Consider the following 55,981-nt stretch of genomic DNA (forward strand, 5'->3'; position numbering starts at 1 on the left):
CGAAAGTGCCTCGACTACAGGACGCCGGCCGAAGTGTTCCGGGCACATTTGCAAGAGGGAGGTTGAACCCCTACCCTCAGAACCGGCGTGTTGCACTTCGGTTAGGATGTCCCAAGCGCGAACATCAAATGAACAAGCCCTTCGTTGAAGGCGCAGCTGCCGCGGCTTAACGTCTTCTTCGCAGGGGCACGCACTGGACTTCCGCGTTCGATCGATCATGAATTCCGGTGGCCCTCGGTGAACGTCGAGTGCTGGCGGCCCCGAGCGCCCTCCATAGCAGAGCCTACAACCGCGAGCGAAACGCATCGATCATCGCTCTTGAAATGTCGCTGGGATAGCAGATTGGAGCAGCACCTCCCGGCTTCGAATACGCGCTCCTGCGCCCGCAACGCCGCCCAGCGCGGTCGCGACTCTCCGGGCATGGGCACGAGCCACTATAACCGGAGATCGACTCAGCGATGATGCGCTGCACGATCACGGAATCGGAAATCCGCGGGATTTTGCCTGGCTCTTCACGGGAGGATTCTCCGGATGCAGAGTTGTCGCGCTTTGGCTCCGATCGAGGTGTGGCGGAACTCAGGAGATGTGATGCGATCCACCCCTCCCGCCGTGTAAGGTCGTCTTGGACATACGACCATTCGCCGTCGACAGACAGTAAGCGGACCGGCCGACCTGCATCGTAGCGATCGAGGATCGGGAATTTTTTCCCCGGTCCCTCTCGTAAGGCGACGCGCTTGCCGCGCACGAAAACCGTGGCGATCACTTCCGTGTCGGCGCTTTGAACCGTTGCAGAGGACTTGTCTTTCTGAGGCGCAGATCCAAAGACTTGGGTGCCGCCTGCCGCCCCGGGTTTCTGTTCTTGCACGACAATTTTTGCTGAAGGCAGCCGCGTTTCATTGACCGCCGCTCTCTCGCCGCTATTCGTGCCGAGCCAAAAGATCAATGTTGCGGCTACGCCCCCGCCAACAAGAAATCGTCGCATGATATTTCCCCGCCCCTGGGTTGTATCATTTAACGCTTTCTGGAAGACGGCAAGCCCACGGAATCGTAGCCGGGCTCGTGACCGATATCCGCACTATCGTTCAAACACGCACGGAAATCTCCGATCGAGATCCTTGACCCGTCGCACTGTTAACCGTTGCGGCTTTTTTGTGTTGCAACTTCAATTTGATCAATGTTCTCTGAATATAAACAGAGCGTGGGAGTATCAATCTTGCCGAGTTTTCCGTTCGGCCTCATTCGCATATGGGCATTCTGCCTGGCCCTTTCGCTTGTGGGTAATCCGGCGCTCGCTGCCACAAAGAAATTTGGTCCCTTCTCATTCGAGGAGAGCGACCCCAGCGTCATCACCCTCGCGGGCGAGATCGACCTCTATTCCGCCTTGAATTTCAGGCGGGCGCTGCATGCTTCTCAGAAAGCCAGATTGCTGGTGCTCGACAGCGTCGGCGGCGCTGTCCAGATGGCACTGCTGATTGCTGACGACGTGCATGAGAGGCGCCTCTCCACCTTTATCCCGAAAGGGAAAGGTTGCTATTCGGCCTGCGCCTTTATTTTTATGGCGGGTGTTGAGCGCCAGGTAGACGGTGAGCTTGGCGTCCACCAGATCTCCAGTGAATCGAACGACCTCGTCAACGCCCAGCTGTCGATTTCCGACATTATCGACATGCTCGCTCGTTTCGATACGCCGGCGGAAGTCATGACAACGATGTTCAAGACGCCTCCGTCGCAGATGCATGTGTTCTCGAGCGAAGAAATCGGTCGCTATAAGCTCAACCGCAAGGGCGCTGCGGCGGCCTCGAACGAGCCGGTCTCCACAACCCCGGCCGCCGGTCTCGAGGGCGCACCACCCTCGACGGCCAATTCAACCGCAGTCCCCACCCCTGAACCAAACAGCCAACAAGTGGCCGCGACTAACCCATCGCCTATCGATCCCGGTCAGAGTCACAAGCTGTCGGCAATTGAAGAGTTCGCCCGTAAGCCGACGCGGATCGCCGTCTACACTGGCCTTGACCTGTTTGGTGATGACCTCGCCTCGAAGAGGACGGTCGACGTCGTTGAATGTGCTTCAACCTGCCTGCAAATGAATGGCACCTGTAAAGCGTTCACCTTCAATGCCAATCCGAAGATTGTGCGCGGACCGAATTGCTTTCTGAAAGCGAACGAAGGTCGCGCGGATGGCAACTCGGTCGCTATCTCTGGGAAATTCCTGGCGAGCGCTGATCCAGATCCAACGCCATTTAGCATGGGCACAATCGATCCGAAGAAGGCGCTGTTCGAGGATGTCGATCTGCCTGGAGGCGACCTCGGCGTTCGCGCGTCGATCACGAACGCGACGCCACTCCAGTGCCGACTGGCCTGCATCGACAATGACCGGTGTGTTGCCTTTACTTACATTAAGAAAAAGCGGGAGTGCTGGATGAAAGGTGCCGTCGGCACACCTCTCTTCAAGTCCGGCATGATTTCCGGAGTGAAGAGTTTTCAAACGTTCGCACCTGCAAAAGTCGTCGGACTCGAGTGACGACCGATCGCAGTGACCATCTAGCATCTTGAAAGGATCTGAACAGGCGACCTGCCGTTCGCAACCGAACAATTTCCTAGCGATCAGCGGCTCGCCGGCATTGCCGACAGGCCAGCAGCGCCGGCGAGAGGCGTTCATTAGGTTTTGAACGGATCGATACGCAGGCGGAAAACGGCGGCAGAACCGGCCACTACCAACAAGACCCGGACAATGTGGTGAAACACCACGAAGGGAACTTCTATTCCGAGGGAAAGGGCTATCAAGCTCATCTCGGCAACCCCTCCGGGCGAGTACGCGAGAACCGTTCCGATGAAGCGATCACCGGTCATGATCGAGATAAACAAAGCGAACCCAAGCGACACGAGAAGCAATAGCACTGTCGAGCCGACGGACAACCCGATCACCCTCAGAATCAACCTAGGCGCGGTGTTCACAAACCGGCATCCGACCGTGGCCCCGATCACCACCTGCGCCGCCGCCAGGAATACGCTCGGAAGCTGGAAATCGGAAACGCCCGACAGGTGTAACCCCGCGCTGACAATCATCGGTCCGAGCAAATAGCGCGCGGGCAGACGCAGGATAATACCGGCCGCCACACCCATCCCTATGGCGGCTGCGAACCAGGCGAGGTCCTTCGCCTCGAGTGCTGAGAACGGGACGTAACTGGACCCGCTCCGACCGAGCTCTTCCCCCGTTATCAGTTGGATGACAAACGGCATGCAGAGAACCACGAGGAAGATGCGCGCCGCGTGGATGAGCGAAATCATCCTCTCATCGCCGCCACGTTCCGCACCCAGCGTGACCATTTCGACCAGTCCACCGGGCATGGCCGAGAAGAACGCCGTCGGATGGTCGAATTTCCCAACCTTGCGAAAGTAGACGTAGGCCACCGACGCGGCGGCAGCGATGAAGAAAACGAGCCCGGCAAGAGACACGAGCCATACGCCCGCGTGTTCGAAGACGGACGGAGAGAACGACGTCCCCAACATTGCGCCGATGGTAGCGGTCATCGGAGGGCGCGCAAACTTCGGCATGGCGAGGGGAAGTCCCGCCAGCGCCGCAAGCCCGCAGAAGATCATCGCGCCAAGAAGCCAGGCGAGTGGCATATGAAAATGCCACATCACCCATCCACCGCCCCCTCCAATTGAAAGCGTCAGCAGAAACTTCGTGATGGCATACGCCTTCATTCTCGTCACTCGGCTATGTATCGCGCCGTAGACGTAGAATGGGTCACCACCGGTAGGCCGTCGAAGAACGCTGCGACGAGACGCCGCCACTCCTGGAAGTCATCGGAACCGCGAAAATCGACGAGGTGATTGTCGACAGTCTCCCATTTCACAAGCAGGCGATACACCGACTGGTTCTCCACGAGCCTGTGGAGTGAAACGCCGTGGCAGCCCTTCGCGCGAAGGAAAAGCGGGGCCGCTTGCTCGACACCCTTTTCGAAGTTCGCTTCCTGACCGGCCCTCACCGTGATCTCGGCAACCTCATAGATCATTGGAACCTCATGAGGGCTTATGGCCATGTTCGGCGTCGATCGACCGTTCCTCGCCGGTGGCGATCATCGTGCGGGTGGCGTCGACGGAGGCATAGACCCAGAAAATACGCATGGGCTTGTCGGTCGGGTTGATGAAACGATGCGGCACGTTTGCCGGTATCCAGGTGGTGTCATTCGTGTCGAGATGATGCTGGACACCGTCGATCTCCGCGATCGCCTGGCCTTCGATCACCATCACGCTTTCTTCGCAATTGTGCTTGTGCAGCCCGATCGCAGCGCCCGGGTCGAAAGCCGTAATGCCGTTGATCATGCTGGTCGATCCGCACTTGCGCGTGACCAGCGGCGTCGTGCGCGCACCGCCGCCGCGGTCGTTGGTCGGCAATTCGCGTGGGCGAAGTATCGCTGCTTTCGTCATCAAAGCCATCCTCACTTTGCGGCCACGGCAGGACCGATCCAGACGGTCTTGATGTTGACGAACTCGCGAATGCCATAGACCCCGAGTTCGCGGCCATAGCCGGAGCGCTTGATGCCGCCGAAGGGATAGCGCGGATCGGATGCGACCATGCCGTTGATGAAGACGGCGCCGGCATCGAGGTCGCGGGCGAGCGTGCGCGCCCGCTCGACATCGCGGCTCCAGATCGCCGAACCGAGGCCAAATTCGGTCTGGTTCGCAAGGCGGATCGCGTCCTCGGCATCCTTGGCCCGAACGATCGCGGCAACCGGCCCGAAGGTTTCCTCTCTGAACGCCGTCATCTCCTCCGTCACGTTGTCGAGCACGGTCGGGGGGTAGTAGAAACCGTGGCCATCGATCGGCTTGCCGCCCATCTTCAGCGTCGCACCGGCCGCGACCGTCTTCTCCACCTGCGCATGCAGGCCGCTCAGCAGATTGGCGCGCGCCATCGGCCCGATATTGGTATCGTGCTCAAGGGGATCACCGATCTTCAGCTTGGCGACGCCGGCGCAGAACAGTGCGACGAAGCGGTCGGCAACCGCGTCCTCGACGATGAACCGTTTCGCGTTGACGCAGGACTGGCCAACATTGATGTAGCGTGCCTTGACTGCAACGGCCGCGGCTTCCTCCAGATCGGCGTCGGCAAGCACGATGAACGGATCGGAACCGCCAAGTTCGAGCACCTGCTTCTTCAGCGCCTTGCCGGCCTGCGCGGCAACGATCGCGCCGACCTCGGTGGAGCCTGTGAGCGTGACCGCAGCAATGCGATCATCGGCGATGAGACCCGCGACCTTCTGCGGCTCGATCAGCAACGTACGGAAAAGCCCCTCCGGGCAACCCGCCTGTTCCATGATCTCCACGATCGCCAAGGCGCACTGCGGCACGTTGTTGGCATGCTTGAGGATCGCGCCGTTGCCGGCCGCAAAGGCGGGTGCGGCGAAGCGAAAGAACTGCCAGAACGGATAGTTCCACGGCATGATCGCGAGCACCACGCCGAGTGGATCGAAGGCGACCACACTCTCGGACGCATTGGATTTGACCGGCTCGTCCGCGAGATACGCCGGCGCCTGTTCGGCGTAGAAATCGCAATTGTAGGCGCATTTCTCGATCTCGGCCAAGGCCTCAACGATCGGCTTGCCCATCTCGAGCGTGATCATTTCGGCGTAACGGGCTTTACCGGCACGCAGCGCCTTCGCCATGCCGGCAAGCAGGCGCACTCGCTCTTCGACCGGCACCTTCCGCCATGCCTTCTGGGCGGCAGCGGCTGCAGAAAGCGCCGCATCGACATAAGCGTCGTCATGGGCTTCGAAACGCGCCAATTCTCTGCCGTTCGTAGGATTGATTGCTGTGATCATGCGAGCCTCCTGTCTTGCTGCCCCTGCTGTTGCTTGGCGCCGATCAATTGCTTCCAGCGAGGCAGGAAGGCGGCGCTGTCGATGGTCGTTTTGGAAGGGATATATTCGAAGCCGATGGCGCCCTCATAGGCCTGTTCGGCAAGGGCATCGAGGAGCGCGTCGAAGTCGATCGACCCGGTTCCGGGCTCATGCCGGCCCGGATGATCGGCGATATGGACATGACCGATCCGATGGGCATTGGCCCCTATCCACTGCGCCAGATCGACGCCGTTTGCACGGGCATGGAAGGTGTCCAGCAACAGCGCGACGTTGCCGGGGCCGAAGATATCCTGGATCCGGCTGGCGTGATAGAGCGTGGACAGGAAGTAGCTCGGCACCGCGACCTCGCTGATCGCCTCGATGAGGATCTTGACGCTCGTGCCAGCGGTTCGTTCCACGGCATAGCTCAGATTGCGATGATAGGTCTCGGCTGCAGCAGCAACGTCGGCGTTTCCGGGTACGCCGGCCATCGGATGGACGAACGGGCAATCCACGGCAATCGCGTAGTCGAGCGCTCGGTTGAAACCGGCGCGGAAGTCCATTTCCCTGCCTGGAAGCGCGGCGAGACCCTTCTCACCTTTGCTGGCGTCACCCACAGCCGCGCAGAGTTGCGAGATCGAAAGGCCATTGGCAGCGAGACGCGATCGCATCTCGGTTGCGGGAACTTCCCATGGTCTGGGGTGCTCGATCGCCGTAAACCCGGCGCCGGCTGCCGCTTCAAGCCGTTCCAACAGCGGGATGTCGCTGAACAGGTAGCCAATGTGGGCGGAGAGACGGTTCATCAGGCCGCCTCGCCCGATGCCCTGCCGGCAGGTAAGTGCACGCCGATGCGTTCTCCTTCCTTTGCCAGGTCCGCGACCACGTTCTCGGTGATCGGAATTCCCGTCCTCAGCCGCTCGTCCTCGCGGCGCTGTTCCGGCTCGCCCGGCATCATGATCTCCCCGACACCAGCCGCCTTCGGAAGCGCCTTCATGCGTTCGTAGAACTCGTCCATGCGCGCGTCGAAGTTCTCAAGCGACATGAACAGATCAGGCTTGATGGCAAAGAAGAGGTGGCCGACGTTCTGCGGCTCACTGTGATCGAAGTAGAGGCTCTTCACGTCACCGCCGAAATTCGCGCCGGTGAGCACGCCGGACATGAGGTCCATCAATGTTGCAAGCACGGACCCTTTGACCCCGCCAAACGGCAGGCAGACGCCTTCAAATGCCTTAGCCGCGTCCGTCGTCGGATTGCCGTCTACGTCCAGGGCAAGTCCTTCCGCTATGGCCTCACCCTTCATGGCCGCAAGGCGGATCTTACCACGGGCGATAACGGTCATCGCCATATCCATGACATAGGGAGCGTATTTCCCGCCCGGAATACCCGCCGCAATCGGGCTTGCACCGAGGAAGGTCGTGCGCCCGCCCCACATCGGGATGGCCGGTGACGAGTTCGTGAAGATCATCGAGATGTAGCCCGCTTCGATCGCCTGCAGTGCGTAAAGCGCACCCATGCCAAAGTGGGTGCTGCGGTGAACCCCGACCAAGCCAATGCCGTTGGCTTTCGCGAGTTCAACCGCTTCTTCGATTGCCTTGTGGGAGGCAAGGAACCCCATTCCGTTGTCGCCGTCGACGAGAGAGACAGCGCCTGCGACCTTTTGGACGCGGATCTCAGGCCGTGGGTTCACAAGCCCTCGTTGCAACCGCTCGACATACATCGGGATCCGCGAGACCCCGTGGGAGTCGATGCCGCGCAGATTGGCCTTCACCAGATCGCGGGCGATCGTGGCTGCATCGGGCTCTGACATTCCAGTGCCGGCGAATATCTTCGTCGCGAAGGCAGTCAGTTCGTCGATGGAGAAGTATGTGACTTTCGACATAGCGATGTTCCTGGTTGATCGGTGACCGACGACAAGACTCAGGCTTGGTTTGCGGCTTCGCTTGCCTGGCGTGCGGCACGCCAGCGCAAAAGGGTGGGCACGAGAACAAGCGTCAAAGCGATGACAATCAGCGCGAGCGAGATCGGATGGGTGAAGAAGACGCTGGCATCTCCCTGGCTGATCGTCAGGGCGCGACGGAACTGCTGTTCGGCGAGCGGCCCGAGGATCAAGCCGACGATGCAAGGGGCGACCGGGACGTTCAGCACCCGCATACCGAAACCGATAAGCCCGATGATCCAGAGCAACGCCACATCGACGATGTTGTTGTTGAGCGTATAGGCGCCCATCGTTGCAAACAGCAGGATACCTGAGTAGAGCCACGGACGCGGGATCGCGAGCAGCTTCACCCAGACGCCGGCGAGCGGCAGGTTGAGCAGAAGCAGCATGACGTTGCCGATGTAAAGGCTGGCAATCAGCCCCCATACGAGCTCGGGATTGTTGTCGAAGAGAAGCGGTCCCGGCTGGATGCCGTATTGCTGGAAGGCGGCGAGCATGATCGCTGCGGTCGCAGACGTTGGCAGACCGAGCGCCAGCAGCGGCGCAAGCACACCGGCGGCCGAGGCGTTGTTGGCGGCTTCCGGTCCCGCAACTGCCTCAATTGCGCCGTGACCGAACTCTTCCGGGTTCTTCGAAAGGCGCTTTTCCGTCAGATAAGACAGGAAGGTCGGGATCTCGCTGCCGCCGGCCGGCAGGGCGCCGATCGGAAAGCCAAGGGCCGTACCACGCAACCAGGGCTTCCAGGAGCGGCGCCAGTCTTCGCGGCTCAGCCACTTGGAGCCCTTAAGCTGATAAAGTTCCTCGATTTCGAAACAGTGGCGCGCAACCGTGAACAGCGTTTCGCCAACGGCAAAGAGGCCGACTGCAACAACCACCACGTCGATGCCGTCGAGCAGCTCCGAGATGCCGAGCGTGAAGCGCGCCTGACCCGTCTGCAAATCGATCCCGACAAGGCCCAGCGCAAGCCCGAACAGCAGGCTGGCAAGGCCGCGAGAGAGCGAATCGCCAAGCACCGCGGTGACGGTAGTGAGCGCAAGCACCATGAGTGCGAAGTATTCCGTCGGGCCGAAGAGGAGCGCGATCTTCACCATCAATGGAGCGACGAAGGTGAGCGCGATTGTCGCGATGGTGCCGGCGACGAAAGAACCTATCGCGGCGGTGGCCAGCGCCTGCGCGCCGCGACCCTTGCGTGCCATGGCATGGCCATCGAGCGCCGTGACGATGGATGCGGATTCACCAGGTGTGTTGAGCAAGATAGAAGTGGTCGATCCGCCATACATGGCGCCATAGTAAATGCCGGCAAACATGATGAAGGCGCTTGTCGGCTCCATCCCGTAGGTGACGGGGAGAAGCAAGGCGACCGTCAGCGCCGGTCCGATACCGGGAAGAACGCCGATCGCCGTGCCAAGCGTTACGCCGACCAGCGACCAGAACAGGTTGTATGGCGTGGCGGCGACGGCAAAGCCGTGGAAGAGTGCTGCTAGGGTATCCATGTTCATTCCGCCCTTGGGCTGTGAGAATTCGGCCGGGTCTCGGGTGTTAGCATTCGAAGCGAGCGCGACTTCAAACGGTGCCGCCAGCAAGATCGACCAGGTCTTCGACGTAGCTGCCGGTCGGCAGATCGAGATCGAGCCCGTAGTCGAAGACGAGATACGTCAGCGCGGTCAGCAACAGCCCAATCATGAGGTTGCGCAGATGAGTCCGGCTGCCGAAGGCCATCGCCGAGACGACGAAGAGGAAAGTGCCTGAGACGACCCAGCCGAGCCTCTCCAACAGCACGAGCTGTGATGCGAAGGCTGCGGCCACGAGGATGACAGCCTTCCAGTCGAGCTCGGGAAACTCCTCCACCTGCAAGCGATGAAGGAAAGCCTCGTAGAGAAGCTGCAAGCCGACGAGGACCAGCCCCGTGGCGATGAGAGCGGGAAACAGTCCTGGCCCGATGACGGTCTGGGCAGCTATGGGAGGCGTCGACCATGTCTCGACGCCGATGAAGAGACCGAGACCGAGCGATGCAAGTCCGAGGATTGTCTCCCCGATACGGAAATTGGCCGATTTCAACATGATGACACCTCCCAAGGCGGACGCCGGTCAGAGCAGCCCGACTTCCTTCAATGCGCCCTCGACGCGCTTCTGCTCGTCGGCGAGGAACGCAGCGAAAGCGTCTGCCGGCAGATAGGTATCGATCCAGCCGCGCTTCTCGAGAGCAGCCTTCCATTCAGGGGTCTTGACGAGGGCGGCAATCGCCTTCTCAAGCCCTTCGCGGTCTTTGTCGGCAAGCTTTGGGTGCGCCATGATTCCGCGCCAGTTCATGACGGCGAGATCAACGCCCGCCTCCTTCAGCGTCGGCACCTCGACCCCCGGAATACGTGTGTCACCCGTGACGGCAAGCGCACGAAGCTGACCTGCCTCGACCTGCGCGCGGAACTCCTCATAGCCGCTGATACCAACGGTCGCGTGGCCGCCAAGTGTCGAGGCCAGCACCTCGCCGCCGCCGGCATGCACTACGTAGTTGATCTTCTTCGGGTCGACGCCGACGGTCTTGGCGATCAAGCCCGCAGCGACGTGATCAATACCGCCGATCGAACCACCGGCCCAGGAGACCTTCGCCGGATCTGCCTTCAGACGGGCGACAAGGTCATCCATCGTCTTGATATCGGAGTTCGCCGGCACCACGATGGCATCGGCTTCGCCCATGAGCCTTGCGACCGGAACGGTTTGATCGAGCGTCACAGGCGACTTGGTAGTCAGGACACCACCGACCATCGCAAAGCCGATAACCATTGCCGACGGATGCCGCGGCTTGGTCGTCACGAACTGGGAAAGGCCGACCGTTCCGCCACCACCGGCGACATTCTGAACCTCAACTGGTCCGGTCAGCTTGTCTTCCTGCAGGATCGTCTGAATGGTTCTGGCGAGCTGGTCGTAGCCGCTTCCCGGGCTGCTCGGCGCCATGATGTGCAGGGATTCCAGCTGTTCCTGCGCGTAGGCGGGAACGGTCGCCTGATGGACCAGCATTGCCGTTGCAGCGGCGGCCAGCGCCGTTGAAAAGACGCGTCTTGTGATCTTCTTCATGGAAACTCCTCCATCCATGTGCTTTGTGTTGTTCGATCCCAGGGACCGCCACTCGGCCCCCTCCTCCAGGATCGCCGGAACACATTCCCGGCTTGCCCTTTCGGGAATTCAGGTGTCGTCAGGCGGCCGATGTCGAAGCACCGGCAGCGCGAATGGCATCCACCACCTTCGCGGTGAAGGCATCGGTATCGAGGCCTCCGCCGACGTCGCGCGTGCGTGAATGCGGGTCCCGCAAAACGATGTCGGTCGCTGTTTCGATCAGTGCCGCGGCACGCGCGAGGCGCGGATCGTTTCGACGGCGAGCGAGCCAATCAAGCAACATGCCGGCCGAAAGAATGAGGGAGGTCGGGTTCGCCACGTTTCTGCCGGCAATGTCAGGCGCCGATCCATGCTGTGCTTGTGCGACGCAAATGTCGTCACCGGCGTTGATGGCCCCACCAAGTCCAAGGCTTCCCGAAAGCTCCGAGGCCTCATCCGAGAGGATATCGCCGAACATGTTGGTGGTGACGATGACGTCGAAGCGATCCGGCGAGCGAATGAGATGTGCGGCTGCCGCATCTACGATCAACTCTTCCAAATGCACATCCGGATAGGCTTCCGCGACTTTCCGCACTTCGCGCAGGAACAGCCCATCTGACAGCTTGACCACATTGGCCTTATGTACCGCGGTCACTTTTTTGCGGCGGTGGCGTGCGAGTTCGAAAGCCGCCCTGGCCACGCGAGAGGAAGCCCTGGCAGTTACCTTGCGGATCGAAAACGCCATATCCGGATCAGGCATGAATTCGCCCGTTCCGGCATACATGTTGCGATCGGAATAGAAGCCTTCCGTGTTCTCGCGCACCAGAACGAGGTCCATCGGCTTACGAAGGATCGTCAACCCGTCGCGCGAGCGGCAGGGACGGATGTTGGCATAAAGCTCGAACTTGGTTCTGAGTTCGCCGGACGGATTGATTCCGCCCTTGTCGTGCGACGGATACTCATAGTGCGAGACCGGACCGAGAATGACACCATCGACCTCAGGCACCCGCTTCATCACTGCATCCGTCAGTGTGGTGCCTTGCTCGGCAAGGGACTTGAGGCCAATGTCTTTGAGCTCGAAGTCGAGCCCGACGCCGGTTGCGGCATCGGTCGCCTTCAGCACCTCCAAGGTCGCTGCAGTGATTTCCGGACCGATCCCATCACCCGGCAGTACGAGAAGTTTAATCGTCATGTCTTCCTCACCGTTCAGGAGATGGCGGAGGCCGTGCGAGATCGTTCGCCGACTTCACGCCGGCGCCGAGCAAGCAAAGATCAAATTGGAGTCCTCCAGACCTTATTGGTCTTTTTCTCCTCTAAAATACCAAATACGCCACCATCTGGTATTTTGCAATAGAGAAAAACCAAAATCTCTTGGCGTCAGCGCTCGTCTGTGGCATAGATGAGCAAAATCGGGAGCTTAGCCTTGCAGACCACCCCACTGATCGTCAGCCTCGCCGACCAGATCGTCGCCCACATTCGCACCGACAAGCTTTCCGAGGGCGATCGCCTTGTGGAACGCAAGCTTGCCGAACAGCTCCGGGTGTCACGCTCGCCGGTGCGAAACGCCATGAAGCTCCTGCACGAAGCGGGCGTGTTGAAACAGGGAGAAGGCGGCGGCTACATGATCGCCGATGTCGGGGCGGCCGAGAAACTGTCACTGGAATCGGCCCCCACGGAGGATGACGAACAGATCTATCTGACGATCGCGGACGACCGCCTGCATGGCCGCCTGCCGGAAAAGATCACGGAAAGCGAGTTTTTGCGCCGCTACGATCTCACGAAGGGCCGGCTGTCAAAAATCCTGCTGCGCATGGCCAATGAGGGCTGGATCGAGCGACTGCCGGGCCATGGCTGGGCATTTCTGCCGGTTCTCACTTCACTCCAGGCCTACGAGGACAGTTATCGGTTTCGCCTGCTGATCGAGCCCGCTGCCCTGCTGGAGCCAACCTTCAAGCTGAACCGACCTGCACTTCTGCGCTGCCGCGAGGAACAGGAGTGGCTGGTCAACGGCGGCATCTGGACCGTGTCGGATGCAAAGCTGTTTGGGTTGAACAGCGGCATGCACGAGGCGATCATCGCATGCTGCCAGAACAGCTTCTTCATCGATGCGCTCAACAGGCTCGATCGCCTTCGCCGCCTCATCGACTACCGCCAGATGCTGGATCGCGATAGCGCTCGGGAACGCTGCCTTGAGCATATCGAGCTTCTGGACCTGATCCTCTCAGGGAAAAACGAAGAAGCGTCGCGCTACATGGCACGTCACCTTGCAGACCTTGGCCGCTTGAAAACGGTGGCGCGGGAAATGCGGGGCTAGGTCGTCGGGCCCAGCACTGACTGCCTCTCCGGGAACGAGGGTCCCGGCTGCACCTTCCAGTCGATACATTATGCGATCCTGAACGCACAGAGCGGGAACCAACGTGACACAATCGTCATGCGATCCGCTCGCGACTGGAAACCAAAGTTGGCCTGACGGTTTTGGTTTTGACTAGCAGGGATGAGGTTCGGGGGGTATTCAGGTCTCTAAAAAAACGTAGGCTTCCCGCCGAACGACGGAGCCGGGAACGCGTTACGTCGCCATAGCGGGCAGGCTGATGCGATCATCGCTCATCCGCGCCGACACGTATTTTGTTCGTCGACTAGAGAACCCGCGGCCATTGCTGGTGGGCGTGCATGACGGTGAGGATCTCGACGTCGCGACTTACGCGGTAGGGAATGATGTATGGAATGTCGGCCAGCACGAGCTCGCGCGTACTCTTAATACGACCAGGCCGCCCACTGGCAGGGTACTCCGCTAATGCATCCACGGCAGTGACAATCCGCGCCACGACGCGAGCCGCCGCGTCTGGATCGTCCTTCTCGATATACGCGCCGATCTCATCAAGTCGCCGCAACGCCCGCAGCGTCCAGCGAATACGCTTCCCACTCATGATTGGCGGGCAGACTTGACGTACTTCCCGACTACTTTCGCCACATCTTCGTCGCTGGCGAACTCACCCCGATCGGCCTCGGCCAACCCCGCTTCAATCTCGGCAAGCTGCCATTCCTGTTGCGCAACGAAAGCCTCGATGGCTTCGGCAGCCATATAAGAGCGGGACCGGTCCAGCTTCTCAGCGAGCTGATCCAACTTGCTCGCGGTTTCATCTTTTACACGAACGGTGAATGCGGCAGTCATGGGACCTGACTCTCCTTGGTTCACCTTGATTATCATTGAACCGCCGCGGTGCGTCAAGGTTCGCCGTGACAGAATTCCAACGGCGGACAAAGCCGCGGACCGCCCGTGGACACCTCTAGCGCCTTGAGCGGAAGCGAACCGCCGATCCGCGATGTCATAGTTAAAGCTCTCAAGGAGATATCCGAGCGTTTGCGATGTTCGTTTCTTGACAGATCATTCCAGAATACCTAAATCACACACATGGCAAGGACAAAGGAATTCGATAGAGAGCAGGCGCTCGATGCCGCCATCGAGGTGTTTCGCGAACACGGTTTCGAGGGCACCTCCACCGATATGCTCGTACGTGCGATGTCGATTGGCCGGCAGAGTCTTTACGATACGTTCGGCGACAAGTGGAAGCTCTACTCCCTTGCTGTGGAACGCTACGCCGCCGCGGAAACGGATGCCCACATCGCCATGCTGCGTGGCGCGCCGCGTGCCCAAGACGGCATCCGGGCGATGATGGAGCGAGTGGCTGAAAATGCTTCCCAGGCCTGTCTTGGCGTGAATTCGGTCTGCGAGTTCGGCCAGAGCCGACCTGACCTTACAGCAATTCATCAGGCTGCTGATCGGCGATTGAAGCATGCCGCCAAGCAACGCATCAGCGAGGCTCAAGCGGACGGGGATCTGGACGCAACGCTCTCCACGGAAGAAACCGCCGACTTCCTCTTCGCGAATGTCGCCGGCATGCGCATCGCTGCGCGCGGCGGCGCGGGCCCAGCAGAGCTCAAGACCCTCGCCAGGATTGCACTTCGGGCGGTGACATGAGGGCAAAATTTTTTGCGCATTTCTGGAATGATCAGTCAAGAAAGGAAGATCATGCGAGCCGTAGTTATGAATGAGATCGGTGGCACTGACGTGATGGAATTTGTCAATCTCCCCGACCCCGTCGCCACACCGGGACATGTAATGGTCGAAGTCGCCGCAGCAGGCGTGAACTTCATGGATATCGGCGTGCGCCAGGGCATGGCATGGACGGACGGGCCAAACCCGAAAACTCTCGGCGTCGAAGGTGCAGGACGCATCGTCGAGCTTGGCGATGGGGTCGATGATTTCGCCATCGGAGACCGGGTCGCCTGGGTCTACGCGCCAGGGAGCTATGCCTCGCACGTTCTGATTTCAGCGGATGCGCTCGTACGGCTTCCCGACACGATCGATGACCAGACAGCAGCCGCCGTCATGATGCAAGGACTGACTGCGAGCCACTTCGCCACCGATTTCTACCCGGTTCAGCCTGGAGACACCGCACTCGTGCACGCTGCGGCGGGTGGCGTCGGCCTGCTCCTGACACAGATCATCCGGCTGAGGCGTGGACACGTGATCGGCCGCGTTTCGTCCGTCGACAAGGTGGAAGTCGCAAAAGCGGCCGGCGCGAACCACGTTATCGTCGACACGGAGGGAAACTACATCGATGAGGTTTTGCGTCTCACCGACGGAGAAGGTGTAAGCGTCGTCTATGACGGTTCCGGTCCCAAGACCTTTCAAGGATCGCTCGCCGCGCTTCGTCGCTCCGGCACGTTCTGCTGGTATGGGCCGGTGCTTGGCGGTCCGGGGCCGCTCGACATCATGAGCCTGCCGAAGAGCATCAAGATCGGCTATGCGACATTCTTCGATCACATCAGCACGCCCGAACTTCTTTGCGCTCGCACCGAGCAGTTGTTCCGTTGGATTGACGATGGATCTCTCAAGGTGCGCATCGGTGGAACCTACCCGCTTTGTGATGCCGCCCGCGCGCATGCCGACATGGAAGGCCGGGCGACCACCGGCAAGCTGTTGCTGATCCCTTAGAGGAAAGACGTTTGAAGCCTGCTTTACCTCTAGCCGCCGGCAAGCGCGTCAAACCTCCGCGAGACAAAGGACGACAAGTTCCTCAGGGAGAAAGCCGCGATGGGAAGCCATCCCCAAGGATACATGATGCACTTCGGTTAGGATGTGCCAAACAGGAACCCGGTGCTCCCGTCGAATGGACACAGTGAATGCCGGCATACAGCGAGTGTTCGACGCCGAGCGGCTCACGCCGACGTCTCCCAAGGGTTGATCACGGAGGCGTCTGTGTCTTCGAAATCCTTGACGTTGCGTGTAACAAGGATGAGATCGTGGACGATCGCGGTCGCGGCGATCAACCCGTCGATATCGCCGCGGGGGCGGATTGCGGCGATGCGGCCCCATTCGACCGCGATTTGGTCGGTTATCGGCAAAATGCGGTCGCCATGGTCGTGGCGCAGCTTGCGCAGCCATTCGGTGAGGTGCGCGGCAGTCTTCGGATCCGACTTCTGCTTCAGGGCAATGCCGCGCATGATTTCGCCGAGGGTGAGCGTACTCAGGTGGATGCTGAACGGATCGACAGAGCGCAGCCAGGATACCGCCTCCGGCGTACCGCGTCGCGCCTCTGAAACTATGTTGGTGTCAACCAGATACATCAGAAGGCCACATCGCGGCTTGGCGTCTTGACGCGTACATTCACCGCATCAGCGAGCTGATCGTCCCAAGCGGGACCGCCAAGCAGATCATCGACCAGCGTTGGCCGGCCGGCGCGCAGAGCGTCGTAGTCATGAGCGGACAGCACGACGGCCGTGCGCTCACCGCGCAGCGTGACAATCTGCGGCCCCTCATGGCGCGCCTTCTGCACCACCTTCGAGAATTGGTTCTTGGCGTCCTGCAGTTGCCATTCCATAGTTTCGCTCCGATATAGCTAGACAGACTAGCTATTTAATACCATTTGTCTGCCATTGAAAGTGCCAATGTACTACGCGGCCGATCGACGGCCTGCGCGCGACGCCGACGATCGGCGATCTCGATAACCGAATTGCACGGCAGATCACGCTCGCAGGCACGCGCCGAAAAAACAAACTCTGAGCAGAAGGGCCCACGGAAAACCGCGGCGAGGAACGGCTGGTGCGAAATGTCGCTGCAGCCGGGCACATCATCTCGACTGGCACGCTGCCCGGCGTCGGCATGGACATGAAGCCGCCGCGTTATCTCAAGGCCGACGATAGCGTCGAGCTTGGCATCGAGGGCATCGGCTACCCGAAGCAGTCCGTTCGCGCGGGCGACTGATCTTCCTCACGTCATCGAACGACGGCTACCGAAAATCCCACGCCGTCGTTTCCAGACGATACATTATGCGATCCTTCTGTAACGGACGCCTCGTCAATCCCTTGTGCGCGTAATCCCTCGCCGAGTGCTTGCTTCTGTCCGCAGTCGGAGCTTTGCCGCTGCTCTATGGGGTCTGCTGAGGACCGGTTGGCCAATCTAGAACGGCGCAGTCACCGCGTGCTGCTGATCGCATAACGCCTAACCCATCCATCGTCCCGGCGAAGGGACCTTGCTGCGGAGGGCTGATGGCTGCCCGTCCGAACGCCTGTCTTGTCGTCTCCTGTGGTCAACCCGGCAGCCGGCCGAAGAACATCTGTGCACTTGTCCAGGCGCTCGCCGTGATGACCCTGCTGATTTGCAGGGCCACCTGACGCTCACCAATCCAATCACTGAGCGCGATACGCGCTTCGTACGTCTTCCATCATGATTTTCAGCGAGGTGACGCTTGCAGCGGTCACGTACCAGGCCTCCGGATCTACGAGCACGACCTTTCCATTCTTCCAGGCGTTCGTTTGGCGCAGGAGTGGATTCTCGATCGTTGCGACATCCAAGACCGATCGGCGTTCCATGACCGCGGTGCGGTCGATGACGAAAATGATGTCTGGGTTTGTTGCCTGAATGAACTCGCTCGTGACCGGTTGTCCGTGGAGACCGGTCTCGACCGCGTCATTGGCAGGTTTTACCCCGAAGGCATCGAAAACAAAGCCGTATCGCGAGCGAACACCGAACGCACTGAAGGCGCCATTGTTGTGCATCACGATCAGCGCCCGTTTGCCGCTTGTTCGCGTGACGCTTTGCAGGTCTGCAAGCTTCCCGTCGAGGCCGGCGATTTTCTCGCGCGCGACCTCTTCCTTTCCGAAGATACGGGCAAGCGTCATCAGATGGTCTTTTACGACCTCGATGTGGCCTGCGCCGCTATCCCTGTAGTCGACATCGAAGTGGATGACAGGCGCAAAGCGGCTCAGCTCTCGGTAATGCTCGGCCTGGAGCGATGTGATGAGAACAAGATCCGGACGGAGGGCGTAGACGCGCTCGATGTTGGGCTTGACGATGAACCCCAGGTCCGCGACATCAGGATCGTCCCGGTATTTCGACAGAAAATGCGGGACGAAGTCCTTGGCCGTCCCGGCCACGGGCACGCCCAGCTGATCAAGAAAGTCCAGCTCATTCATGTCGAGCGCGGCCACCCGCTCCGGGCGCCGCTCAATTGAGGCCTTGCCGAGCTTGTGCTCCACGGTGACCGGTTCGAAGGCGGCGCTGTCGCCGGAACCAGCGCTCCCCGCGGCGACGGGAGCGACAGCAAACGCTGCCGCCGCCAGCGCCAGTGCCAGAGCCAAGCGGCCAAACTTCATGCCTCGGATCATCGTGTCTTTCCTTTCTGAGTGAAGTAGTTGCACAGACACCCCTGCTGCCGTTCTACGATCTCGAGATCGAGGCCGTAGAGCTCTCCGAGACCGCTTTCCGTGACAACCTCGGAAACGGAACCGGCTGCGTGCACGGCGCCGTCCTTCATGGCGACGATATGGTCGGAGTAGTTGGCAGCGAAGTTGATGTCGTGAATGACGGCGATCACCGTGCGCCCAAGCTCGTCGCAAAGCGTCCGCAACGCCTGCATGATCTGGACCGCGTGTTTCATGTCGAGATTGTTGAGGGGTTCGTCGAGCAGAAGGCACTGGGTTTCCTGCGCGATCGTCATGGCAAGAAACGCCATCTGGCGCTGGCCGCCGCTGATCTCGTCAATCAACGCGTTGCGCAGCGGTTCCAGGGAAAGGAAGGCGATCGCCTCGTTGACGGCGCCGCGGTCTTCGGCGGTCAACCGCCCGCGACTGTGCGGAAAGCGGCCGAAGGTCACCAGTTCCTCCACCGACAGCCGCATATTGCAGTCGGGGCGCTGTCGAAGCGTTGCGACGCGCTTTGCATAGTCGCCGACCGCAAGGCTGGCGATATCCGTTCCGTCGATGGTAATGATGCCGCTCGTCGGCGCGAGAAGCCGGGCGATCAACATCAGCAATGTGGACTTGCCCGCCCCGTTGGGCCCGATCAGGGACGTCAGGTGCCCGCTTGAAAACTCCGCCCGCACATCCGACAGGATGGGGCGATTGCCGTAACTCTTGGCGAGTGCTGTGACTTTGATCATGCGATGTCCCGGAAACGCAGCGTGAGCGCCAGGAACCAGGCGCCGCAGGCAAGATTGATCAGGATCCCGACGGTGGTGCGATAGTTGAAGACATGCTCGACGCTCAGTTGCGCAACGAGGAACATGCCGATCGCAATCAGGCAGCCGAGTGGAAGCGTCACCCGATGCCGTTCACTTCGGGCGCAGGCATAGGCAAGGTTCGCGACGAAGATGCCCATGAATGCTGTTGGTCCGATGAGGCTGGTGGAGACGGCCACAAGGACCGCGATCAGCCCGAGCAAAAGGCGCACGTGCCGCTGATAATCAACCCCAAGCGAAAGCGCCTGGTCGCGCCCAAGCGCCATGAGGTCGAGAACGGCAAGGCTCCTTGAGCCGGCAAGGCAAACCACCGCGACGAACCCTGTCGACCAGAGCAGCTGCACCGGCTCCACGCGGTCGAACGAAATGAGCGAAAAGCCCTGGAAAATGGCGAACTCGCCTGGACTGATCCGGAGCTGGACGAATTGCGTGAAGGTGCCGATCACCATGGTCAGTACCAGCCCGACCAGAAGCGGCTGGCCGGCGTCGAGCTGCGGTCCCTTGAACAGCCAGTGGTGGATGACCAGCGAATAGGCGACCATCATCAGGATCGAGGCCAGAAAGTTGCCGTAGTCCCCCAACACCATCAGACTGGACGTGCCGAGGATCAGCACCAGAAGGGCCTGCAGCAGCAGATAAACCGCCTCGTATCCCATGACGGCAGGTGTGAGAATGCGATTGCCGGCAATCGTCTGGAAGACGATCGAGGACAGGCCGACGGCAATGCCGCCGACGATCATTGCGGCGAGCTTTGTCAGCCTGCGCGGGATGATATAGGCAAAGTCCAGGCCGGAGCCGACGAAGACGAAGAAGATCGACAACGCTGCAATGCCGACTAAGGCGACCAGCAAACTTACGCGTCTCCTCATCGTCTCTGCCTGACGATCAAGAGAAGAAACAGAAGACCACCCACACCGCCCATCGTGAGACCGATCGGCACCTCGAACGGGTAGATCAACAGCCGGCCAAGGATGTCGCAGACAAGCACAAGCGACGCGCCCCCGAGCGCCACCGACGGCAGTGTGCGGGCGAGATTGTCCCCTTGCCTCAGCGCAACGACGTTCGGCACGACGAGGCCGACGAAGGGGACCGCTCCGACGGCGACGACGGTCGCCGCCACCGTGGTCGACACCAGGAGCAGACCGAGCGCGACCATGGCGCGATAGCTGATACCCAGACTGGTCGCCACGTCGCTACCCATGCCGAGCAGCGTGAAGCGATGGGCAAACGCGTAAGCTGCGCAGACGACGGGCAGAACGAGCCAGACGATTTCGTAATTTCCCTCAACGATTTTCGAGAAGTCGCCAAGCAGCCACCCCTGCATGCTCTGCAGCATGTTTCGGCTGTAGGCGTAGAATTCCGCGATCGCGCCAAGCACGCTGCCGTACATCAGGCCGATGACGGGAACGAGGATGGTGTTCTTGACCTGCAGGCGTCCGATGAGAGCCACATAGATGAGACTGGCCGCGAAGCAGAAGCCAAGAGCCAGGGACGCACGCACCAGGGCTCCGCTGGCCGGCGCCACGGATAGGGCAACCAGGATGCCGAGCTTGGCCGCCTCCAATCCGCCGGTGGTCGCCGGTTCGACGAAGCGGTTGCGGACCACATGCTGCAGTATCACGCCACAGGTGGCGAGCCCCACGCCGGTCAGGACGAGGGCGGCAAGCCGCGGCAACCGGCTTGCCGTCAGCGTCAACCATGCCTCGTCTGAAAGCGAAGCGAGCGCCATGAGGCTCATCCGGTTGACGCCAACAGTGAGCGAAACGAGACAAAGCGCCGTAAAGGCAACCGGAATAGTGGCCCGCTTCACAGCGGCGCGCCCGACGCCGAGGCATACTTCACGACTAGGCACCGATCCGCCATCCTTTGGCGGCCTGACGCTGCTGCAGAAAGTGTCGATAAAGTCCGTCCCGGGCTTCCAGTTCCCTCGGCGAACCTTTCTCGGCAACCCGGCCGTTTTCCATGACGACGATGGCGTCCGCCATTCGCACGGTCGAAAGCTGATGGGCGATAACGAGAACGGTACGCTTGCCACGCAATCGAGACAGTGTTCTGGCGATGGCTTCCTGGTTCTCGGCATCGAGCGCCGCTGTTGCTTCGTCCACCAGCAGGATCGGGGAATCCTTGATCAGCCCGCGCGCGATTGCGACACGCTGGCGCTCTCCGCCCGACAGGCGCGCACCGCCCTCGCCGACGATCGTGTCGAAGCCATCCGGCAGGCGATCTGCGATCTCATCGACACCGGCCAACTGCGCGGCGGCACGGATGTCGTCATCCGTCGCACCCGGACGACCGATACGGATATTGTCGGCGATGCTGCCCTGAAAAAGCCAACTGTCCTGGAAAATCTGGCTGATCTGTGCGGAGAGGTCCTTTGAGCTGATGTCGCGGATATCGACGCCACCGATCATGACCTGGCCGGCATCGGCGTCGAAGAAACGCGCAACCATGCGCATCAGCGTGGTCTTGCCGGAGCCTGAAGCACCGATCAGCGCGAGCATGCTGCCCGGCTCGACCCTCAGGCTAACGCCGCTGACGACCGCAGGTTCTCCCCGCCGGTAGCCAAAGGTGACGTCGCGCAGTTCAACTGACGCGTCCCGCGGGCACTGTGGATTGACGGGTTCCGATAGCGGATCTTCGGTGAGAACGCGATCGACTTCCGCCAACTGGTTTCTGGCGCCGCGCACTGCGGCCCCAAAGGCCGCCACATCAAGGAGCGGATCCACGAAGCGGACGGCCAGAAGCATTGCAGCGACGACCGCCACGATCTCGGGAACGGACACATCACTGGTCAGCCGGGAAGCGGCCGCGATCACCAATGCTGCAAAGGCGGCTTGCAGGATCCAGACATTCAGCACGACCGAGAGTGTGGAGAGCCAGATCAGCCTTCGGCCCGAACGATGCTGGCTTTCAATCGCGCCCTCGAGGAACCTGACCCCACCGCCCTCGCCGTTGAAGGCGCGCAAAACGGATTGCGCCTGCGCGAACTCGACCGCGCGTTGGCTGGTTTCGGCGGCGCTCATTTGATAGGCGGTGTCGGCGGCACGGCCAAGCCGCGCGGACAGCACGAAAACGCCGACCATCAGCGGTAAAGTGACAAGTCCTATCAATCCCATGCTCCCGTCGAGCACGAAAAGCGCCGATACAACAACGAGTGGGGTCACCGCTCCGCTGACGAGTGGCGTGACGACATGGGCCGGAAGCTGGGCGATCTCCATCATGCCGTGCGTAACGATATGTCCGAGCCTCGCGGTGTTTTCGGACGTGAACCATCCGACCGGAAGACGCGCGACGTGGTCCCCGATGCGCAAGCGAGCGCCGCCAAGAATGGCGAGACCCACGCCGATACCGGCGATCTCAACGCGCCGCCGCAGCAACCAGCAGGCCACCACACCCACGAGAAGGATAGCGAGCCAGCGCCCCGCTCCTTCGCCGTCCCCTCGTAGCAGACTGCCGAGAAGGGGCACTGCAGCGGCGATCGTGGCGCCACTCAGAAGACCATAGGACAGGGCCATCACCACATAGCGCCTGAACACGGGCGCATCGTCCGAAAGCAGCCGCAAGAGTGCTTTTATCATGGCGTGACCTCGCAGATTGCTGTTTCCGGCATGTGGTCGCCATAGCCACCCGCTCGCCAAAGTCGGGCGTAGCAGCCGTTGAGCGCCAGGAGATCGGCATGCTTGCCAACTTCGACTATCCTTCCCCGCTCCATGACGATGATGCGGTCGGCATGCGTGATGGTGTCCAGCCGGTGTGCAATGACGAGGAGAGTTCGCCCCGATGCGAAGCCGGAAAGGGCCGATTGGACGGCAGCCTCGCTCTCGGCGTCGGCAGCGGCCGTCGCCTCGTCGAGCACCAATACGGGAGGATCAAGAAGGATCGCGCGGGCGATAGCGACACGTTGCTCTTCACCGCCGGACAGACGCGCATCCTGGCCGACAACCGTATCGTAGCCGCGCGGCAGTGCCATGATCCGGTCGTGAATGTTGGCGAGGCGCGCCGCGGCTTCGACCGCCTGACGGCTCGCGGATGGACGCCCGAGCGCGATGTTGTCGCCAAGGGTCGCATGGATCAGACGAACGTCCTGCAGGACGAAACCGATGCGTCGATAGAGATCGGTCGATGCGATCTGACGCAGATCGACGCCACCAAGCGTGATCCGTCCGCGGTCCGGGTCGAAGAACCGGAGAAGCAATCGGGCGATCGTGGATTTACCCGCGCCCGACGGACCGACAATCGCGGTGACCGTCCCGGGCTCGAGGGTAAAATCGATATCGCAAACGACGTCGTTCGGCCCGTCATAGGCGTAGCGCACGCCCTCGAAACGGATTTCAGTGCCCTCGGGTCGCATGCTCGACCCGGGCGCCGGCTGTTCGAGCAGCGGCGTGTCGAGGAGGCTCTGCACTCTTTCAGCAGCACCGGTGGCATTCGCAACAGCATGTCCCAGGAAGCCGAGAAGCATCATCGGGCCGGAAATACCCGGCGCGACAAGCGCGAAGGGCAAAACATCAACGGCCGTAATCCAGCCCAGGTGGACGAAGAGCGAGCCGAACGCCAGAGTGAACGCGAGCACCGTGACCGGCGTGATGATTGCGTTGGCGTTGGCGAGCGGAATGACGAGCGGTCCGGTAAAGCGCAGGAAGGCTTTCTGGAAGCCATCGACCGCGTCGCGATAACCCTCATGCGCCCTGCCTGCGGCGCCGAACGCCTTGACGACCGGAATGCCGCTTATGAATTCGACGACTGCATTGCTGATGCGGCTCTGCCCGGCGATAAAATCCTTGAGGCGCTCCTCGGTGATCGACCTTTTCGCGGCACCGAAAATCAGGTGGAACAGCGGGAAGGGCAGCAATGCCAGGACGGCGAGGCGCCAATCGATGGCGAGCAAGTAGACAACCGAAATCGCAATGGCGCCGACGCAGCGTCCATACGTCGTATAGTAATGCGCGGTCAGTTCATGCAGTGTCGTGATGTCGTCCTGTATCGCCTGCCTGACGGCTCCCGACGCATGAGTGGAGAACCATCCGAGCGGAACCTTGGACAGCCTGTCGACCAGCGCTTTGCGAAGGCGCACCGTAAGCCAGTTATCGGCAAGATGAGCCAGAAGCTCGCCCGCCGTCACCAGCGCCATGCCGGCTACAAGGCAGAAGAGGCTGATGGCAACGACACCGGGGATGTCGCCTGAGGCGTCCCCTGCGCCGTCGACAAGCGCAAGCTTTGCAATGACGGCAATCCCCGCCAGCGGGACGAGCACGAGAGCCTGCCCGACCGTGGCAAGGACCACCGCCACGGCCAATCTCATGCGGACCGGATGTAGCAGCCGTCTCACCGGAGACCGTCGCTCCGCTCCGGATATTGCCTTGTCCTCACTCATTTTCTTCTCGCTGATGTGAAGGATATCGCCGGTGCCAGCACGGAGTGCCCTGCACTATTTGGCTCTTCAGAAGTCGACGGATGCCGAAAGCAGATAGGTGCGCGGCGCCCCGAAGCCTCCGGCCAGGCTGTTTCCGCCCCAATAGGCCTCATTCGTGACGTTCTGGATGGAGGCGCGCACGACCAGCGGCTTGCCATCCACGTCGAAGGTATGGCGCGCGCCGAGATCGAGCGTTGTGAAGGCGGGTAGTGAAAGGGTGTTGTCGCCGTTGATGTAGCGCTTGCCGACATGGTTGATGTTGCCTGACAGGGTCAGCCCCTCAACCGACGGCACATCGTATTCCAGCCCGAGCTTCGCCATCACCGCCGGCACCCCGACCGCAGTCTTGCCGTCCTGGAGACCGTTGAGGGATTTCGTCACCTCGGCCTCAGTGTAGGAGACGCCGCCCAAAAGGCGCAGTCCCGAGCGGACCTCACCGAAGACGTTCAGCTCGACGCCGCGATTGCGCTGCTCGCCATAGGTGCCGAACACGTTGGTAACGGGATCGGTATAGGCACTCGGCTTTTCGATCTGGAACAGGCTGAGGGTCGTGGTGAAGTCGCCGAGATCCCATTTGGTTCCGACCTCGACCTGCTTGGTCTGGTAGGGCGCGAGAGCCTCGCCTGAATTCTTCGCAGTGAGCGGTGCTGTCGCTCCCTGGCTCAGACCTTCTATGTAGTTGGCGTAGAAGGACAGGCTTTCATTCGCCCTGTAGAGCGCGGCAATCGCAGGCGTCACGCGGCTTGAATCGTAGCTCGACGTCAACGCGCCCGTGACAAGGTTGCGATTGGCACTCTCGACCTTCTGATAGCGCAACCCGAAGGTCAGCTGCAGTTGGTCTTCAAAGAAGCTCATGGTGTCCGACACGGCGACACTGGAAAGCTCCTGGTCTTCGGACGTGGTGGGCCCCATCGCGTTGTAGGATGTCAGATCGGGCGCTTGACCGAAGTTGAGGTTATAGTAGTTCGTCAAGGTGAGGTTGGCATACCGTCGATCTTTGAAGACGTTGTGCTTGCTAAACCGGGTCGCCGCCACATTCCACTCATGCTTGATTTCCCCCGTCGCGAAATCGCCCCGAAGGCCGACCTCACCGGAATCCTGCCGGCCGTCACGGGCTGAGCGGAGGCCGGTGACGCTGATGTCACCTGCATTGTTCAGAAGCGTGTTCTGCGTGATCAGGGCGTCGTACCCTCCAAAACGCCATCCCCATGCGGCATAGGCTGTGATGGCGTCAGTGAGGTCGACTTCTCCACGCAGCACGAAGGCTTCGGTCTCGTTCGTGGTGTACGACCAGGGTGCGGCCAGCGAATGGTCGCCCGTGCGAGGCTCCGGCAGCACGGTGACCGCAGACCCGAGGCCCGAGAGGCCGAAGTAGTTTACGCCGTCCATGTCCTCCTTCTGCTTGTAGTAGTCGAAGGAGAACCGTGCATTCTCGCCACGCCAGTCAAGTGCGGCGGAGCCAAGCACCACCTGATCCGTTTCGTTGTCGACGGCGGTATCGCCACCACGCAACACGCCGTTGAGACGGACGCCCCATTCGTTCTCGTCTCCGAAGCGCCGGCCGAGATCGACATGGGTGCCCCAGAGGCTGTCCGATGCATAGGTGGTGGTCAGACGGGTCAGCGGCTCGTCGTCGGCGCGCTTGGGCACAAGCGCCACGCTTCCCCCGACTGTGCCGCCCGGCGGCATGCCATAAAGGAACGCAGCCGGTCCCTTCAGCACTTCGACCCGTTCGACAAATTCCGTCGAGCCGCGCATGTTGGGCGCCATGCCGACGAGGCCCGCAAAGGTCGCATCGTCCACGGAACTGTTGAAGCCGCGGATGAAGTAGGTCTCATAGATGTTGCGCTTGTTGGGCACAAAGACCGAGGGATCGGTCGCACCGATGACGGCGCCGACATCCTGCGCCTCCCGGTTCTGAATATATTCCTCGGTGTAGGAGACGGTGTTGAACGGCGTCTCCATGAGGTCCTTGTTGCCAAGCATGCCGACGCGGCTGCCCGTCGCGACCTGACCACCAGCATAGGCGGCAGGCAGATCTCCAACACCCGTGGCGACAATCGGAGCAAGCGTGGTCGCACCATCTGCGCTTCCAGACACGTGCGTCTGATCCGCGGGTTTTGCGGTGCGCTTCGTCTTGTGCGTCTCCTGCGCCATAACAGGCGCCGCAACGAACGCTGCAAGCGCCGTTCCAGCCAGCAACCTCCCAAAGCCGTGGCCAATTCTGGCGCCGCGCCTGTTATCGCAACGACGATTTATGGTGTGATCCGAACCCATGCCCCTGCCTTCCACTTAATTAGTTTATGCCCACTAAACTAATTGCCAAGGGCCGTCAACATTCTTGACTTGCAAAGTCATGTTTCTATCGATGTCTCCTACAACCATCAGAAATCATTGAACAACTTCGGCTATCGCTCTATAAGACACGGAAGGCGGGCGCGCCGCGATACAACGCAACTGGAAGTGTGGACATGACAGGAAGCAACCGGCGGGGGCGACCCGCGACGCTGACGCTTGAACGCCTTGCCGACGCGGGCATCAGAATAGGTCTTCCGAACATTACGATGGTTGCAATCGCAGCGGAGCTCGGCGTCAGCCAGGTGGCGCTCTACAAACATGTCAGCGGGCTCGATGCGCTGAAGACGCTGGTTGCCGAGGAGATTTTTCTGCGCTGGTTGCTGCCGATACCGCCTCGCGGCGACCGCGCCGATCTCAAAGCCTATCTCACGCCATTCAGCCTATCGATGTGGAACCTCGTCGAGGCACATGCGGGCATCGCTCCCTACATGCTTCGAAGGGACATGATCACCGAAAAAATGATGGCCAAGATCGCCGCGCATCAGCGTCTGGTCGCAGACGCTTTCGACCTCACCATGCGACAATCGATCTGGCTGCTGTTTACGGTTGCCTACCATTGCGTCGCGATCGCAGACACCGTCCTCCCGAAGTCAACTCTGGAAGCACCCGAAACAACGTCAGATGTGCCGAGCCACAGACCCATAGATGCAGACCATGTCCAGGGAGTCGACGCACTGATCGTCGGCGCTCTGGCCCTTCTCGACACCATTTGAGGGGAGTGGCGCACCTTTGGCTCGCATTTCGGAATTGCCGACAAAAGATCTGCAGAACTAGCGGCAGGAGCGGAGCAGGAAAGCGACGAACTCTACTTCCTTGGGGGGTCCGGCGCGACCGTGAAAGTGCGTGATGGACTGATGGACATCAAGGTCTCAGGGAAGTGAACGCGGAAGGCCTGGAGCGCTGGGAACCGGTCATGAAGCAGCCGTTCCCCTTGGCCGGTGACTGCGGATGGTGGCACCCGCAGTCTATGAGATCGAGATCAGGTCACAGCCGCGCGGACCGCAAAGCGTGCGTCCTGCCATGCGCCGGTGTTGAGGATCTCTTCGAGGATTTCGACCGCGCGCCACACGTCGGCATAGCCAACGTAAAGCGGCGTGAAGCCGAAGCGCATCGTCGTCGGGGCGCGGAAATCGCCTATGACGCCACGGGCAATCAGTGCCTGCATGATTTCGTAGGCGTGCGGATGGCTGAACGACACCTGGCTTCCGCGCTTCGTGCCGTCGCGCGGGCTTTCGAGCGCCAGCCCATAGGCTCCGCATTTCGCCTCGACGAGCGTGATGAAGAGGTCCGTGAGCCGGATGCTCTTTTCGCGCAGCGCCTTCATGTCAACCTCGTCCCAGACGTCGAGCGCGCCCTTCAGCGCCCGCAGCGACAGGATCGGCTGCGTGCCGCAGAGGAAGCGGCGGATGCCCTCGCCGGCAGCATAGTGCTTTTCGAAGGCGAAGGGGCGCGCGTGCCCCCACCAGCCGGTGAGCGGCTGGCGGATATTGCCGTGGTGACGGGTCGCGGCATAGATGAAGGCGGGGGCTCCGGGCCCGCCGTTCAGGTACTTGTAGGTGCAGCCGACGGCGAAATCGACATTGGCGCCGTCGAGATCGACGGGCAGTGCGCCGGCCGTGTGGCAAAGGTCCCAGATGATGAGCGCGCCGTGTGCGTGCGCCTTGCGGGTCAGTGCCGCCATGTCGCGCAACTCGCCGGACTTGTAGTTGACGTGGTTGACGAGAACCACCGCGACGTTGCCGTCGATCAGGTCCTCGATGTCAGGGGCATCGACGCCTTCAAGGCGCAGCGAAGCGCCGGGACGCGTCGAGACCACGCCTTCGGCCATGTAGAGATCGGTTGGGAAGCTGCCGCCTTCGCTGACGATCACCGAACGGTCGGGGCGAAGCGCCATCGCCGCATGGAGCGCCTTGTAGATATTGATCGACGTGGTATCGCAGACGACCGTCTGGCCGGCGGCCGCCCCGATCAGCCGCCCGACGCGGTCGCCAAGCGCAAGCGGCATCTCGAACCAGCCGGCGGTGTTCCAGCTGCGGATGAGATCCTGGCCCCACTCTTCCGTCGCGGCCTTGCGCAGTTCGTCGAAGGCAACGGTCGAAGCGACGCCGAGTGAGTTGCCGTCGAGATAGATGAGGCCTTCCGGCAGGATGAAACGCTCGCGCATCGGGCCGAGCACGTCGGCCGCATCCATGGCCTTGATCGCAGCAAAATCGGGAACAGCATTCATGAAGGTGGTCCTTGTCTATTCGCGAACGGTTTCGCGGGCAGGCGCCGGCCCGCGGCTTCGCTTGAGGCTCGGAAGCGCCAGCATGGCGAGAACGAAGAGGCCGGTCGCCAGTTTCAGATCCGGCGGCGGCATGCCGGCGGCCAGGCAGAAGGAAACGAGCTGGTAGTAGACGATCGCGCCGACAAAGGGGGCGGCGAGCTGGCGCAGCACGCTCTGCTTGCCGACGATCGCTTCGCCGATCATCAGCGCCGCAAGGCCGTTGATGAGGATGCCGAGGCCCATGTTGACGTCGGCAAAGCCCTGCGACTGCACCATCAGCGCGCCGCCTGCGGCCGAAAACGCACCGGCAAGCCCGACACCGCCGATCGTTGCCAACCAGACATTGATGCCTTGGGCTTCGGCCATGTCGGGGTTGGCGCCGACCGCGCGGACCGCGGTGCCCTTCTCGGTCCGGAAGAAATGATAGAGCAGGAAGAAGACGACAAGCGCGATCAGCCCGGCGACAACGATCTTGCTTGCCGGGAAGCCCGGCTGAAGACCGGGCGCCCAATCGAACACCGTCGGCGCACCGAAGACCGAGAGGTTCGAGCGCCCCATGATCCTGAGGTTGATCGAATAGAGCATCGTCATCATCAGGATGCCGGCAAGCAGCGTGTGGATCCGGAACCGCAGATGGATGAAGGCCGTGCAGCAACCGGCGACGAAGCCCGCCAGGAGCGCGATGGCGATTGCAGCGAGTGGTGACATACCGGCCGCCATCAGGACGCCGCAGACGCAGCCGCCGAGCGGGAACGCGCCTTCGCTGGTCAGATCCGGAAAGCTCAGCATACGGAACGGGATCATGATCCCGAGCACGACGAAGGCGAGGATCAGGCTCTGCGCGAGCGTGACGGGAACGAGCGAGACGAAGCTCGCGAAGGTGTTTTGAAGGATATCCATGATCGTCAGCTCGCCAGGAACATGCGGTCGGTTTTGACGGAGAAATGGCCGATCAGATCCGGCACTGTCGTTTGCACCTTGTCCTTGCCGTCGATCTCAAGGCGCACGCGCCCGGCGTCGAGCATGATGACCTTGTGGCCGAAATCGACCGCGTGCTGCATGTTGTGGGTCACCATCAGCGTCGTCAGCTTCAGCGCTTCGACCGCGCGGATCGTCGCCTGCATGACGATGTCGGCGGTGCGCGGATCAAGGGCTGCGGTATGTTCGTCGAGCAGCAGCAGCTCCGGCTGGCCGCCGACCGCCATGATCAACGACAGCGACTGCCGCTGTCCGCCGGAAAGCAGTTCCACCCGCGTGTCCAGGCGATTTTCGAGACCAAGCCCCAGCAGCGACAGCCGCTCCTTGTAGGTGGAAAGCCGTGTCGCATTCAGCCCGCGCCGCAGCGTGCGCTTGTTGCTGCGCAGTTCCGCAAGCAGCATGTTTTCGGCGACCGTCATCGAGGCGGCGGTGCCGCGCATCGGGTCCTGGAAGACGCGCGCAAGCCGCATCGCACGCTTGTGCACGGGTGTTGCCGTCACATCGTCACCGTTGATGACGATCTGGCCGCTGTCGAGCACGAGGGCACCGGAGATGGCGTTGAGCATGCTGCTCTTGCCGGCGCCGTTCGAGCCGATGACGACACCGAATTCGCCCGTCGCAAGACTGAGGTTGAGGCCGTCGAGCGCGACCTTTTCGTCCGCCTGCCCCTTGTAGAAGACCTTGCGGGCCGATCTGATTTCCAGCATTGGCTCCCCCTAATCCTGGAGTGACGGCGCCCGTGGCGCCGTCACCGTTGAGACCAACTGAAAATCAGTCGACGACGCAGTTGCACTCGGTCGCAAGCGCTGCCGGCACCTCAATGCCGAAGGCGGCCGTTGCCTTCTTCGAGATCAGCGGTGCGTGATCCTCGTAGGCCGGGCGCGACGGCGCGATCGTCTTCGGGTCCGTGCCCTTGAGGATCTGGGCGGCGATCTTGCCGGCATTGACGCCGACCTGCTCGTAGTTGACGGCAAAGCTTGCCGGCACGACGCCATCACGCACGGCACCGTCGTCGGAGTTGACGATCGGGATCTGCGCCTGGCGTGCTGCCGCCGAAACGGCACCGATGGCCGGCTGCAAGAGGTTGGACGCGGGCGTATAGATCACGTCGGCCTTGCCGGCGAAGGAGGCGATGCGCTGTTGGATGTCGTTGACATTGTCGACGCCGACTTCGACGACCTCGAAGCCTGCGTCAGGCGCTGCTTCCTTGATCTTGTCGAGCAGGGCCTGGTCGTTCGCCTCACCCGGATTATAGGGCACGCCAAAGCGCTTGGCGTTCGGCAGCAGCTTGTGTGTGAAGGCCATGACGGCGGCCACGTCCTGAAGGTCCGTTGCACCGGTCATGCCCTCGTCACCCGCCTCCCAGGACGGAACGAGCTTTGCAGCAACCGGATCGGTAACGGCAGAGAAGACGACCGGGATACCGGAGCCGGCGAGCGCCTTCTTGGCGATCTGCGAGACGGGCGTGGTGATCGTATAGACCAGCTTCGGCTGTTCGGCCTGCAGCTTGGCGATCATCTGCGGCACCAGAGAAGCGTCAAAGTTGGTGTGGCTCTCGGTGTAGACCACATCCTTGCCTTCGACGAAGCCATTTTCGGCGAGTGCCTTCTTGAAGCCGGCGATCGACGCGCTCAGCTGCGGATGTTCGCCGAAATTGGCGATGCCGATGCGGATCGGATCGGCGGCAGCAGTTCCCAGTCCCCATGCCATTGCGCCGGCGACAACCAATCCCGAAAGCCAGGTGCTCTTGCTCATACATCCCTCCCAGAATTTGACGAGCGTTACCGCCCTCCTCGGCGGCGTGCGGGGATGATGGCGAGGGTCGGAGTTCTTGTCAAACAAATATATATATTTTCATCTTTGGTGCGGAACTATATATATTTGTGTCGATCCGATGCGGGCGTTAAGGGAACTTGATGCAGGACAACGAGCAGTCGACCAAAACAGAATCGGCCTACAGGCTCTTGCGGCGCGATATCCTCGCGACGCGACTGAAACCCGGCGCGCCGATGAAGCTGAGTACGCTGCGCGAAAGCTACGGCATCGGCTGGACGCCGCTGCGCGAAGCGCTGTCGCGACTGGAAGCAGAGGGTCTCGTCACGGCGATCAGCAATCGCGGCTTTGCCGTCGCGCCGGTCTCGCGCGAGGAACTGGACGATCTCACCCGTGCGCGCCTTGCGGTGGAAATGCCCCTCCTGATCGAGTCGATCGAAAACGGCGACAGCGCCTGGGAATCCGCCGTCGTCACCGCGCACTACCGCCTGTCGCGCTGCAGGGTCTCCGTCGAGCATTTCTCCGAAAGCGAGGTAGACGAATGGGATGAAAAGCACGCGGCTTTTCATGCGGCGCTGATCAGCGCGGCCCGGTCCAATTGGCTGTTGCGCTTCCAGGCGACGATCTCCGACCAGCTCCGCCGCCACCATCGTTTTTTAAGCCTCGCCCCGGCGATGCGGGCTGCTGCCGGCATGAGCGCCGGCTACGAAGAGGCGGTTGCGGCCCTTGAGGACGCGATGGCGATCGAGCACCATACCGAGCTGATGGAGGCAGCACTTGATCGCGACATCGAGCGCGCCCGCACCCTGATGGCCGAGCACATCGGCTTTACCGTCAATGTCTATGTCCAATCTGAAGACGGCGGTCGCGCGTCGCCGTCGCACGGTCAGTCGGTGCCCGGCCTTGCGTCCAAATGACGGCCCGTGACAACCTGTCCAAGACCTGCGAACCTCTTTAGAAGCAATATTACGAGAGAGCCCGCTGATTTGCGGCCAAGGGTTGGAAGCGGACATTGAGCATGATGGGTGAAGACAAGTTCGACACCTCGCCGGAGTGGGTGGATGGCGAGACCAAGGCGCTCGAGGCGCCGGGTGATCACCGCGCCGAGCTCAGGCTATGGCTGCGTCTCTTGACCTGCTCGACGCTGGTCGAAAGCGAAATCCGCCGGCGGCTGCGGGAGGATTTCGACTCGACCCTGCCGCGCTTCGACCTGATGGCCCAATTGGAGCGCGCACCCGACGGCATGGTGCTCGGCGAGGTCTCCAAGCGCATGATGGTCTCGCCCGGCAACATCACGGTGCTGGTGGAACGGCTGACGGAGAGCGGCCATCTCAGCCGCACGACGCTGCCGACCGATCGGCGCGTGCAGATCATCGCGCTCACCCCCTTCGGTCGCGCCGAGTTCGAGAAAATGGCCGCAAGGCATGCCGACTGGATCTCCGACCTGTTCGCCGGCCTTTCGGCAAAGGAGGGCGTCGTGCTGATGGACGAACTTGCCAAACTCAAGCGCTCCGTCATCGCTTCGCTCGCCCGCAACGCCTAAACCGCCAGGACGGTTTTTTCCTCGCTTTTCGCCGGGACGCCCGGGGAGCTGCCCCGTTTCGCGTGCCGCCTTCGTGCGCGCGTTCCAGCGGCACTTCCGCCAAAACAATTTTAAGCTTGAAATTTCTCGGAAACGAGTCCACCCTGCGTTCAGCAGTTCGGAATGCCGGCCAATGGCATCAGGACGGCGACACACGCAGCCGGAGCTCGGGAGGAGAACCATATGCGGATCGTCTGTATCGGTGGCGGGCCGGCAGGCCTCTATTTTGCGCTGCTGATGAAGCGCCAGCACCCGGAACACCACGTCACCGTCGTCGAGCGCAACCGTGCCTTCGACACCTTTGGCTGGGGCGTCGTCTTCTCCGATCAGACCATGCAGTCGATGCGGCAGTGGGACCCGGAAACGGCCGAGGCGATCGAGGTCTCCTTCAACCACTGGGACGACATCGAGCTGGTGTTCAAGGGCCGCAGGATCCGCACGACCGGCCACGGCTTCGTCGGCATCGGCCGCAAGAAGATGCTCAACATCCTCCAGGACCGCTGCCTCGAACTGGGCGTCGAACTCGTGTTCGAACAGGACGTGGAGAGTGACGCGCAGTTTGCCGATGCGGACCTGATCATCGCCTCCGACGGCGTCAATTCGCGCATCCGCAACAAATATGCCGACGTGTTTCAGCCCGACATGGTCATGCGGCCGAACCGCTATGTCTGGCTCGGCACGAACAAGAAGTTCGACGCCTTCACCTTCGATTTCCAGCGCACCGAGCATGGCTGGTTCCAGGCCCATATCTATCGTTTCGACGAGAACACCTCGACCTTCATCGTCGAAACGACAGACGATGTCTTCCGCGCCCATGGCCTCGACCAGATGGACCAGGACCAGTCGATCGCGTTCTGCGAAAAGCTCTTTGCCGGAACGCTCGACGGCCACACGCTGATGACCAATGCGCGGCACCTGCGCGGTTCCGCCTGGCTGAACTTCGGCCGGCTGATCTGCGAGAAGTGGAGCCATTTCAACGGCCGCAGCCACGTCGTGCTAATGGGCGACAGCGCCCACACCGCCCATTTCGCCATCGGCTCGGGCACCAAGCTGGCGATCGACGACGCGATCGAACTCACCCGCCAGTTCGACATCCTCGGCCACGACAGGGCCAACATCCCCGCCGTGCTCTCCGCCTACGAAGAGGTGCGCCGGGTCGATGTCGCCCGCATCCAGAATGCGGCGCGCAACGCCATGGAATGGTTCGAAGTGGTCGGTACACGTTACGCCGATACGCTTGAGCCCGAGCAGTTCATGTATTCGATGCTGACGCGCTCGCAGCGCATCAGCCACGAGAACCTTCGCCTGCGCGACAAGGACTGGCTCGAGGGCTTCGAGCGCTGGTTTGCCGAACGCGCCGGCGTCGCGCCGACGGCAAACGGTAGCGTGCCGCCGCCGATGTTCACGCCGTTCAAGCTGCGCGGCCTGACGCTCAAGAACCGCATCGTGGTTTCACCGATGGCGATGTATTCAGCAACCGACGGCATGCCGAACGACTTTCACCTCGTGCATCTGGGCGCGCGCGCCATGGGCGGTGCCGCCCTCGTCTTTCCGGAGATGACCTGTGTGTCGGCCGATGCCCGCATCACGCCCGGATGCCTTGGCCTCTGGAACGACGAGCAGGCCCAGGCCTTCAAGCGCATCGTCGATTTCGTGCACCAGCAGACACCGGCCAAGATCGGCATCCAGCTCGGCCATGCCGGACGCAAGGGCGCAACCAAGCTTGCCTGGGAAGGGATCGACCAGCCCCTGGAGCAAGGCGGCTGGCCACTGATTTCCGCCTCTCCCCTGCCCTATCTCAAGCATTCGGATACCCCGCGCGAAATGACGCGTGCCGACATGGACCGGGTCCTCGCTGATTTCGTACAAGCCACCGAACGCGCCCGTGACATCGGCTTCGACATCCTCGAACTGCACGTCGCCCACGGCTACCTGCTTTCGAGCTTCCTGTCGCCCCTCACCAACCTTCGCACCGACGAATATGGCGGCGACCATGCGGCCCGCGCCCGCTTCCCGCTCGCAGTGTTCCGTGCTGTGCGCAAGGTCTGGCCCGAGGATCGGCCGATGTCGGTGCGCCTTTCGACCCATGACTGGCACGAAGGCGGCAACACGCCCGAGGACGCAACGATTTTCGCCCGCCTGTTCAAGGAAGCCGGCGCCGACATGATCGACTGCTCGTCCGGTCAGGTGGTGAAGGAAGAAAAGCCTGTCTATGGCCGCCTGTTCCAGACGCCGTTTTCCGACAAGATCCGCAACGAGATCCAGGTTCCGACCATTGCCGTCGGCGCGATCTCGGAGGCCGACCACGCCAATTCGATCATCGCCGCCGGTCGTGCCGACCTCTGCGCGATCGCCCGGCCGCACCTCGCCGACCCGTCCTTCGTCCTGCACGAGGCGGCAAAGATCGGCTATGACGGCGAGCCCTGGCCGAAACAGTATCATTCGGCCCGGGCGCAATACGTAAACAACCTGGCGCGCGCCGCAACGACGGCGGGCAAGCCATGAGCAAGAGACACGCCCTCATCACAGGTGCGGGAAGCGGTATAGGCAGGGCAATCGCCCTGGCGCTCGCTGCCGAAGGCCATATCGTCAGCCTCGCCGGGCGGCGCGCGGCACCGCTCGAAGCCGCGCGCGACGAAATCGTTGCGGCCGGCGGACAAGCCCTTGTGCGTGACGCCTTCGACGTGACGAACCCGGAGGCGGTTGAGCGAGGTGTTTCCGCCGCGATCGCGGAAGCCGGAGACATCGCCGTTCTCGTCAACTGCGCCGGTGAAGCGCCTTCGGCACCGTTCGAAAAGACCGACTTTGCGCTCTGGCAGCGGGTGCTCTCCATCAATCTGACCGGCGTCTATCTGGTGACGCAGGCAGCCCTTGCCTCGGTGCGCCGCGCCGGCAACGGCCGCATCGTCAATGTCGCCAGCACCGCGGGTCTCACCGGTTACGCCTATGTTTCCGCCTATTGCGCATCGAAGCACGGCGTCGTCGGCCTGACGCGAGGGCTGGCGCTCGAACTTGCCCGCACCGACGTCACCGTCAACGCGGTCTGCCCGGGCTTCACCGACACGCCGCTGATCGACGGCGCGCTCGATACGATCAGCGAAAAGACCGGCCGCTCGCGCGAGGACGCGCGCGCCAGCCTTGCGAAATCCAATCCGCAAGGGCGCCTCGTGACGCCCGACGAGGTGGCCCACACGGTCTCCTGGCTGGTGTCGGAAAGAGCAACGGCAATCACCGGTCAGGCGATCGCGGTCGCCGGTGGCGAAGTTCTCGGAGGTTAGAGATGACAAACCCGATGCAGGCCAAGAAGCGCCCCTTCAAGGACCACAAGGCCAAGCACTTCCTGTTCGAAACGGATGCCGACGGGCGGGTCGCAACGATCACGCTCAACCGCCCGGCAAAGAAGAACCCGCTGACCTTCGAGAGCTACGAGGAGCTTGCCGATCTCTTCCGCTCGCTTGCCCGCGCCAGCGACGTGCGCGCCGTGGTTATGACCGGTGCCGGCGACAACTTCTCCTCCGGCGGCGACGTCTTCGAAATCATCGAACCGCTGACGCGCATGTCTATGCCCGATCTGCTCGATTTCACCCGCATGACCGGTGAACTGGTTCGCCAGATCCGTGCCTGCCCCCAGCCCGTCATCGCAGCCGTCGACGGCATCTGCGCCGGCGCCGGCGCCATCCTGGCGATGGCGTCGGATTTCCGCGTGGCGACCCCGGAAACGAAGACCGCGTTCCTCTTCACCCGCGTCGGGCTGGCGGGCGCCGACATGGGCGCCTGCGGCATTCTCCCGCGCATCATCGGCCACGGCCGTGCCGCCGAACTGCTTTTCACCGGCCGGGTGATGACCGCGGCAGAGGGCCACGCCTGGGGCTTCTATAACGCCCTGCATGAGCGTGCGCCGCTGTTTACCGAAGCGCAGAAGTTCGCCCGCACCATCGCCGATGGCCCCTGGTTCGCCCATGCGATGACGAAGAAGATGCTCGACCAGGAATGGGCAATGGGCATCGACCAGTTGATCGAAGCGGAAGCCCAGGCCCAGGCGATCTGCATGGCGACCGGCGACTTCCGTCGCGCCTTCGAGGCCTTCGCCGCCAAGGCGAAGCCGGAATTCAAAGGGAACTGAGCGATGAGTTCCCATGACGCGGCTCTCTGCCCACCCACCCGCGACCATCTCGACTGGCCGTTTTTCGACGGCAGCCACCGCCTACTCGCGACCGAGCTCGACGATTTCATTTCCAGCGGCGGGCTCGGGAACATCGATCACGGCGAGGTCGATGCCGCCTGCAAACATCTGGTCGCAACGCTCGGCACCGCAGGCGTACTTCGTCATTGCGTGCCGAAGGCGTTCGGCGGCGCAAGCGAGGAGATCGACAGCCGCGCGCTCTGCCTTATCCGCGAGACGCTTGCCTATGCGGACGGCCTTGCCGACTTCGCCTTCGCGATGCAGGGGCTCGGCACCGGCGCAATCAGCCTGTCCGGTTCTGAGGCGCTGAAGCAGGCCATCCTGCCGAAGGTCGCCCGTGGCGAATGGATCTCCGCCTTTGCCCTTTCCGAACCCGAAGCCGGCTCTGATGTCGCGGCGATGGCCTGCGCCGCCCGGCGCGACGGCGATCACTTCGTGCTCGACGGCGAAAAGACCTGGATTTCGAATGGCGGCATCGCAGATGTCTACACCGTGTTTGCCCGCACCGGCGAGGCGCCGGGCACGCGCGGCATTTCCGCCTTCGTCGTTTTTGCCGACACGCCGGGGTTCACGATCGCCGAACGCATCGAGACGATCGCGCCGCATCCGCTTGCCCGACTTGCCTTCGACAACTGCCGCATCCCGGCGTCGCAGCTTTTGGGCAGCCCGGGTGAAGGCTTCAAGATCGCCATGCGCACGCTCGATATCTTCCGCCCCTCCGTCGCAGCCGCCGCGATCGGCTTTGCCCGGCGCGCGCTCGATGAGGCGGTCTCTCATGCAAAGAACCGCAGGATGTTCGGCGCGACCCTTGCCGACCTGCCGACGGCGCAAAGCACGCTCGGCGAGATGGCGACCGCGATCGATGCCGCCGCCCTTCTGACCTGCCGTACCGCCTGGCAGCGCGACGTGCAGAAGCGGCCGACGACGCGGGAAGCGGCGATGGCGAAGATGACGGCGACCGAGAATGCGCAATGGGTGATCGACCAGGCGCTGCAGCTCTTCGGCGGCCGCGGCGTGCGCGTCGGCGAAATCACCGAGCGGCTCTACCGCGAAATCCGGGCGCTCAGGATCTACGAGGGCGCGACCGAAGTACAAAAGCTCATCATCGGCCGCGAGCTGATGAAGGGCACGGGACGATAACGAGGGGATGTCGAACATGCATGGTTCGAAGGCGTCATTCGACTGGCAGGATCCGTTCAACCTGGACGCCCAGTTGTCCGAAGAAGAACGCATGGTGCGGCACACCGCGCAAGGCTATGCCGAGGACCGGCTGGCGCCCCGCGTGCAGGAGGCCTTCCGGCACGAAAAGACCGACCCGTCGATCTTTGCCGAGATGGGTGAACTCGGCCTGCTCGGTCCCATGGTCTCCGAGGAATACGGCGGCGCCGGCCTCAACTATGTCTCCTACGGCCTGATTGCCCGCGAGATCGAGCGCATCGACAGCGGCTACCGCTCGATGATGAGCGTGCAGTCGTCGCTGGTGATCGTGCCGATCTATACCTTCGGCAGCGAGGACCAGAAACGCAAATACCTGCCGGGGCTGATTGCCGGCACGAGGATCGGCTGCTTCGGCCTGACCGAACCCGACCACGGCTCCGATCCCGGATCGATGATCACCAAGGCGGCCAAGGTCGATGGCGGCTACCTGCTCTCCGGTTCCAAGACCTGGATCTCGAATGCACCAATTGCCGACGTCTTCGTCGTCTGGGCAAAAACAGCGGATGGCCTGATCCGCGGCTTCATCCTCGAGAAGGGCTGGAAGGGCCTCAGCGCACCGACAATCCACGGCAAGGTGGGCTTGAGAGCCTCGATCACCGGCCAGATCGTCATGGACGAGGTCTTCGTTCCGGACGAGAACATGCTGCCTGAGGTCACCGGACTGAAGGGCCCCTTCACCTGCCTCAACTCGGCGCGCTTCGGCATCGCCTGGGGCGCGCTCGGTGCAGCCGAGTCCTGCTACGAGACCGCGCGGCAATACGTCATCGACCGCAAGCAGTTCGGCCGGCCGCTTGCCGCCAACCAGCTGATCCAGAAGAAGCTTGCGGACATGGCGACCGAGATTTCTCTTGGCCTGCAGGGGTGTTTGCGCCTCGGACGCATGAAGGACGAAGGCAACCCGCCGGTCGAGCTGACCTCGATCCTCAAGCGCAATTCCTGCGGCAAGGCGCTGGAGATCGCCCGGACTGCCCGTGACATGCTGGGGGGCAACGGTATCTCGGACGAGTTTCCTGTCGCCCGTCATCTCGTCAACCTCGAGGTCGTCAACACCTATGAGGGCACGCATGACATCCATGCGCTGATCCTCGGCCGTGCCATCACCGGCATCGCAGCCTTCGCGAACTGAGGTCCCGCACCGATGTTCAGGACCAAGAGGCCGCTGCGTTTCGGGGACTGCGACCCCTCGGGGATCGCCTATTTCCCCTCCTACCTCAACATCCTCGTCGGCGTGACGGAGGACTTCTTCGCCTCGCTCGGCTTTCCCTGGAAGACCATGAACGACGAGCGGCGGATCGGCGTGCCGACGGTGCGCCTCGATCTCACCTTCTCTCGTCCGGGCTTTCAGGGCGACGAACTCGATTTCGCGATTGAGGTCGTCGGCGTCGGCCGCTCGTCGCTCGACATGGAGCATACGGTCTCGGCCAGGGACACGGTGCTCTGGACCGCGAAACAAAGGGTCGTTGCCACCTCGCTCGACACCCACGCTTCTTCTGCCTGGCCGGACGATATCCGCGCCGCGCTGACACAACATCTGGAGACCACCGATGCACACCATCCTGCAACCTGAAGGCTGGGCCAAGCCCATCGGCTACGCCAACGGCGTCTCGGCCAAGGGCCGCACCGTTTTCGTCGGCGGCCAGATCGGCTGGAACGCGCAGTCCGAGTTCGAGACGGACGACTTCGTCGAGCAAGTGCGCCAGACCTTGAAGAACGTCGTCGCGGTGCTTGCGGCCGGCGGCGCCGAGCCGCAGCACATCACCACGATGACCTGGTATTTCACCGACAAGCAGGAATATGTCGGCAATCTGCGCGGCATCGGCCAGGCCTACCGTGAGATCATCGGCCGGCACTTCCCGGCGATGGCGGCCATGCAGGTGGTCTCGCTCGTCGAGGACCGCGCCAAGATCGAAATCCAGGCGACTGCCGTCATCCCCGATTGAGGCTTTTCGACATGGCCGAGATCCGTTTTTCCGAGAGCGTTTCCGCCCGACTTCAGGACGGCGTTCTGGTCGTCACCATCGACAATCCGCCGGTCAACGCGCTCTCCGCGCAGGTCCGCTCCGGTCTGATGGCAGCACTCGACCATGCTGCAGGAGGTCAGGAAATTGCCGGCCTCGTGATTACAGGCGCCGGCAAAACCTTCATCGGTGGAGCGGATATCAGGGAGTTCGGCAAGCCACCGGTCGAACCGATGCTGCCTCAAGTGATCGAGCGCATCGAGGCCTTCGACAAACCGGTCATCTGCGCCGTCAACGGCGCCGCCCTTGGCGGCGGCTGCGAGCTGGCGCTTGCCTGCCACGGGCGCATTGCCGGCGAAAGGGCGTCGTTCGGATTGCCCGAGGTAAAGCTCGGTCTCGTGCCCGGGGCCGGCGGGACGCAGCGCCTGCCGCGCCTCATCGGCATCGGCGCGGCCATCGACCTCATCGGCACGGGCCGTGCCGCCAAGGCCGGCGAAGCGGTGACGCTTGGCCTTGCCGACGCCATTGCGGCCGATGCCGTCGCAGCCGCAATCACTGTAGCGCACGAACAGGCCGGCAATCCGCTCCGTCGGACCGGCTCGATCCCGGTTCCGCCGGCGGACGCCGCCACCCTGGGCGCGGCGGAAACAAGAGTTCTTGCGAAAGCCCGTGGGCAGGCCGCTCCCGCCGAGGCGGTTCGCCTCGTCAAGGCAGCGGGACAACTCGACCTTAAACAGGGACTGGCGGAGGAACGTGCCACCTTCCTGCGGCTGCGAGACTCCACCGAATCCGCCGCCCTCAGGCATGTCTTCTTCGCCGAGCGCGCCGCCGGCAAGGTCAAGGGCCTCGACCAGGTTTCGTCGAGGCCGATCAAGACGGTCGCAGTGGTCGGCACCGGGCTGATGGGATCCGGCATAGCCGTCTCCGCGCTCGTCAGCGGCTACCGCGTCATCGCGCTGGAGCAGACGGAGGAAGCGGCCGCCAGCGGCAGGACGCGCATAACCGACACGCTCGACAAGACCGTTCGCTCCGGCCGCCTCGGTGCCGAGGGCAGAGACGATTGCCTCGCCCGGCTGCAGACGACGGCACAAGCCACTGACCTCGCCGCGGCCGACCTCGTGATCGAAGCCGTGTTCGACGACATCAACGTCAAGTCGGAACTGTTTCGGCGTCTCGACGGGATCGTCACGCCCGGCGCCATTCTCGCGACCAACACCAGCTATCTCGATCCCGATGAGATCGCGGCCGCGACTTCTGATCCGTCGCGCGTCGTCGGTCTGCACTTCTTCTCACCCGCCAATGTCATGCGGCTCGTCGAAGTCGTCGACTGCGCCAGAACGGCGCCCGATGTACTGGCGACGGCACTCGCCTTCGTCAAACGGCTCGGCAAGCTGCCCATCGTGTCAGGCGTCACCGAAGGGTTCATCGGCAACCGTATCTTCTCGGCCTATCGCCGCGAAGCCGAATTCATGCTGGAAGATGGGGCACTGCCTGAGGAAATCGATGCCGCGCTTGAAGCCTACGGCTTCCCGATGGGGATCTTTGCCGTCAACGACATGGCGGGGCTCGAGATCGCCTGGGCGCGGCGCAAGCGACAGGCGGAGACGCGTGACCCAGCGGCTCGATATGTCGAGATCGCCGACAGGCTCTGCGAGGCCGGCCGGCTCGGCCGCAAGAGCGGGCGCGGCTGGTACGCCTACCCCAATGGCGAGCGCACCGTCGATCCCGATGTGACGGCGCTGATCGAAACGGCGCGCGCCGAAAAGGGCATCATGCCGCGCGCCTTCACTGTCGGGGAAATCATGAGCCGGCTTCTGAACGCCATGCGCGACGAGGGCAAGGCGCTGCTGGCGGAGCGCATTGCCGCACGCGCAAGTGACATCGATCTCGTCATGATCAACGGCTACGGCTTCCCGGCCCACAAGGGCGGGCCGATGTTTACCGCCGAACAAACAAAGGATCAGTCCCATGGCTGAAGCCGCTATCGTCGGCGGCGTTCGCACGCCCATCGGTCGCTACAGTAGCGCGCTTTCCAGCGCGCGCCCGGACGATCTCGCCGCCCTTGATCGAGCTGAATGAAGCCTCCACGGCACAGGCGCTCGCCTGCCTGCGACAACTCGGGCTGGCCGACGATGCGCCGCACGTCAATCCCAACGGCGGCGCCATCGCGCTCGGCCATCCCCTTGGTATGTCTGGCTGGCCCTGACGGCTGCATTGGAGCTTGAGGCCCGGTGCGCCAAGCGCGCGATCGCGACCATGTGCATTGGTGTCGGACAGGGCATCCCAATGCTGCTGACCCGACCGTAGTCGGCCCTTGCTTCAAAGGTGCTGGATCTCAGATTTGTTCGCTGACCCTTAGCCAGGGCCTGCTCAATCATTTTGCTAGGATTATCTAAAGGATCGCGGCGGCGCTCGAGTTGGCGCCACTCGGTCGCCCACGCCAGCACTTGAAGATCGCAATGCAGTGCTCCTCCGGGCGCCGGAACCAATTGCGATCTCGATGCGGTGTGCCTGACTAAGGAGTGGCTGCAAGCACGATCGTGCTCGCGCGGTGGCATGTTTGGCTTTCTCTACGACCGTTCAAGCTGCCATTCACGCCAGCAAACAAAAATACTCTTTCGGCCCATGGCTGCCGTCCGATCTGAAATTCACGGTAGATGGATTGGGTCATCTACGGACAAAACTGTCCGTTGCACCGTCGACGCCTTTGGTGATCATCCGGCCGTTCCAAAGGAGCGGCATCACTGACGCGATCACGCATCGTCGGCGCGACGTCCTGACTTGCGATTGATAACTCCGTGCTCCCGAGGTAACCCACTGATCCGCTAACGATGGAGTCGGCATGGTCGTTCCCATTTTCCTCTCAGCGTCGTTACGCGAAGCGCGGGCCGTGCCGTGACGTCGGCCGCCTCTCGCCCTTGCGCGAATATCGAGCTCAATGGCGCCGCCCGCTCAATTGTTGTTCGGACCAAGCAATTGCTCCTCCACGGGAAGCCCGACCGGTGCCCGGTGTGGTTTCGCGTCCTGACTGCCGGCCCCTCCGTGTCCAGAGCCTCAAAAGGAAACACGCGGGTAGAGAGCAAGGAGGTTGTGACCGCCTTGCCGATCAGTCGGCAAAAGTCGGCGAGCGCGCCTTCCTCGGGATTACCCAAAGGCGCCGGATGGGACCTCTTCGTCCTCACCGCGGATGTGCGCCTTACCAGAAGAACGAACAGCGATTGGTTTGGGGCGTGATACAGACGATCCAACTGCTTTTGGTGCGTGATTGCGGTGCAGAGGAGTTGCCCCGGAAGCAGCGCCAGTCGCAAAGCAAGAGGTTTGCGAACCGGTGATGAAGATCCTTTCAAGAGTAACGCGTCACGGGCGCCGAAGACGTCTCATGGTGTCGGCCGGATTGCTGCTTTTGCTCGCCATTTTCGTCTACGGTTTTGTTTGCGGCTACCGCATCAACCTGACACCAAGCCAGTCGCTCGGACTTTGGCGCATACGTCCGCTGACGCGGTCGGTCGCGATAGGCGACATGGTTTTTGTTTGTCCGCCTGACACGTCCCGGTTTCGCGAGGCACATAGGCGCGGCTACTTGCAACAAGGCCTTTGCCCTGGCGGATATGGCCCGCTCATAAAGACGGTGATCGCAATTGAAGGGCATCGTGTTGAGACCAGTCCTGATCTTAAGATCGACGGGCGCGTGATCGAACGCACCCCTGTTCGAAGCAGCGATGGTCGTGGTCGCCCGCTCTCGCCTTTTACGGGCGGGATCGTTCCTGGCGGTAGTGTGTTCCTGTATTCAAGCTTTTCCGCCTCATGGGATTCGCGATACTTTGGTCCTGTTCCCGCTGACGGCATTCTCGGTTTGGCCGACGAGGTGCTGACCTATGTGCCGTGATCTCGCGCGAATGGCCGCGCTGGCGGTCGCTGCCGTCTTTGCCGGATGGATAGGCTGGAGCGGAAATTTGCTACTGCTGCCGGCATCATGCGCCTTCGCCCTGATCTGGTCGCAAGCCCCGAACAGGATGGCGGTTCTGATCGTCTCGGCAGCGTACTTCCTGACGGCTTCGCGCGGGCTGCCGCTTGGTGTCCAACGCTTCTATTCCACCGATGTCTGGCCAGGTCTCATCTTGTGGCTGTTAGCGTCGGTGAGCTTCGTCCTGGTCCATCTGGCGGTCTGGAGCAGGCGCTCGGCCTGGAGGCCGCTTGGCTTTCTCGTCGCGATGGTGCTGATGGCCATTCCACCCTTCGGGATAACCGGATGGGCCCATCCGCTCACCGCTTCAGGCGTTCTGTTCCCCGGCTGGGGATGGTGGGGATTGGTTGCCATGACAGCCGGTCTCATGGGCCTCGCAACCCGAATGGGACCGGCTGTCGCCGTTGCCTTGACAGGCTTTTGGCTCTGGTCCGCCGCTATCTGGACCGATCCTCAACTACCTGCGGCGTGGCGCGGCGTCGACCTTGAAATGGGGGCTTCGCTTGGCCGCGACGCAACTCTGAAACGGCAGCGTGACCTGATCGCAACGGTCCATGAGACCGCGAGCCAAAGCGCAAGTGTCATCGTCTTGCCCGAGAGTGCCCTGGGATTCTGGACGCCGACCCTTGGCTCGTTCTGGAAGGAGAGTTTACATGGGCGCGGGGTCACGGTCATTGCCGGCGCCGCGGCGCTCGATCCTGGTGGATACGACAACGTGCTCCTCATGATCGATGGTGACGGCAGTAACATTCTTTATCGGGAGCGGATGCCAGTTCCGGTCTCGATGTGGCGTCCCTGGGGTCCCCTGTTCGGTGAACGCGGCGGGGCGCGGGCGCACTTCTTTGCCAACCCGGTGGTCGAACTGGGTGGGCGCCGAATTGCACCCTTGATCTGCTACGAGCAATTGTTGGTCTGGCCGGTTCTTCAGTCGATGCTTACAGGTGCCAACGTCATCGTCGCCGTTGGGAACGGCTGGTGGACCGCCGGCAGTTCGATCGTCGATGTCCAGCGCGCCAACCTGGCGGCCTGGGCCAGTCTCTTTGGCATTCCGCTCGTGATTTCTTTCAACACGTGATCTGGAGGCCCTCGTGCTTGAGGCGGCGCTTATCGAGAAATGCGCAGATCCGTCCCTGGATTTAAGCGTGGTCGAGGCCTTCGTCCGCGCGGTTGGGAACGGCGATCCGCTGGCTGTGACTGTCAAGGTCGGCCGAAAGAAGATCCTGGTGGAAAAGGCTGAGACCCCAGAACAAGCGCTCGCAATCGCCCGCCTCTATGTCGGGCAGGCGATTGTGCGGGTTGGAATGACCTCGTACCCTGCTCACCTTGGGATAGAGAGTGGCACGGTACTGAGCCCTACCCTCTTCGACGCCTGTGAAAACCTTCGCATGGGGACGGTCATGTTCGCAAAAATCATGCGGATCGTCGCCGCGTGGTATGGCAGAAACGCCAGCAAGGAAGCGCTGCCCTATGTCCTGTCAGACAGCCTCCACGCGTGGGTTTCTGGGGAATTCGAGGGCAAGGACGTATTCCGCGCGGACGACCCGGGCGGGCCGGCAGCCGAACGACAGGTCATGCGCCCGCAGGACAGGCGGAACAGCGATGAAGCCTCCTTGCCATCGGTCGAGGAAGCCCAACCGGGCGACATCACGTCGGCCGACATGCGGATCGATCTATCGGGGATCGGGTCGAACGCGCCCATCGTTCCTGTCCGGTAGACACAGATCCACTTCGCGAGGCATGATTTGAGCCCGCTGCGGGTCGAAGTCGATTGACGAAAGCCCGGGTATGGCGAGCGCTTCAACGAGGTTCCGGTGCCTGCCGCTCAAGCGTTCGAACTCATCGTAGGAAATGAGGACGTACGATGGGTTACCGCGGTTCGTGGTGATGACTGGGCCGTTTTTCGCGGCCTTCTCACGTCGCGATTGAACTCTCGGCTGGAAAGAGTGGTCACGGCCATCTCGCACCTCCCCGTAGATAGCTAGCGACATGTGGCAGGCGAGGACTGTATCTCTAACGGTCGCCCGGCGCGAGATAGTCCCGCTCTCAGCCGAATTGATAGGTCTAGGACATTAATCCTAGAGATCTCCGATTAGACCCACAGACTCCCGAGGGCCACCATTCGTTCTGGTTACAACGAATGGGAGAGACACCGTGGGAGCGAAACGCTTGCTTGCGTCTTTGTGCCTGGCAATTTCGGGCATTGGCAGCGGAACGGCGGGGGCCGAAACGCTTATCATCAACAGCTATGGGGGACCTTACGAAGACATCATCCGGGAGCGGATCATCGAACCGTTCGAGAAGCGCTTTGGTATCGACGTCGTCTACGATGCCGTCGGCTCCGCCCAGCAGGACTATGCCAAGATCAAGGCCACCCAAGGCCGGCCGGGGTTCGATCTGGTCGTCATGACGGCATCGCAGTCGCTGCAAGGATGCAAGGACGGCCTGCTTGAGCAGTTGACGCCGTCGTCGATCCCGAACCTCAACGCCCTTCAAGGCGAGCTTTCTGCGGTCGCCGGTGGCTGCGGCGCTGTGCACGAGGTCCAGTACCTTTCACTCCTCTACCGGACGGACAAGCTTGCCTCGCAGCCCACCTCCTGGTCCGCTTTGCTCGATCCTGAGCTCAACAAGAGGGTCATTCTTCCCACCTTCCAGAACATCATGGCCGTCTATCTGCTCGAGATGATGTCGGTCACGAATGGAGGGGACCTCATCGACAACATCGACCCGGGCTTCGATGCCATGGCCAAGATATCGGCGCAGTCGGTGGGTTTCGAGCAATCCTCCGCAATCCTTGAAAGCTATCTACGCGAGGGCTCCGTCTGGGCGATGCCGTTCTGGAACGGGCGTGCGCAGCTGATGGTCGATGAAGGCCTGCCGGTCGACTATATCAGCCCGAAGGAAGGGACCATTCCGCTTGTCGCAACCCTCAACATTCCAGTCGGTGCCGCAAACAAGGATGCCGCCCGGAAGTTCATCGATTTCTTCCTCGATAAGTCGAGCCAGGAGGCGTGGGTCGCGGGTTACCGCGTCGGTAGCGCGCGCAGCGACATCTCCGTACCCGAAGAGCTGAAGGACCGGCAGCTCACTGTTGGGCCGGACGGCGATCGTCTGCACCTGCCCGATCTCCTCCGACTTCAGGAAAAATTGCCGGTATGGGCCGAGCGTTGGGAACGTGACGTCGTTCCGAACGCCCGTTGAGGAGAGCACTGATGAACAGCCTTGCTCTCGACCTGCATCCGCCGGCGCGACGCCGGCGTACCCTCTCCTGGTTTCCGTTTGCAGCACTTTCGCCGTCACTTCTGGTGCTCTCGGTCTTCTTTGCACTGCCGATGGGGATGATGATCGGGATGAGCTTTACTCAGACCGAAACGTTCTCTCCGACCCTCGAGCACTATCAGCGCTTCTTCACCGACGGCCTCTCGCTTGCCGGGTTCTGTCGCACTGCCTTGATGTCCTTGCTGGTTGCGGTCAGCGTAACCGTCCTCGGCTATCCGGTCGCCTATTTCCTGGCGCGGTCAACCACGCGCTGGCGGGCGGTGGTGTTCGCGCTTGCGCTTGCGCCAGAACTCGCCGGCGTCGTTCTTCGAACCTATGGCTGGCTGATTATTCTGGAAGATCGGGGGTTCATCAATGACCTGCTCCTCCAACTCGGCGTGATCAGTTCGCCCCTCCCCTTGTCGAAGAACCTCTTTGCCGTCGTCGTCGGCCTGACGCATGTCGTGCTTCCCTTTGGCATTCTCTCGTTGATGACAAGCATTCAGGGCATTGACCCGAACCTGGAGCGGGCAGCGCAGATGCTCGGTGCATCGAGGCTGGCGGTGATCCGCACGATCGTCCTGCCCCTCTCCGTCCCCGGGATCGTCAGCTCGATGTTGATCGCCTTCACAATGGCGGCGAGCGCCTATGCCACCCCGGCTCTTCTCGGTGGGGCAGGCTTCAAGGTGCTGGCGACGATGATCTACGAGCAGGTGCTTTTCTACATCGATTGGCCGTTCGCTTCGGTCATGGCGATGGCACTCCTCCTCATGATGCTGGCGATCTCGTTCGTCGGCGTTCGCTACGAAAGCCGCCGCAGATCGCGCGCCTCTGTTTCATCGGGAGGTGAAAGATGAACAGGATTATCTCGATACTCTACTGGATTTCGCTCGGCGCGGTCCTTTGCTTCATCACCCTGCCGCTCATCGTCGTCGTCGCAGCCTCCTTGAGCCCGACATCGGCTGTCACGCTTCAGCCCTGGGAGTGGACCGGCCGATGGTATGCGGATCTCTGGTCCAGCCGCTGGCTCGATCCGTTCCTTGCGAGCGTGAAGATCGCAACGGTCGTCGCGGCAATCAGCGGGGTGCTTGGATTGTTTGCGGCATATGCGGTTGTCTACGAGCGTATTCCGGGCAGCGACGCCCTGATGTCTTGCCTTCTATCGCCGCTTTCGGTGCCGCAGATCGTCAAGGGCGTCGCCATCGTGCTCTTTCTTTCGATGATCGGGCTCCAGGGGCTTCTCGGCACGCCGGCGTTGATTGCTGCGCATGTGGTGCTCGCCCTGCCCTTCGTGACCCGCATGGTGGCGACCTCGCTCGCGAATTTCGACGCCAACCTCGATCGTGCGGCCCAGATCCTTGGAGCCGGCAAGCTTCAACGCATCCGGCTGGTGGTGCTGCCGATGATCAAGCCCGGGGTCCTTTCGGGCGTGACCTTCGCCTTCATCATCTCGTTCAACAACATCCCGCTTTCGGTTTTCCTGGTCAGGCCAGGCGACAGCACGTTGCCGATCACCGTGATCAACTACCTCGAATACAGCCTCGACCCAGTGCTCGCGGCAGTCAACGTCGCCTCGATGGCCTTCATCCTCGCGGTCATCTTCCTCTTCGAAAAGATCGGCGGTTTTTCCGCGCAACTCCATGGTGGCAGCAAATGAACGCACTCGACATCGAACTCGTCTCGGTCAGCAAGTCCTACGCCGGCATGGCGGTCGTCAAGGATATCGACCTCGCAATTCCTCAAGGCGAATTCGTCAGCATCCTCGGCCCATCCGGCTGCGGGAAGACGACCACGCTCAACATGATTGCGGGCTTTACCGCCCCATCACACGGCGACATTCGTATCAAGGGACGAAGCCAGGTCCGCGTGCCGCCGGAACGCCGCAACATTGGCTTGGTGTTCCAGAACTATGCGCTCTTTCCACACATGACGGTGACGGAGAACGTCGCCTTCGGCCTGAAGATGAAGGGTGTTCGCCGTAACGAAGCCGAAACGACCGTCAAAAGCGCGCTCCGCAGCGTTCACCTCGAAGGAATGGGAGAACGCTACCCGCGGGAACTCTCCGGCGGCCAACAGCAGCGGGTAGCACTTGCCCGGGCGATCGCGCCGAGGCCATCGGTTCTCCTTCTCGATGAGCCGCTTTCCAATCTCGACCTGAAGCTTCGAGAGGCAATGCGGATCGAACTGAAGGAGATCCAGCAACAACTCGGAATGACCTTCGTCTACGTCACCCATGATCAGGAGGAGGCCATGGCGATGTCCGATCGGGTAGTCGTCATGTGGCAAGGGGCGATTGCGCAAGAGGGGCAGCCAGCCGCCCTCTACCGCGAGCCGAACTCGCGCTTCGTGGCAGATTTCATCGGTAAATCGAACATCCTTTCGGTGACATCCACGGCAACGCAAGCGGCCAATCTCGAACTCGCGGTTGGAGATGGATTGATCCTGAAGGCGCACAAGATCGAACTCACTGCCGAGATCCGTTACTGCTCGATCCGTCCGGAGAGCATCGCAGTCCTGCCGCCGGGCGCCGGCGGGAGCGGGTTCGCAAACCTTCTCAATGCCACCGTGCGACGGGTTGTCAACCTCGGTGCCGCCTTCGAGATCGATGCCGATCTCGGTTCGGATGTGCGTCTTCACGTCCTGCTTCGCGCCACCCGCGCAAGTGTTCCGCCGAAGGTCGGGGACGCCATTCATCTCGGTATCGACGACGCCGACATCCAGCCGCTGAGCGCTTGAGACAGATCGATAGGGTGGAGCAATCAATCCAAAAGCATCGTTATTGGAAACACGCGATGTCTCCCGCCTACCATGGTCCCGACCTCAAGAGGTTACTTCAAAGGAGATAAAAATGCTTGATAAACAGAGACTTATTGCCGTTCAGCACGAATCGAATGTTTGCGCCGACATCGAAGGCTTCGACTTCGACAACTATAGCCAACAGGACATCGAGGATGTCCGGCGCTACTGGCTGCAGTACGGCGTGCTGCGCTTCAAGACGACGTCCATGAGCGATGAGCAGCAGGTTGCCTTCTCCCGGCATTTCGGGGAGTTCGTGATCCATCCAAAGCAGCTGCAGGAGGGCGGCCATCCGACCCACAAGGAAATCCTCGTCATCAGCAATGCGATGAAGGACGGCAAGCCGAGCGGCGCGATGGGCAACAGCGAGGCGACCTGGCACACAGATACGTGGTTCTACGAGCGGCCGCCGGCCGGCGCCATCCTGCGGGCGGTCGCAGTGCCGCCGAGCGGCGGTGACACCTACTTCCTCTCGTCCTATCGCGCTTATGACACCTTGCCCGAGGCTTTGAAGAAGGCCGTCGATGGACGTCAGATCTTCTTTCAGAACGTCTACGACAAGACTGGCAAACTCCGGCTTGGCAAGTCTGCGCCGAAGACCCGCGACTTCCGCGAATGGAGCGGGATCGTTCATCCTCTGGTTCGCCTGCACGGCGAAACCGGCCGCAAGGCGCTCTATCTCGGTGGGACGTCCGAGGGCGCCTGGATCGTTGGCATGCCGCTCGACGAGAGCGAAGCGCTCCTTGCCGACCTCTGGCAGCACACCACCACGACCAGCGAGGTCTTCGTCCAACAGTGGGATGTCGGTGACATCATGATGTGGGACAACCGTTGCACGATGCACCGCCGCGATGGCTTCGATCCGAATTCGATCCGCATCATGCATCGCACGACCACGTCCGGCGAACGCCCGGTCTGACCGAACCGATCATCAGGAGGTCAGAAGATGCAGCCTTACCGGGTGAATGAAAGGCATCAAAGCCTTTCCGAAGAGTTGGTCGCGCTTATGGCAAAGGCCGAGACGGCTACGATCGGTCACGTCGAACATCTCGGCTTCGTCAGCCGTGGCGTACTGCCGGTGTTTCCGGCAAAGGCGGCGGGTTCGGCCATTACCGTCGCGGCGACGGGGCGGGATGGCACCGTTATCTACAGGGCTGTCGACCTCCTGATGCCCGGAGACTTTCTCGTCATCGCGCGGGTGGATGGAGATGACATCGCCTGCGTGGGAGGCGGCGTTGCAACCGCAGTGAAGGCCAGGGGCGCCGTTGGTATCGTCATCGACGGTCCCTGCACCGACGCCGAGGAGATCACGCAGACCGGCCTGCCCGTCTGGTGCCGCGGGATCTCTTCGAAGACCACCAACCGCCGTATCTCGATCGGCGGAGCGATCAACGAGCCGGTGGCCTGCGGTAGCGCCGCAGTACTGCCAGGCTACGCCGTCCTTGCCGACCGGGAAGGCGTGTTCGTTGCGCCGCGCGAGCACATGCTCACTCTGGCGCGCGGCGCGATCGCGCGCCAGGAAATTTCGGTCGCCGTGCGCAGGCACCTCGCAACCGGTCGCTCCATCTTCGAGTTCCAACCGGAATCCCAATCATGAAGATCGCTCTTATCCAGATGAATTCGCAGCCGGATCGTGCTGCCAACCTCCGGCAAGCCGAGCTGCTCCTGCAGCGCACGCTCTCTGGAAAACCGGACCTCATCGTATTGCCCGAGCATTTCGATTGGACCGGAGGAACAGCTCATCAAAAGCGCGCTGCCGCTGACCGCGTGCCCGGTGGCGCCGCCTACGAGCTGGTCAAGAATTTTGCAGCACGCAATCAGGTCGCCGTTCATGCCGGCAGCTTGCTTGAAACGAAGCCGGGGTCTGAACGCATCTACAACACCAGCGTCGTGTTCGACGCCCACGGCAACGAAATCGGCGTCTACAGGAAAATCCACCTCTTCGACATCGTGGCTCCGGATGGAAAGGTCTACCGCGAGTCCGAGACCGTCGCCGCCGGCGATAGCCTTTTGATCTACGAAATCGGTGGGCTCAGGATTGCTTGTTGCATCTGCTACGACCTGCGCTTCTCCCGACTGTTCGACCGCTTGGCTTCAGAAAATGTCGACGTCTTCATTTTGCCCGCGGCCTTCACCCGGCAGACAGGGATCGACCATTGGGAAGTGCTTTGCCGGGCGCGTGCAATCGAGTTTCAGGCCTATGTCGTGGCCTGCGGGCAATGCGGGCACTACGAAACGCCTACGGGAGAGCGACGTGAGATGCACGGACATTCGATGGTGTGCGATCCCTGGGGAAAGGTCGTGGCCGAGATCAAAGATGACGTCGACGTTCTGTTCGTCGAAATCGATCCGGCCCGCATCGCGACAGTGCGCAGCCTCATTCCGATGGCGGCGCATCGCGTCGATCTACAAGGGATTGAACTCGAAGTCCGCATGGCCCAGCGCTGATTGCGGTGATCACATCTCATCATCGCTGGCGGGCCTGACCAAGTCCATGTGGCTGACCCCGAGCGCCCGGGCGATCTTGTAGAGTGATTGGATCGTCGGGTTGCGTTCACCGCGCTCCAGGCCGCTGACATATTGCTGGCTGATCTCCGCTGACGCGGCAACGTCCTCCTGCGTCAGCCCCTTCTCCCGACGCAGGCGCGCAAAATTCCGGCCTACCAACTTGCGCATGTCCATGCGCTCACTGATGGCAGGCCTGAAACTTTGAGTTTATCAACTATAGTATGTAAACGCAGGTGACGCGGAAGGGCTTGGCTGTTTAGACCATCGGGTTCGTTCCGAGTTTTGGGTATTCGGGAGGCAAATGAGCAAGCGGCCGCTGCCGAACAAGGTAGATGTGGAGTTGGGGCGCCACATCAGTAAGCTTCGGCGCGGGGCCGGACTGCGGCAAAGCGATCTGGCAACGCACCTCGGCGTTTCGATCCAGCTGATCAGGAAATACGAAAGCGGTCGCATCAGGATCGGCTCCAGCCGCCTCGCCGCCATAGCGGCTGCCCTTGATGTCCCCATTGCCCTCCTTGTTGATCGTGAGAGGGCTCCGTTCGAAAGCACGTCAATCCGGGAACTCGCTGAACTGACGGCCTTTGTTGGGACGAAGGAAGGTCTTGCCCTAAACAGAGCGTTTCAGCGCATCAAGTCCGCTGATGTTCGTCGGTCCGTGCTGGCATTCCTTCACACGCTCGTTGCAGGAATGACTGCTCGAGGCTGACGTGTTGAGGTCCGCTGGAGCGTTTCGCTTAAAAACGTATACCGAACAGGCAAGCTCGGGCCCGACAGCCGGCCGAGCCGCGACATGAGCAGAAATCGACACGGTCCCGCTAGAATGAGACCGTGTCGATAAAAGGTTCGTCAGAGGGTCGCGCCAACTTCCCGCAGCTCTTGCAGGATCGGTGCTTTGGGCAGCCAGATCTTGTCATAGGCCGCAATGAGTTCCGCGGTATTCTGCAGGTCCACCTCTACGATCTTGATGCCCGTGTCCTTGAAGTTCTTAAGGAGCATGGCCTCCTTGGCGACGGTCGCGTCGATCTGCTTGTCGAGTTCCTCACGGGTCAGTCGTGTGATGATCTCGCGGTCTGCGTCCGGCACGCCCTTCCACACACGGCCGGAAGCCAATGCAACGCAAGGCATGAAAATCGCATTCATCCGGAGCATGGTCTTGGCGACCTTGTCGTAGCGCTGGTTCCAGGACAGATCGAGGTCGGCCTCAAGCCCGTCCACCTGTCCGTTGGACATGGCGTCGAACACCTGCGGAGTGGGAATGGGGGTCGGCGCCGCGCCGAGCAACTGGTAAAAGTCGCGGTAGGCAGGCGTCGTGTTGATGCGCAGCTTCATGCCCTTGATGTCGTCGATGCCTGCGGTTTCCTTGCCGGTGAAGACAACACGCAGGGTGGTTATGCCATAGCCAAGCCCGATCGTGCCCGTTTGAGCCGGCAGCACGTCGAGCAGCTTTGCAGCGACCGGATGACGGACCAGCTTTGCAACCTTCTCCGTGCTCGTAACAAGCCACGGCGCGTTGACGGCAGCGACCTGAGGGATGCGCGAACCGAGTTCGGCGGTCATGATCCACCCCAGGTCCAGGGCGCCCGACTGCATTTGCTGCAGCATCGCGCCCTCGTTTCCGAGCTGGTTCGAGGGGAAGACCTGAATGGCAAGGCGGCCGTTCGTTTCTTCGGACAGTCGCTTTCCGACCGCTTCCGCCGCAACGTTCCAGGGGTGGCCCGGAGGCGTGGTGATCCCCAGTCGATAGATCTTCGCGCTCTGTGCGCGCAGGATCGACGGCGCGGAAGCAGCCATGGCTGCTCCGAGCGACGTCATCGTAAAGGTTCGACGTGTAATGCTCATGTTGGTTCCCCTCTATGTGAGCTTGCTGTTACGAGAAGTAGGTTGAGAGCGCCGGGAAGATCGAAAGCAGCACGAGAATGATGCAGCAGACGAAGAAGAACGGCAGTGTCACGATGAACATCCGGCCGGGCTTCGCTCCGGTCACGGCAGCGGCGATGAAGAAGTTCAGTCCCACGGGCGGCGACAGGAAGCCCAGAACCAGGTTGATGACGGCGACGACGCCGAAATGAACCGGATCGATGCCATAGACCTCCGTTGCGATCGGCAGCAGGATCGGGACCGTCATGATCAGGCCCGGCGCGCCGTCGATGACGGTGCCGATGATCAGAAGGATCACGTTGACCAGAAGCATGAATGTGACGGGATCCTTGGCAATCGTCTGGATCCACTCGGCGACACGCTGCGGCACCATCCCGTAGACGAGGACCCACGAGAATACGGCTGCCGCGGCGATCAAAAACAGGATGCCTGCCGACAGAACGCCTGCCTTGACGAACATTTC

General features: G+C 61.7%; 56 protein-coding genes and 3 pseudogenes (1 of these 59 cut by a window edge). 29 read left to right on the forward strand and 30 right to left on the reverse strand.

Features of this window, described 5'->3' with window-relative positions:
* Window positions 1-283: 283 nt before the first annotated feature.
* Window positions 284-982, reverse strand: a complete 699-nt coding sequence (locus tag C1A35_RS29385) for an SH3 domain-containing protein (RefSeq protein WP_104667782.1) — start codon at window positions 980-982, stop codon at window positions 284-286.
* A gap of 231 nt (window positions 983-1,213) precedes the next feature.
* On the opposite strand from C1A35_RS29385, the gene C1A35_RS29390 reads away from it, so the two are divergent.
* Window positions 1,214-2,518: a PAN domain-containing protein gene (locus C1A35_RS29390; protein ID WP_234823049.1), complete on the forward strand. Its 1,305-nt coding sequence runs from the start codon at window positions 1,214-1,216 to the stop codon at window positions 2,516-2,518.
* Between the two features lie 137 nt (window positions 2,519-2,655).
* On the opposite strand, the gene C1A35_RS29395 is transcribed toward C1A35_RS29390, so the two are convergent.
* From C1A35_RS29395 to C1A35_RS29440, 10 genes are all read right to left on the reverse strand, one after another.
* Complete coding sequence (locus C1A35_RS29395; RefSeq protein WP_104667783.1) at window positions 2,656-3,705, reverse strand: AbrB family transcriptional regulator; 1,050 nt, start codon at window positions 3,703-3,705, stop codon at window positions 2,656-2,658.
* Between the two features lie 5 nt (window positions 3,706-3,710).
* The gene (locus tag C1A35_RS29400; protein ID WP_104667784.1) at window positions 3,711-4,016 is read right to left on the reverse strand and encodes an antibiotic biosynthesis monooxygenase family protein; all 306 of its coding nucleotides are present in this window, start codon (window positions 4,014-4,016) and stop codon (window positions 3,711-3,713) included.
* A 7-nt stretch (window positions 4,017-4,023) separates the two neighbouring features.
* Entirely contained in the window at window positions 4,024-4,431 is a 408-nt protein-coding gene (locus C1A35_RS29405) for a cupin domain-containing protein (RefSeq protein WP_104667883.1), read from the reverse strand.
* A gap of 11 nt (window positions 4,432-4,442) precedes the next feature.
* Window positions 4,443-5,822 carry an NAD-dependent succinate-semialdehyde dehydrogenase gene (locus tag C1A35_RS29410; RefSeq protein WP_104667785.1) on the reverse strand — a complete coding sequence of 460 codons (1,380 nt, stop codon included), beginning with the start codon at window positions 5,820-5,822 and terminating at the stop codon, window positions 4,443-4,445.
* Complete coding sequence (locus C1A35_RS29415) at window positions 5,819-6,643, reverse strand: hydroxypyruvate isomerase family protein (RefSeq protein ID WP_104667786.1); 825 nt, start codon at window positions 6,641-6,643, stop codon at window positions 5,819-5,821. The genes C1A35_RS29410 and C1A35_RS29415 overlap by 4 nt, the downstream gene beginning before the upstream one ends.
* The gene (locus C1A35_RS29420; protein ID WP_104667787.1) at window positions 6,643-7,719 is read right to left on the reverse strand and encodes an Ldh family oxidoreductase; all 1,077 of its coding nucleotides are present in this window, start codon (window positions 7,717-7,719) and stop codon (window positions 6,643-6,645) included. Before C1A35_RS29420 ends, C1A35_RS29415 begins: the two co-directional genes overlap by 1 nt.
* Before the next feature lie 38 nt (window positions 7,720-7,757).
* Window positions 7,758-9,269, reverse strand: coding sequence for a tripartite tricarboxylate transporter permease (locus tag C1A35_RS29425; protein ID WP_104667788.1), 1,512 nt, complete (start codon window positions 9,267-9,269; stop codon window positions 7,758-7,760).
* A 70-nt stretch (window positions 9,270-9,339) separates the two neighbouring features.
* Window positions 9,340-9,837: a tripartite tricarboxylate transporter TctB family protein gene (locus tag C1A35_RS29430; protein WP_104667789.1), complete on the reverse strand. Its 498-nt coding sequence runs from the start codon at window positions 9,835-9,837 to the stop codon at window positions 9,340-9,342.
* A 27-nt stretch (window positions 9,838-9,864) separates the two neighbouring features.
* Window positions 9,865-10,848: a Bug family tripartite tricarboxylate transporter substrate binding protein gene (locus tag C1A35_RS29435; protein ID WP_104667790.1), complete on the reverse strand. Its 984-nt coding sequence runs from the start codon at window positions 10,846-10,848 to the stop codon at window positions 9,865-9,867.
* 118 nt (window positions 10,849-10,966) lie between these two features.
* A complete protein-coding gene (locus C1A35_RS29440) occupies window positions 10,967-12,058 on the reverse strand; it encodes an isocitrate/isopropylmalate family dehydrogenase (RefSeq protein WP_104667791.1) in 1,092 nt (363 codons plus the stop codon).
* Window positions 12,059-12,289: 231 nt separating this feature from the next.
* On the opposite strand from C1A35_RS29440, the gene C1A35_RS29445 reads away from it, so the two are divergent.
* Window positions 12,290-13,180 (forward strand): GntR family transcriptional regulator, encoded by an 891-nt coding sequence (locus C1A35_RS29445; RefSeq protein ID WP_234823050.1) that lies wholly within the window; start codon window positions 12,290-12,292, stop codon window positions 13,178-13,180.
* Window positions 13,181-13,502: 322 nt separating this feature from the next.
* Here the strand turns inward: C1A35_RS29445 and C1A35_RS29450 are convergent, their stop codons facing one another.
* Together C1A35_RS29450 and C1A35_RS29455 are read right to left on the reverse strand one after the other, a co-directional pair.
* Window positions 13,503-13,793 (reverse strand): type II toxin-antitoxin system RelE/ParE family toxin, encoded by a 291-nt coding sequence (locus C1A35_RS29450; RefSeq protein WP_104667793.1) that lies wholly within the window; start codon window positions 13,791-13,793, stop codon window positions 13,503-13,505.
* On the reverse strand, window positions 13,790-14,038 hold the full coding sequence (locus C1A35_RS29455; protein ID WP_104667884.1) for a CopG family ribbon-helix-helix protein: 249 nt from the start codon (window positions 14,036-14,038) through the stop codon (window positions 13,790-13,792). The genes C1A35_RS29450 and C1A35_RS29455 overlap by 4 nt, the downstream gene beginning before the upstream one ends.
* A gap of 240 nt (window positions 14,039-14,278) precedes the next feature.
* On the opposite strand from C1A35_RS29455, the gene C1A35_RS29460 reads away from it, so the two are divergent.
* Window positions 14,279-14,845 (forward strand): TetR/AcrR family transcriptional regulator, encoded by a 567-nt coding sequence (locus C1A35_RS29460; RefSeq protein ID WP_104667794.1) that lies wholly within the window; start codon window positions 14,279-14,281, stop codon window positions 14,843-14,845.
* 51 nt (window positions 14,846-14,896) lie between these two features.
* Window positions 14,897-15,865 (forward strand): quinone oxidoreductase family protein, encoded by a 969-nt coding sequence (locus C1A35_RS29465; RefSeq protein WP_104667885.1) that lies wholly within the window; start codon window positions 14,897-14,899, stop codon window positions 15,863-15,865.
* A 224-nt stretch (window positions 15,866-16,089) separates the two neighbouring features.
* Here the strand turns inward: C1A35_RS29465 and C1A35_RS29470 are convergent, their stop codons facing one another.
* Both C1A35_RS29470 and C1A35_RS29475 read right to left on the reverse strand, forming a co-directional pair.
* On the reverse strand, window positions 16,090-16,497 hold the full coding sequence (locus C1A35_RS29470) for a type II toxin-antitoxin system VapC family toxin (protein ID WP_104667795.1): 408 nt from the start codon (window positions 16,495-16,497) through the stop codon (window positions 16,090-16,092).
* The gene (locus C1A35_RS29475; protein WP_014332761.1) at window positions 16,497-16,751 is read right to left on the reverse strand and encodes a type II toxin-antitoxin system Phd/YefM family antitoxin; all 255 of its coding nucleotides are present in this window, start codon (window positions 16,749-16,751) and stop codon (window positions 16,497-16,499) included. Before C1A35_RS29475 ends, C1A35_RS29470 begins: the two co-directional genes overlap by 1 nt.
* Window positions 16,752-16,979: 228 nt before the next feature.
* Here C1A35_RS29475 and C1A35_RS36475 point away from each other — a divergent pair.
* Window positions 16,980-17,134: pseudogene (locus tag C1A35_RS36475) on the forward strand (fumarylacetoacetate hydrolase family protein); the annotation flags it as partial.
* A gap of 284 nt (window positions 17,135-17,418) precedes the next feature.
* Window positions 17,419-17,544 (forward strand): hypothetical protein, encoded by a 126-nt coding sequence (locus C1A35_RS37130; protein ID WP_272939274.1) that lies wholly within the window; start codon window positions 17,419-17,421, stop codon window positions 17,542-17,544.
* Between the two features lie 15 nt (window positions 17,545-17,559).
* On the opposite strand, the gene C1A35_RS29490 is transcribed toward C1A35_RS37130, so the two are convergent.
* The 7 genes from C1A35_RS29490 to C1A35_RS29520 all read right to left on the reverse strand — a co-directional run bounded on the left by C1A35_RS29490 (window position 17,560) and on the right by C1A35_RS29520 (window position 26,901).
* On the reverse strand, window positions 17,560-18,537 hold the full coding sequence (locus tag C1A35_RS29490) for a siderophore ABC transporter substrate-binding protein (RefSeq protein WP_104667796.1): 978 nt from the start codon (window positions 18,535-18,537) through the stop codon (window positions 17,560-17,562).
* Window positions 18,534-19,310: an iron ABC transporter ATP-binding protein gene (locus C1A35_RS29495; RefSeq protein WP_104667797.1), complete on the reverse strand. Its 777-nt coding sequence runs from the start codon at window positions 19,308-19,310 to the stop codon at window positions 18,534-18,536. Before C1A35_RS29495 ends, C1A35_RS29490 begins: the two co-directional genes overlap by 4 nt.
* Window positions 19,307-20,239: an iron chelate uptake ABC transporter family permease subunit gene (locus C1A35_RS29500; RefSeq protein WP_234823051.1), complete on the reverse strand. Its 933-nt coding sequence runs from the start codon at window positions 20,237-20,239 to the stop codon at window positions 19,307-19,309. Before C1A35_RS29500 ends, C1A35_RS29495 begins: the two co-directional genes overlap by 4 nt.
* A gap of 14 nt (window positions 20,240-20,253) precedes the next feature.
* Window positions 20,254-21,240: an ABC transporter permease gene (locus tag C1A35_RS29505; protein WP_272939275.1), complete on the reverse strand. Its 987-nt coding sequence runs from the start codon at window positions 21,238-21,240 to the stop codon at window positions 20,254-20,256.
* Window positions 21,233-23,026, reverse strand: coding sequence for an ABC transporter ATP-binding protein (locus C1A35_RS29510; RefSeq protein WP_234823052.1), 1,794 nt, complete (start codon window positions 23,024-23,026; stop codon window positions 21,233-21,235). Before C1A35_RS29510 ends, C1A35_RS29505 begins: the two co-directional genes overlap by 8 nt.
* Window positions 22,963-24,678 carry an ABC transporter ATP-binding protein gene (locus C1A35_RS29515; protein ID WP_199773065.1) on the reverse strand — a complete coding sequence of 572 codons (1,716 nt, stop codon included), beginning with the start codon at window positions 24,676-24,678 and terminating at the stop codon, window positions 22,963-22,965. The genes C1A35_RS29510 and C1A35_RS29515 overlap by 64 nt, the downstream gene beginning before the upstream one ends.
* Window positions 24,679-24,828: 150 nt before the next feature.
* The gene (locus C1A35_RS29520) at window positions 24,829-26,901 is read right to left on the reverse strand and encodes a TonB-dependent receptor (protein ID WP_199773066.1); all 2,073 of its coding nucleotides are present in this window, start codon (window positions 26,899-26,901) and stop codon (window positions 24,829-24,831) included.
* A 371-nt stretch (window positions 26,902-27,272) separates the two neighbouring features.
* Between C1A35_RS29520 and C1A35_RS29525 the strand changes: the two genes are divergently transcribed.
* A complete protein-coding gene (locus C1A35_RS29525) occupies window positions 27,273-27,872 on the forward strand; it encodes a TetR/AcrR family transcriptional regulator (protein ID WP_104667803.1) in 600 nt (199 codons plus the stop codon).
* A gap of 266 nt (window positions 27,873-28,138) precedes the next feature.
* Here C1A35_RS29525 and kynU read toward each other — a convergent pair whose 3' ends face one another.
* The 4 genes from kynU to C1A35_RS29545 form a co-directional block, all read right to left on the reverse strand.
* A complete protein-coding gene (kynU, locus tag C1A35_RS29530) occupies window positions 28,139-29,386 on the reverse strand; it encodes a kynureninase (RefSeq protein WP_104667804.1) in 1,248 nt (415 codons plus the stop codon).
* Between the two features lie 15 nt (window positions 29,387-29,401).
* A complete protein-coding gene (locus C1A35_RS29535) occupies window positions 29,402-30,325 on the reverse strand; it encodes an ABC transporter permease (protein WP_104667805.1) in 924 nt (307 codons plus the stop codon).
* A gap of 5 nt (window positions 30,326-30,330) precedes the next feature.
* On the reverse strand, window positions 30,331-31,110 hold the full coding sequence (locus C1A35_RS29540) for an ABC transporter ATP-binding protein (RefSeq protein ID WP_104667806.1): 780 nt from the start codon (window positions 31,108-31,110) through the stop codon (window positions 30,331-30,333).
* A gap of 64 nt (window positions 31,111-31,174) precedes the next feature.
* Window positions 31,175-32,158 (reverse strand): ABC transporter substrate-binding protein, encoded by a 984-nt coding sequence (locus C1A35_RS29545; protein WP_104667807.1) that lies wholly within the window; start codon window positions 32,156-32,158, stop codon window positions 31,175-31,177.
* A gap of 161 nt (window positions 32,159-32,319) precedes the next feature.
* Here C1A35_RS29545 and C1A35_RS29550 point away from each other — a divergent pair, with 161 nt between their 5' ends.
* From C1A35_RS29550 to C1A35_RS29615, 14 genes and pseudogenes are all read left to right on the forward strand, one after another.
* Complete coding sequence (locus C1A35_RS29550; RefSeq protein WP_104667808.1) at window positions 32,320-33,093, forward strand: GntR family transcriptional regulator; 774 nt, start codon at window positions 32,320-32,322, stop codon at window positions 33,091-33,093.
* Between the two features lie 101 nt (window positions 33,094-33,194).
* On the forward strand, window positions 33,195-33,719 hold the full coding sequence (locus tag C1A35_RS29555; protein WP_234823053.1) for a MarR family winged helix-turn-helix transcriptional regulator: 525 nt from the start codon (window positions 33,195-33,197) through the stop codon (window positions 33,717-33,719).
* Between the two features lie 222 nt (window positions 33,720-33,941).
* Entirely contained in the window at window positions 33,942-36,263 is a 2,322-nt protein-coding gene (locus tag C1A35_RS29560; protein ID WP_104667810.1) for a bifunctional salicylyl-CoA 5-hydroxylase/oxidoreductase, read from the forward strand.
* Complete coding sequence (locus tag C1A35_RS29565; protein ID WP_104667811.1) at window positions 36,260-37,036, forward strand: SDR family NAD(P)-dependent oxidoreductase; 777 nt, start codon at window positions 36,260-36,262, stop codon at window positions 37,034-37,036. Before C1A35_RS29560 ends, C1A35_RS29565 begins: the two co-directional genes overlap by 4 nt.
* Before the next feature lie 2 nt (window positions 37,037-37,038).
* A complete protein-coding gene (locus tag C1A35_RS29570) occupies window positions 37,039-37,881 on the forward strand; it encodes an enoyl-CoA hydratase family protein (RefSeq protein ID WP_104667812.1) in 843 nt (280 codons plus the stop codon).
* 3 nt (window positions 37,882-37,884) lie between these two features.
* Window positions 37,885-39,081, forward strand: coding sequence for an acyl-CoA dehydrogenase family protein (locus tag C1A35_RS29575; protein ID WP_104667813.1), 1,197 nt, complete (start codon window positions 37,885-37,887; stop codon window positions 39,079-39,081).
* Between the two features lie 16 nt (window positions 39,082-39,097).
* Entirely contained in the window at window positions 39,098-40,285 is a 1,188-nt protein-coding gene (locus C1A35_RS29580; protein WP_104667887.1) for an acyl-CoA dehydrogenase, read from the forward strand.
* A gap of 12 nt (window positions 40,286-40,297) precedes the next feature.
* Window positions 40,298-40,726, forward strand: coding sequence for an acyl-CoA thioesterase (locus tag C1A35_RS29585; RefSeq protein WP_104667814.1), 429 nt, complete (start codon window positions 40,298-40,300; stop codon window positions 40,724-40,726).
* Entirely contained in the window at window positions 40,704-41,099 is a 396-nt protein-coding gene (locus C1A35_RS29590; RefSeq protein WP_104667815.1) for a RidA family protein, read from the forward strand. Before C1A35_RS29585 ends, C1A35_RS29590 begins: the two co-directional genes overlap by 23 nt.
* 11 nt (window positions 41,100-41,110) lie before the next feature.
* A complete protein-coding gene (locus tag C1A35_RS29595) occupies window positions 41,111-43,093 on the forward strand; it encodes a 3-hydroxyacyl-CoA dehydrogenase NAD-binding domain-containing protein (protein ID WP_104667816.1) in 1,983 nt (660 codons plus the stop codon).
* Window positions 43,094-43,179: 86 nt separating this feature from the next.
* A pseudogene (locus C1A35_RS29600) lies at window positions 43,180-43,424 on the forward strand (3-oxoadipyl-CoA thiolase); the annotation flags it as partial.
* A 1,024-nt stretch (window positions 43,425-44,448) separates the two neighbouring features.
* Window positions 44,449-45,003 (forward strand): conjugative transfer signal peptidase TraF, encoded by a 555-nt coding sequence (traF, locus tag C1A35_RS29605; RefSeq protein WP_104667817.1) that lies wholly within the window; start codon window positions 44,449-44,451, stop codon window positions 45,001-45,003.
* Window positions 44,993-46,156, forward strand: coding sequence for a conjugal transfer protein TraB (locus C1A35_RS29610; RefSeq protein ID WP_104667818.1), 1,164 nt, complete (start codon window positions 44,993-44,995; stop codon window positions 46,154-46,156). Before traF ends, C1A35_RS29610 begins: the two co-directional genes overlap by 11 nt.
* Window positions 46,157-46,169: 13 nt before the next feature.
* Window positions 46,170-46,796 (forward strand): conjugal transfer protein TraH, encoded by a 627-nt coding sequence (locus C1A35_RS29615; protein WP_104667819.1) that lies wholly within the window; start codon window positions 46,170-46,172, stop codon window positions 46,794-46,796.
* On the opposite strand, the pseudogene C1A35_RS29620 reads toward C1A35_RS29615, so the two are convergent.
* Window positions 46,752-47,038: pseudogene (locus tag C1A35_RS29620) on the reverse strand (type II toxin-antitoxin system prevent-host-death family antitoxin). The gene C1A35_RS29615 and the pseudogene C1A35_RS29620 overlap by 45 nt on opposite strands.
* Window positions 47,039-47,247: 209 nt before the next feature.
* Between C1A35_RS29620 and C1A35_RS29625 the strand changes: the two are divergent.
* From C1A35_RS29625 to C1A35_RS29655, 7 genes are all read left to right on the forward strand, one after another.
* On the forward strand, window positions 47,248-48,279 hold the full coding sequence (locus C1A35_RS29625; RefSeq protein ID WP_234823059.1) for an ABC transporter substrate-binding protein: 1,032 nt from the start codon (window positions 47,248-47,250) through the stop codon (window positions 48,277-48,279).
* Window positions 48,280-48,410: 131 nt separating this feature from the next.
* Entirely contained in the window at window positions 48,411-49,193 is a 783-nt protein-coding gene (locus C1A35_RS29630; RefSeq protein WP_440271577.1) for an ABC transporter permease, read from the forward strand.
* A complete protein-coding gene (locus C1A35_RS29635; protein ID WP_104667822.1) occupies window positions 49,190-49,993 on the forward strand; it encodes an ABC transporter permease in 804 nt (267 codons plus the stop codon). The genes C1A35_RS29630 and C1A35_RS29635 overlap by 4 nt, the downstream gene beginning before the upstream one ends.
* Window positions 49,990-51,072, forward strand: a complete 1,083-nt coding sequence (locus C1A35_RS29640) for an ABC transporter ATP-binding protein (RefSeq protein WP_104667823.1) — start codon at window positions 49,990-49,992, stop codon at window positions 51,070-51,072. Before C1A35_RS29635 ends, C1A35_RS29640 begins: the two co-directional genes overlap by 4 nt.
* Window positions 51,073-51,184: 112 nt before the next feature.
* On the forward strand, window positions 51,185-52,051 hold the full coding sequence (locus C1A35_RS29645; RefSeq protein WP_104667824.1) for a TauD/TfdA dioxygenase family protein: 867 nt from the start codon (window positions 51,185-51,187) through the stop codon (window positions 52,049-52,051).
* A gap of 87 nt (window positions 52,052-52,138) precedes the next feature.
* Window positions 52,139-52,729, forward strand: coding sequence for an RraA family protein (locus tag C1A35_RS29650; RefSeq protein ID WP_440271578.1), 591 nt, complete (start codon window positions 52,139-52,141; stop codon window positions 52,727-52,729).
* The gene (locus C1A35_RS29655; RefSeq protein ID WP_104667826.1) at window positions 52,726-53,580 is read left to right on the forward strand and encodes a carbon-nitrogen hydrolase family protein; all 855 of its coding nucleotides are present in this window, start codon (window positions 52,726-52,728) and stop codon (window positions 53,578-53,580) included. The genes C1A35_RS29650 and C1A35_RS29655 overlap by 4 nt, the downstream gene beginning before the upstream one ends.
* Window positions 53,581-53,589: 9 nt before the next feature.
* Here C1A35_RS29655 and C1A35_RS29660 read toward each other — a convergent pair whose 3' ends face one another.
* On the reverse strand, window positions 53,590-53,814 hold the full coding sequence (locus C1A35_RS29660; protein WP_104667827.1) for a helix-turn-helix domain-containing protein: 225 nt from the start codon (window positions 53,812-53,814) through the stop codon (window positions 53,590-53,592).
* Window positions 53,815-53,941: 127 nt separating this feature from the next.
* Between C1A35_RS29660 and C1A35_RS29665 the strand changes: the two genes are divergently transcribed.
* On the forward strand, window positions 53,942-54,346 hold the full coding sequence (locus C1A35_RS29665; RefSeq protein ID WP_104667828.1) for a helix-turn-helix domain-containing protein: 405 nt from the start codon (window positions 53,942-53,944) through the stop codon (window positions 54,344-54,346).
* 140 nt (window positions 54,347-54,486) lie between these two features.
* Here C1A35_RS29665 and C1A35_RS29670 read toward each other — a convergent pair whose 3' ends face one another.
* Both C1A35_RS29670 and C1A35_RS29675 read right to left on the reverse strand, forming a co-directional pair.
* Window positions 54,487-55,479: a TRAP transporter substrate-binding protein gene (locus tag C1A35_RS29670; RefSeq protein ID WP_104667829.1), complete on the reverse strand. Its 993-nt coding sequence runs from the start codon at window positions 55,477-55,479 to the stop codon at window positions 54,487-54,489.
* Window positions 55,480-55,507: 28 nt separating this feature from the next.
* Window positions 55,508-55,981, reverse strand: the end of a protein-coding gene (locus C1A35_RS29675; RefSeq protein ID WP_104667888.1) for a TRAP transporter large permease. The gene runs 789 nt beyond the window's last position; the window shows 474 of its 1,263 coding nt (coding positions 790-1,263); its start codon lies beyond the right edge, outside the window — the gene reads right to left on this strand; it ends in the stop codon at window positions 55,508-55,510.

Source organism: Ensifer adhaerens (assembly GCF_002940685.1).
In the GTDB taxonomy this organism is placed as follows: Bacteria; Pseudomonadota; Alphaproteobacteria; order Rhizobiales; family Rhizobiaceae; genus Ensifer; species Ensifer adhaerens_E.

Excerpts from the sequence above, each read along its gene's own strand:
- C1A35_RS29385 (WP_104667782.1), bottom strand. The coding sequence starts at position 982 with ATGCGACGATTTCTTGTTGGCGGGGGCGTAGCCGCAACATTGATCTTT.
- C1A35_RS29395 (WP_104667783.1), bottom strand. The coding sequence starts at position 3,705 with ATGAAGGCGTATGCCATCACGAAGTTTCTGCTGACGCTTTCAATTGGA.
- C1A35_RS29400 (WP_104667784.1), bottom strand. The coding sequence starts at position 4,016 with ATGATCTATGAGGTTGCCGAGATCACGGTGAGGGCCGGTCAGGAAGCG.
- C1A35_RS29405 (WP_104667883.1), bottom strand. The coding sequence starts at position 4,431 with ATGACGAAAGCAGCGATACTTCGCCCACGCGAATTGCCGACCAACGAC.
- C1A35_RS29410 (WP_104667785.1), bottom strand. The coding sequence starts at position 5,822 with ATGATCACAGCAATCAATCCTACGAACGGCAGAGAATTGGCGCGTTTC.
- C1A35_RS29415 (WP_104667786.1), bottom strand. The coding sequence starts at position 6,643 with ATGAACCGTCTCTCCGCCCACATTGGCTACCTGTTCAGCGACATCCCG.
- C1A35_RS29420 (WP_104667787.1), bottom strand. The coding sequence starts at position 7,719 with ATGTCGAAAGTCACATACTTCTCCATCGACGAACTGACTGCCTTCGCG.
- C1A35_RS29425 (WP_104667788.1), bottom strand. The coding sequence starts at position 9,269 with ATGGATACCCTAGCAGCACTCTTCCACGGCTTTGCCGTCGCCGCCACG.
- C1A35_RS29430 (WP_104667789.1), bottom strand. The coding sequence starts at position 9,837 with ATGTTGAAATCGGCCAATTTCCGTATCGGGGAGACAATCCTCGGACTT.
- C1A35_RS29435 (WP_104667790.1), bottom strand. The coding sequence starts at position 10,848 with ATGAAGAAGATCACAAGACGCGTCTTTTCAACGGCGCTGGCCGCCGCT.
- C1A35_RS29440 (WP_104667791.1), bottom strand. The coding sequence starts at position 12,058 with ATGACGATTAAACTTCTCGTACTGCCGGGTGATGGGATCGGTCCGGAA.
- C1A35_RS29450 (WP_104667793.1), bottom strand. The coding sequence starts at position 13,793 with ATGAGTGGGAAGCGTATTCGCTGGACGCTGCGGGCGTTGCGGCGACTT.
- C1A35_RS29455 (WP_104667884.1), bottom strand. The coding sequence starts at position 14,038 with ATGACTGCCGCATTCACCGTTCGTGTAAAAGATGAAACCGCGAGCAAG.
- C1A35_RS29460 (WP_104667794.1), top strand. The coding sequence starts at position 14,279 with ATGGCAAGGACAAAGGAATTCGATAGAGAGCAGGCGCTCGATGCCGCC.
- C1A35_RS29465 (WP_104667885.1), top strand. The coding sequence starts at position 14,897 with ATGCGAGCCGTAGTTATGAATGAGATCGGTGGCACTGACGTGATGGAA.
- C1A35_RS29470 (WP_104667795.1), bottom strand. The coding sequence starts at position 16,497 with ATGTATCTGGTTGACACCAACATAGTTTCAGAGGCGCGACGCGGTACG.
- C1A35_RS29475 (WP_014332761.1), bottom strand. The coding sequence starts at position 16,751 with ATGGAATGGCAACTGCAGGACGCCAAGAACCAATTCTCGAAGGTGGTG.
- C1A35_RS37130 (WP_272939274.1), top strand. The coding sequence starts at position 17,419 with ATGGCTGCCCGTCCGAACGCCTGTCTTGTCGTCTCCTGTGGTCAACCC.
- C1A35_RS29490 (WP_104667796.1), bottom strand. The coding sequence starts at position 18,537 with ATGATCCGAGGCATGAAGTTTGGCCGCTTGGCTCTGGCACTGGCGCTG.
- C1A35_RS29495 (WP_104667797.1), bottom strand. The coding sequence starts at position 19,310 with ATGATCAAAGTCACAGCACTCGCCAAGAGTTACGGCAATCGCCCCATC.
- C1A35_RS29525 (WP_104667803.1), top strand. The coding sequence starts at position 27,273 with ATGACAGGAAGCAACCGGCGGGGGCGACCCGCGACGCTGACGCTTGAA.
- kynU (WP_104667804.1), bottom strand. The coding sequence starts at position 29,386 with ATGAATGCTGTTCCCGATTTTGCTGCGATCAAGGCCATGGATGCGGCC.
- C1A35_RS29535 (WP_104667805.1), bottom strand. The coding sequence starts at position 30,325 with ATGGATATCCTTCAAAACACCTTCGCGAGCTTCGTCTCGCTCGTTCCC.
- C1A35_RS29540 (WP_104667806.1), bottom strand. The coding sequence starts at position 31,110 with ATGCTGGAAATCAGATCGGCCCGCAAGGTCTTCTACAAGGGGCAGGCG.
- C1A35_RS29545 (WP_104667807.1), bottom strand. The coding sequence starts at position 32,158 with ATGAGCAAGAGCACCTGGCTTTCGGGATTGGTTGTCGCCGGCGCAATG.
- C1A35_RS29550 (WP_104667808.1), top strand. The coding sequence starts at position 32,320 with ATGCAGGACAACGAGCAGTCGACCAAAACAGAATCGGCCTACAGGCTC.
- C1A35_RS29555 (WP_234823053.1), top strand. The coding sequence starts at position 33,195 with ATGATGGGTGAAGACAAGTTCGACACCTCGCCGGAGTGGGTGGATGGC.
- C1A35_RS29560 (WP_104667810.1), top strand. The coding sequence starts at position 33,942 with ATGCGGATCGTCTGTATCGGTGGCGGGCCGGCAGGCCTCTATTTTGCG.
- C1A35_RS29565 (WP_104667811.1), top strand. The coding sequence starts at position 36,260 with ATGAGCAAGAGACACGCCCTCATCACAGGTGCGGGAAGCGGTATAGGC.
- C1A35_RS29570 (WP_104667812.1), top strand. The coding sequence starts at position 37,039 with ATGACAAACCCGATGCAGGCCAAGAAGCGCCCCTTCAAGGACCACAAG.
- C1A35_RS29575 (WP_104667813.1), top strand. The coding sequence starts at position 37,885 with ATGAGTTCCCATGACGCGGCTCTCTGCCCACCCACCCGCGACCATCTC.
- C1A35_RS29580 (WP_104667887.1), top strand. The coding sequence starts at position 39,098 with ATGCATGGTTCGAAGGCGTCATTCGACTGGCAGGATCCGTTCAACCTG.
- C1A35_RS29585 (WP_104667814.1), top strand. The coding sequence starts at position 40,298 with ATGTTCAGGACCAAGAGGCCGCTGCGTTTCGGGGACTGCGACCCCTCG.
- C1A35_RS29590 (WP_104667815.1), top strand. The coding sequence starts at position 40,704 with ATGCACACCATCCTGCAACCTGAAGGCTGGGCCAAGCCCATCGGCTAC.
- C1A35_RS29595 (WP_104667816.1), top strand. The coding sequence starts at position 41,111 with ATGGCCGAGATCCGTTTTTCCGAGAGCGTTTCCGCCCGACTTCAGGAC.
- traF (WP_104667817.1), top strand. The coding sequence starts at position 44,449 with ATGAAGATCCTTTCAAGAGTAACGCGTCACGGGCGCCGAAGACGTCTC.
- C1A35_RS29610 (WP_104667818.1), top strand. The coding sequence starts at position 44,993 with ATGTGCCGTGATCTCGCGCGAATGGCCGCGCTGGCGGTCGCTGCCGTC.
- C1A35_RS29630 (WP_440271577.1), top strand. The coding sequence starts at position 48,411 with ATGGGGATGATGATCGGGATGAGCTTTACTCAGACCGAAACGTTCTCT.
- C1A35_RS29635 (WP_104667822.1), top strand. The coding sequence starts at position 49,190 with ATGAACAGGATTATCTCGATACTCTACTGGATTTCGCTCGGCGCGGTC.
- C1A35_RS29640 (WP_104667823.1), top strand. The coding sequence starts at position 49,990 with ATGAACGCACTCGACATCGAACTCGTCTCGGTCAGCAAGTCCTACGCC.
- C1A35_RS29645 (WP_104667824.1), top strand. The coding sequence starts at position 51,185 with ATGCTTGATAAACAGAGACTTATTGCCGTTCAGCACGAATCGAATGTT.
- C1A35_RS29650 (WP_440271578.1), top strand. The coding sequence starts at position 52,139 with ATGGCAAAGGCCGAGACGGCTACGATCGGTCACGTCGAACATCTCGGC.
- C1A35_RS29655 (WP_104667826.1), top strand. The coding sequence starts at position 52,726 with ATGAAGATCGCTCTTATCCAGATGAATTCGCAGCCGGATCGTGCTGCC.
- C1A35_RS29660 (WP_104667827.1), bottom strand. The coding sequence starts at position 53,814 with ATGGACATGCGCAAGTTGGTAGGCCGGAATTTTGCGCGCCTGCGTCGG.
- C1A35_RS29665 (WP_104667828.1), top strand. The coding sequence starts at position 53,942 with ATGAGCAAGCGGCCGCTGCCGAACAAGGTAGATGTGGAGTTGGGGCGC.
- C1A35_RS29670 (WP_104667829.1), bottom strand. The coding sequence starts at position 55,479 with ATGAGCATTACACGTCGAACCTTTACGATGACGTCGCTCGGAGCAGCC.